The organism is Burkholderia sp. 22313 (assembly GCF_052045245.1).
Classification (GTDB): domain Bacteria; phylum Pseudomonadota; class Gammaproteobacteria; order Burkholderiales; family Burkholderiaceae; genus Burkholderia.
Window position 1 is genome coordinate 1 of record NZ_JBQEON010000016.1, and the last position, 55,346, is coordinate 55,346.

50 protein-coding genes and 5 pseudogenes (1 of these 55 running past the window's edge) are annotated in these 55,346 nt (G+C 68.2%); 26 read left to right on the plus strand and 29 right to left on the minus strand.

The window, feature by feature from the left end:
- Positions 1 to 320, minus strand: a 320-nt coding sequence (locus tag ACTJKF_RS15075) for a T6SS effector phospholipase Tle3 domain-containing protein (RefSeq protein WP_440624439.1), incomplete at its 3' end; no start/stop codon positions are given.
- Between the two features lie 566 nt (positions 321 to 886).
- Here ACTJKF_RS15075 and ACTJKF_RS15080 point away from each other — a divergent pair.
- The 3 genes and pseudogenes from ACTJKF_RS15080 to ACTJKF_RS15090 form a co-directional block, all read left to right on the plus strand.
- Positions 887 to 1,261, plus strand: coding sequence for a DUF4148 domain-containing protein (locus ACTJKF_RS15080; RefSeq protein ID WP_440624310.1), 375 nt, complete (start codon positions 887 to 889; stop codon positions 1,259 to 1,261).
- Between the two features lie 82 nt (positions 1,262 to 1,343).
- Entirely contained in the window at positions 1,344 to 2,135 is a 792-nt protein-coding gene (locus ACTJKF_RS15085; protein WP_440624440.1) for an alpha/beta fold hydrolase, read from the plus strand.
- Between the two features lie 78 nt (positions 2,136 to 2,213).
- Positions 2,214 to 2,452, plus strand: a pseudogene (locus tag ACTJKF_RS15090) (aminotransferase class V-fold PLP-dependent enzyme); the annotation flags it as partial.
- A gap of 91 nt (positions 2,453 to 2,543) precedes the next feature.
- Here the strand turns inward: ACTJKF_RS15090 and ACTJKF_RS15095 are convergent.
- Positions 2,544 to 3,158, minus strand: coding sequence for a LysE family translocator (locus ACTJKF_RS15095; RefSeq protein WP_440624311.1), 615 nt, complete (start codon positions 3,156 to 3,158; stop codon positions 2,544 to 2,546).
- 49 nt (positions 3,159 to 3,207) lie between these two features.
- Between ACTJKF_RS15095 and ACTJKF_RS15100 the strand changes: the two are divergent.
- Positions 3,208 to 3,318: pseudogene (locus ACTJKF_RS15100) on the plus strand (antibiotic biosynthesis monooxygenase); the annotation flags it as partial.
- A 67-nt stretch (positions 3,319 to 3,385) separates the two neighbouring features.
- Here ACTJKF_RS15100 and ACTJKF_RS15105 read toward each other — a convergent pair.
- Positions 3,386 to 4,318: a LysR family transcriptional regulator gene (locus ACTJKF_RS15105; protein ID WP_440624312.1), complete on the minus strand. Its 933-nt coding sequence runs from the start codon at positions 4,316 to 4,318 to the stop codon at positions 3,386 to 3,388.
- A 207-nt stretch (positions 4,319 to 4,525) separates the two neighbouring features.
- On the opposite strand from ACTJKF_RS15105, the gene ACTJKF_RS15110 reads away from it, so the two are divergent.
- The 4 genes from ACTJKF_RS15110 to pdeR all read left to right on the plus strand — a co-directional run bounded on the left by ACTJKF_RS15110 (position 4,526) and on the right by pdeR (position 13,224).
- Complete coding sequence (locus ACTJKF_RS15110) at positions 4,526 to 5,299, plus strand: putative hydro-lyase (RefSeq protein WP_440624313.1); 774 nt, start codon at positions 4,526 to 4,528, stop codon at positions 5,297 to 5,299.
- A gap of 189 nt (positions 5,300 to 5,488) precedes the next feature.
- Positions 5,489 to 6,793: an MFS transporter gene (locus ACTJKF_RS15115; RefSeq protein ID WP_440624314.1), complete on the plus strand. Its 1,305-nt coding sequence runs from the start codon at positions 5,489 to 5,491 to the stop codon at positions 6,791 to 6,793.
- Between the two features lie 122 nt (positions 6,794 to 6,915).
- Positions 6,916 to 10,554, plus strand: a complete 3,639-nt coding sequence (locus ACTJKF_RS15120) for a hydantoinase B/oxoprolinase family protein (protein ID WP_440624315.1) — start codon at positions 6,916 to 6,918, stop codon at positions 10,552 to 10,554.
- Between the two features lie 666 nt (positions 10,555 to 11,220).
- Positions 11,221 to 13,224 (plus strand): cyclic di-GMP phosphodiesterase, encoded by a 2,004-nt coding sequence (pdeR, locus tag ACTJKF_RS15125; RefSeq protein WP_440624316.1) that lies wholly within the window; start codon positions 11,221 to 11,223, stop codon positions 13,222 to 13,224.
- A 46-nt stretch (positions 13,225 to 13,270) separates the two neighbouring features.
- Here the strand turns inward: pdeR and ACTJKF_RS15130 are convergent, their stop codons facing one another.
- Positions 13,271 to 14,134, minus strand: coding sequence for a crotonase/enoyl-CoA hydratase family protein (locus ACTJKF_RS15130; RefSeq protein ID WP_440624317.1), 864 nt, complete (start codon positions 14,132 to 14,134; stop codon positions 13,271 to 13,273).
- A gap of 513 nt (positions 14,135 to 14,647) precedes the next feature.
- Between ACTJKF_RS15130 and ACTJKF_RS15135 the strand changes: the two genes are divergently transcribed.
- Both ACTJKF_RS15135 and ACTJKF_RS15140 read left to right on the plus strand, forming a co-directional pair.
- Positions 14,648 to 16,618 carry an APC family permease gene (locus ACTJKF_RS15135; protein WP_440624318.1) on the plus strand — a complete coding sequence of 657 codons (1,971 nt, stop codon included), beginning with the start codon at positions 14,648 to 14,650 and terminating at the stop codon, positions 16,616 to 16,618.
- A gap of 300 nt (positions 16,619 to 16,918) precedes the next feature.
- Positions 16,919 to 17,239, plus strand: a complete 321-nt coding sequence (locus ACTJKF_RS15140; protein ID WP_440624319.1) for a DUF1840 domain-containing protein — start codon at positions 16,919 to 16,921, stop codon at positions 17,237 to 17,239.
- A gap of 149 nt (positions 17,240 to 17,388) precedes the next feature.
- Here the strand turns inward: ACTJKF_RS15140 and ACTJKF_RS15145 are convergent, their stop codons facing one another.
- The 3 genes from ACTJKF_RS15145 to ACTJKF_RS15155 form a co-directional block, all read right to left on the minus strand.
- Positions 17,389 to 17,547 carry a hypothetical protein gene (locus ACTJKF_RS15145; RefSeq protein ID WP_440624320.1) on the minus strand — a complete coding sequence of 53 codons (159 nt, stop codon included), beginning with the start codon at positions 17,545 to 17,547 and terminating at the stop codon, positions 17,389 to 17,391.
- A 45-nt stretch (positions 17,548 to 17,592) separates the two neighbouring features.
- On the minus strand, positions 17,593 to 17,874 hold the full coding sequence (locus ACTJKF_RS15150; RefSeq protein ID WP_440624321.1) for a hypothetical protein: 282 nt from the start codon (positions 17,872 to 17,874) through the stop codon (positions 17,593 to 17,595).
- A 97-nt stretch (positions 17,875 to 17,971) separates the two neighbouring features.
- Positions 17,972 to 18,157, minus strand: a complete 186-nt coding sequence (locus ACTJKF_RS15155; protein ID WP_440624322.1) for a hypothetical protein — start codon at positions 18,155 to 18,157, stop codon at positions 17,972 to 17,974.
- 333 nt (positions 18,158 to 18,490) lie between these two features.
- Here ACTJKF_RS15155 and ACTJKF_RS15160 point away from each other — a divergent pair, with 333 nt between their 5' ends.
- Positions 18,491 to 20,380 carry a DUF3857 domain-containing transglutaminase family protein gene (locus ACTJKF_RS15160; RefSeq protein WP_440624323.1) on the plus strand — a complete coding sequence of 630 codons (1,890 nt, stop codon included), beginning with the start codon at positions 18,491 to 18,493 and terminating at the stop codon, positions 20,378 to 20,380.
- A gap of 101 nt (positions 20,381 to 20,481) precedes the next feature.
- Positions 20,482 to 20,649, plus strand: a complete 168-nt coding sequence (locus tag ACTJKF_RS15165; protein ID WP_440624324.1) for a hypothetical protein — start codon at positions 20,482 to 20,484, stop codon at positions 20,647 to 20,649.
- Positions 20,650 to 20,773: 124 nt separating this feature from the next.
- Here ACTJKF_RS15165 and ACTJKF_RS15170 read toward each other — a convergent pair whose 3' ends face one another.
- Positions 20,774 to 21,808: an AraC family transcriptional regulator gene (locus ACTJKF_RS15170; protein WP_440624325.1), complete on the minus strand. Its 1,035-nt coding sequence runs from the start codon at positions 21,806 to 21,808 to the stop codon at positions 20,774 to 20,776.
- Positions 21,809 to 21,878: 70 nt separating this feature from the next.
- Between ACTJKF_RS15170 and ACTJKF_RS15175 the strand changes: the two genes are divergently transcribed.
- A complete protein-coding gene (locus tag ACTJKF_RS15175) occupies positions 21,879 to 23,090 on the plus strand; it encodes an MFS transporter (RefSeq protein WP_440624326.1) in 1,212 nt (403 codons plus the stop codon).
- A 44-nt stretch (positions 23,091 to 23,134) separates the two neighbouring features.
- Here the strand turns inward: ACTJKF_RS15175 and ACTJKF_RS15180 are convergent, their stop codons facing one another.
- The 4 genes from ACTJKF_RS15180 to ACTJKF_RS15195 form a co-directional block, all read right to left on the minus strand.
- The gene (locus ACTJKF_RS15180) at positions 23,135 to 23,980 is read right to left on the minus strand and encodes a helix-turn-helix domain-containing protein (RefSeq protein ID WP_440624327.1); all 846 of its coding nucleotides are present in this window, start codon (positions 23,978 to 23,980) and stop codon (positions 23,135 to 23,137) included.
- A 48-nt stretch (positions 23,981 to 24,028) separates the two neighbouring features.
- Positions 24,029 to 24,586 carry a carboxymuconolactone decarboxylase family protein gene (locus ACTJKF_RS15185; RefSeq protein ID WP_440624328.1) on the minus strand — a complete coding sequence of 186 codons (558 nt, stop codon included), beginning with the start codon at positions 24,584 to 24,586 and terminating at the stop codon, positions 24,029 to 24,031.
- Between the two features lie 120 nt (positions 24,587 to 24,706).
- Entirely contained in the window at positions 24,707 to 25,474 is a 768-nt protein-coding gene (locus tag ACTJKF_RS15190; protein WP_440624329.1) for an isocitrate lyase/PEP mutase family protein, read from the minus strand.
- Positions 25,461 to 26,504, minus strand: coding sequence for a saccharopine dehydrogenase family protein (locus tag ACTJKF_RS15195; protein ID WP_440624330.1), 1,044 nt, complete (start codon positions 26,502 to 26,504; stop codon positions 25,461 to 25,463). The genes ACTJKF_RS15190 and ACTJKF_RS15195 overlap by 14 nt, the downstream gene beginning before the upstream one ends.
- Before the next feature lie 130 nt (positions 26,505 to 26,634).
- On the opposite strand from ACTJKF_RS15195, the gene ACTJKF_RS15200 reads away from it, so the two are divergent.
- Positions 26,635 to 27,228 carry a TetR/AcrR family transcriptional regulator gene (locus ACTJKF_RS15200; protein ID WP_440624331.1) on the plus strand — a complete coding sequence of 198 codons (594 nt, stop codon included), beginning with the start codon at positions 26,635 to 26,637 and terminating at the stop codon, positions 27,226 to 27,228.
- 18 nt (positions 27,229 to 27,246) lie between these two features.
- On the opposite strand, the gene ACTJKF_RS15205 is transcribed toward ACTJKF_RS15200, so the two are convergent.
- Complete coding sequence (locus ACTJKF_RS15205) at positions 27,247 to 27,714, minus strand: MarR family winged helix-turn-helix transcriptional regulator (RefSeq protein WP_440624332.1); 468 nt, start codon at positions 27,712 to 27,714, stop codon at positions 27,247 to 27,249.
- 82 nt (positions 27,715 to 27,796) lie between these two features.
- Between ACTJKF_RS15205 and ACTJKF_RS15210 the strand changes: the two genes are divergently transcribed.
- Positions 27,797 to 28,165: a hypothetical protein gene (locus ACTJKF_RS15210; protein WP_440624333.1), complete on the plus strand. Its 369-nt coding sequence runs from the start codon at positions 27,797 to 27,799 to the stop codon at positions 28,163 to 28,165.
- Positions 28,166 to 28,254: 89 nt separating this feature from the next.
- Positions 28,255 to 28,872, plus strand: coding sequence for a glutathione S-transferase family protein (locus ACTJKF_RS15215; RefSeq protein ID WP_440624334.1), 618 nt, complete (start codon positions 28,255 to 28,257; stop codon positions 28,870 to 28,872).
- 77 nt (positions 28,873 to 28,949) lie between these two features.
- Here ACTJKF_RS15215 and ACTJKF_RS15220 read toward each other — a convergent pair whose 3' ends face one another.
- The 4 genes from ACTJKF_RS15220 to ACTJKF_RS15235 all read right to left on the minus strand — a co-directional run bounded on the left by ACTJKF_RS15220 (position 28,950) and on the right by ACTJKF_RS15235 (position 33,026).
- Complete coding sequence (locus ACTJKF_RS15220) at positions 28,950 to 29,672, minus strand: HAD family hydrolase (protein ID WP_440624335.1); 723 nt, start codon at positions 29,670 to 29,672, stop codon at positions 28,950 to 28,952.
- A 29-nt stretch (positions 29,673 to 29,701) separates the two neighbouring features.
- Entirely contained in the window at positions 29,702 to 30,673 is a 972-nt protein-coding gene (locus tag ACTJKF_RS15225) for an ornithine cyclodeaminase family protein (RefSeq protein ID WP_440624336.1), read from the minus strand.
- Between the two features lie 149 nt (positions 30,674 to 30,822).
- Positions 30,823 to 31,953 (minus strand): DSD1 family PLP-dependent enzyme, encoded by a 1,131-nt coding sequence (locus ACTJKF_RS15230; RefSeq protein WP_440624337.1) that lies wholly within the window; start codon positions 31,951 to 31,953, stop codon positions 30,823 to 30,825.
- Between the two features lie 113 nt (positions 31,954 to 32,066).
- On the minus strand, positions 32,067 to 33,026 hold the full coding sequence (locus ACTJKF_RS15235; RefSeq protein WP_440624338.1) for a LysR family transcriptional regulator: 960 nt from the start codon (positions 33,024 to 33,026) through the stop codon (positions 32,067 to 32,069).
- Positions 33,027 to 33,421: 395 nt separating this feature from the next.
- Between ACTJKF_RS15235 and ACTJKF_RS15240 the strand changes: the two genes are divergently transcribed.
- The 3 genes from ACTJKF_RS15240 to ACTJKF_RS15250 are packed head-to-tail and all read left to right on the plus strand — an operon-like array spanning position 33,422 to position 38,642.
- A complete protein-coding gene (locus ACTJKF_RS15240; RefSeq protein ID WP_440624339.1) occupies positions 33,422 to 34,012 on the plus strand; it encodes a DUF2760 domain-containing protein in 591 nt (196 codons plus the stop codon).
- Positions 34,009 to 35,850, plus strand: a complete 1,842-nt coding sequence (locus tag ACTJKF_RS15245; protein WP_440624340.1) for an Hsp70 family protein — start codon at positions 34,009 to 34,011, stop codon at positions 35,848 to 35,850. The genes ACTJKF_RS15240 and ACTJKF_RS15245 overlap by 4 nt, the downstream gene beginning before the upstream one ends.
- 5 nt (positions 35,851 to 35,855) lie before the next feature.
- Positions 35,856 to 38,642: an Hsp70 family protein gene (locus ACTJKF_RS15250; RefSeq protein WP_440624341.1), complete on the plus strand. Its 2,787-nt coding sequence runs from the start codon at positions 35,856 to 35,858 to the stop codon at positions 38,640 to 38,642.
- Positions 38,643 to 38,724: 82 nt separating this feature from the next.
- Here ACTJKF_RS15250 and ctlX read toward each other — a convergent pair whose 3' ends face one another.
- Both ctlX and ACTJKF_RS15260 read right to left on the minus strand, forming a co-directional pair.
- Positions 38,725 to 39,726 carry a citrulline utilization hydrolase CtlX gene (gene ctlX, locus ACTJKF_RS15255; RefSeq protein WP_440624342.1) on the minus strand — a complete coding sequence of 334 codons (1,002 nt, stop codon included), beginning with the start codon at positions 39,724 to 39,726 and terminating at the stop codon, positions 38,725 to 38,727.
- A 58-nt stretch (positions 39,727 to 39,784) separates the two neighbouring features.
- A complete protein-coding gene (locus ACTJKF_RS15260) occupies positions 39,785 to 40,864 on the minus strand; it encodes an ornithine cyclodeaminase (RefSeq protein ID WP_440624343.1) in 1,080 nt (359 codons plus the stop codon).
- Positions 40,865 to 41,161: 297 nt separating this feature from the next.
- On the opposite strand from ACTJKF_RS15260, the gene ACTJKF_RS15265 reads away from it, so the two are divergent.
- Complete coding sequence (locus ACTJKF_RS15265) at positions 41,162 to 41,593, plus strand: Lrp/AsnC family transcriptional regulator (protein WP_440624344.1); 432 nt, start codon at positions 41,162 to 41,164, stop codon at positions 41,591 to 41,593.
- Positions 41,594 to 41,722: 129 nt separating this feature from the next.
- Here ACTJKF_RS15265 and ACTJKF_RS15270 read toward each other — a convergent pair.
- From ACTJKF_RS15270 to ACTJKF_RS15295, 6 genes and pseudogenes are all read right to left on the minus strand, one after another.
- Positions 41,723 to 42,046: pseudogene (locus tag ACTJKF_RS15270) on the minus strand (sensor histidine kinase); the annotation flags it as partial.
- A gap of 32 nt (positions 42,047 to 42,078) precedes the next feature.
- Complete coding sequence (locus ACTJKF_RS15275) at positions 42,079 to 42,366, minus strand: hypothetical protein (RefSeq protein WP_440624345.1); 288 nt, start codon at positions 42,364 to 42,366, stop codon at positions 42,079 to 42,081.
- Positions 42,363 to 42,944, minus strand: coding sequence for a hypothetical protein (locus tag ACTJKF_RS15280; RefSeq protein ID WP_440624346.1), 582 nt, complete (start codon positions 42,942 to 42,944; stop codon positions 42,363 to 42,365). Before ACTJKF_RS15280 ends, ACTJKF_RS15275 begins: the two co-directional genes overlap by 4 nt.
- 35 nt (positions 42,945 to 42,979) lie before the next feature.
- Positions 42,980 to 43,567, minus strand: coding sequence for a PAAR domain-containing protein (locus ACTJKF_RS15285; RefSeq protein WP_440624347.1), 588 nt, complete (start codon positions 43,565 to 43,567; stop codon positions 42,980 to 42,982).
- A gap of 174 nt (positions 43,568 to 43,741) precedes the next feature.
- Entirely contained in the window at positions 43,742 to 45,193 is a 1,452-nt protein-coding gene (locus tag ACTJKF_RS15290) for a sensor histidine kinase (protein ID WP_440624348.1), read from the minus strand.
- Positions 45,180 to 45,845 (minus strand): response regulator transcription factor, encoded by a 666-nt coding sequence (locus tag ACTJKF_RS15295; RefSeq protein WP_440624349.1) that lies wholly within the window; start codon positions 45,843 to 45,845, stop codon positions 45,180 to 45,182. Before ACTJKF_RS15295 ends, ACTJKF_RS15290 begins: the two co-directional genes overlap by 14 nt.
- A 236-nt stretch (positions 45,846 to 46,081) precedes the next feature.
- Between ACTJKF_RS15295 and ACTJKF_RS15300 the strand changes: the two genes are divergently transcribed.
- The 3 genes from ACTJKF_RS15300 (at position 46,082) to ACTJKF_RS15310 (ending at position 48,848) form a co-directional block, all read left to right on the plus strand.
- On the plus strand, positions 46,082 to 47,107 hold the full coding sequence (locus tag ACTJKF_RS15300; protein ID WP_440624351.1) for an ABC transporter substrate-binding protein: 1,026 nt from the start codon (positions 46,082 to 46,084) through the stop codon (positions 47,105 to 47,107).
- Positions 47,108 to 47,224: 117 nt separating this feature from the next.
- A complete protein-coding gene (locus tag ACTJKF_RS15305; protein ID WP_440624352.1) occupies positions 47,225 to 48,535 on the plus strand; it encodes an MFS transporter in 1,311 nt (436 codons plus the stop codon).
- A gap of 52 nt (positions 48,536 to 48,587) precedes the next feature.
- Complete coding sequence (locus ACTJKF_RS15310; protein ID WP_440624353.1) at positions 48,588 to 48,848, plus strand: YlcI/YnfO family protein; 261 nt, start codon at positions 48,588 to 48,590, stop codon at positions 48,846 to 48,848.
- A 123-nt stretch (positions 48,849 to 48,971) separates the two neighbouring features.
- Here the strand turns inward: ACTJKF_RS15310 and ACTJKF_RS15315 are convergent, their stop codons facing one another.
- Both ACTJKF_RS15315 and ACTJKF_RS15320 read right to left on the minus strand, forming a co-directional pair.
- Positions 48,972 to 50,771, minus strand: a complete 1,800-nt coding sequence (locus ACTJKF_RS15315) for an MASE4 domain-containing protein (protein ID WP_440624354.1) — start codon at positions 50,769 to 50,771, stop codon at positions 48,972 to 48,974.
- Positions 50,768 to 51,415, minus strand: a complete 648-nt coding sequence (locus tag ACTJKF_RS15320; protein ID WP_440624356.1) for a response regulator — start codon at positions 51,413 to 51,415, stop codon at positions 50,768 to 50,770. The genes ACTJKF_RS15315 and ACTJKF_RS15320 overlap by 4 nt, the downstream gene beginning before the upstream one ends.
- Positions 51,416 to 51,726: 311 nt before the next feature.
- On the opposite strand from ACTJKF_RS15320, the gene ACTJKF_RS15325 reads away from it, so the two are divergent.
- Positions 51,727 to 52,179, plus strand: coding sequence for a hypothetical protein (locus ACTJKF_RS15325; RefSeq protein WP_440624357.1), 453 nt, complete (start codon positions 51,727 to 51,729; stop codon positions 52,177 to 52,179).
- 105 nt (positions 52,180 to 52,284) lie between these two features.
- A complete protein-coding gene (locus ACTJKF_RS15330) occupies positions 52,285 to 54,303 on the plus strand; it encodes a VTT domain-containing protein (RefSeq protein ID WP_440624358.1) in 2,019 nt (672 codons plus the stop codon).
- Positions 54,304 to 54,318: 15 nt separating this feature from the next.
- Here ACTJKF_RS15330 and ACTJKF_RS15335 read toward each other — a convergent pair.
- Both ACTJKF_RS15335 and ACTJKF_RS15340 read right to left on the minus strand, forming a co-directional pair.
- Positions 54,319 to 54,444 (minus strand): annotated as a pseudogene (locus ACTJKF_RS15335) (helix-turn-helix domain-containing transcriptional regulator); the annotation flags it as partial.
- Between the two features lie 96 nt (positions 54,445 to 54,540).
- Positions 54,541 to 55,095 carry an arsenate reductase/protein-tyrosine-phosphatase family protein gene (locus ACTJKF_RS15340; RefSeq protein WP_440624359.1) on the minus strand — a complete coding sequence of 185 codons (555 nt, stop codon included), beginning with the start codon at positions 55,093 to 55,095 and terminating at the stop codon, positions 54,541 to 54,543.
- A 117-nt stretch (positions 55,096 to 55,212) separates the two neighbouring features.
- Between ACTJKF_RS15340 and ACTJKF_RS15345 the strand changes: the two are divergent.
- A pseudogene (locus tag ACTJKF_RS15345) lies at positions 55,213 to 55,346 on the plus strand (AraC family transcriptional regulator); its annotated part runs 30 nt beyond the window's last position; the annotation flags it as partial.

Here is a 55,346-nt window from a genome sequence, read left to right on the forward strand (position 1 = left end):
CCGTGATACATCATCTGATCGTCCAGCCGCCCGAGCCGGCGATTGAGGCCTTTGCACAGCCCGTCCTCCGCGGCGTCGAACCATTCGCCTTCGGAGTTCACGCCATGCACGAAGATCACGATGCCGGGCAACGGCAATTGCTTGATGCAGATCAGCGGCGTGTTCTTCGCGAACATCGTCATCCCTTCAACGCGGCCAACGATGATCGGCGGCGGTTCAGGACGCGGAGCGGCCGCATCAGGTGGTGTATCGGCTTTCGCACCGGGCGCGTCGATGAGCGCATCCACCACGGGTCGTGGATCGAGAAATGAATCGGTCATCCAAACTCCTGAACATCTCAAACTCGTTCCATCGTTGTCGGACGCTGACGAAAAGAATCGATAAGTATCCGAATCAATAGAGAATCGAAGCGAGGCGGCAAGCATATCGAACGGGCGCACGTGACAAGCGCTGACGTCAGGAAATATCCCGGCGAGCGCGATGGCGACGAACGCAAATTGTCAGAATGTGTTTCAAGGCGGAAATCCGTCGCGTTTCTTCATCACTAAAAACGCGCGGCGGAGGCGGGCTGTTTCCCCACCCATCGCACTGTCAGGCCCGTTATCCGGCGATGTAGCCGTCTGACGCAGTGCATACGACATTGCGTCTGTATTTGTCCACGATAAATTCGCTATCGTCCGTACATCCGTGGCGACGGCGACGCATTTGTATCGCACTGTATCTATCGCTGCTTGGGAAACATCGGATTGCACTGAGGCCATGATTCGGAAACATGCCGGATACGTGAGCGGGTTCTACTGTCGACATGCAGCAAACGTTCGGTGCCAGACGTGTGCATCGGATGCCTAGTGATCGATACCCGCCACTTCCTTCAAGGACAAATCTCATGAAAGCCGCTCGAATCCTCGCAGTTGCCGTCCTCGCCACCATCCCCGCGTTGTCGTTCGCCGATACCGGCCACGGCCTCACGCGTGCCGACGTGCGCGCCGATCTCATCCGGCTCGAGAAGGCCGGCTACAGTCCGGCCGGCAGCGAAGCGCATTACCCGGACGATATCGCCGCCGCGCAGAACGCCGTCGCCGCCGCGCAGCAGGTCGCGCGTTCCGACCAGAACAGCCCGTCGAAGTCGCAGGACGACAACGTGGCCGACGCGTCGGCGCCGGCCGGCCGCTACGCCGCCGCCAACGCGCTTGCCGCACAAAGCGCACAAAGCGCACGAAACGCGCACACGGGCGGCGACGATCTGTACGCACATTCGTGATGCGTCGCCGCGCCAGCGATACGCGGGCGCGGTCGCATCGACAACACTTCATTTGAACAACACGACGGAAAGGAGCATGACGATGATCGGTTTGACGAAGCGGGTTCTGATGTCCGCCGCGGTGCTGGGCGGGCTGTTCGGTGCGGTCGCGGCGCAGGCGGCGCCCAAGGACGACCTGAAGGGAACGAACGTCGTGCTCGTGCACGGCGCATTCGCCGACGGGTCGAGCTGGAACCGCGTGATTCCGCTGCTCGAGGCGCGCGGCCTGCATGTCGTCGCGGTGCAAAATCCGCTGAGCTCGCTCGCCGACGACGCCGCCGCGACGAAGCGTGCGATCGACGAGCAGAAGGGCCCCGTGGTGCTGGTCGGCCATTCGTGGGCCGGCGTCGTGATCAGCGAGGCGGGCAACGACGACAAGGTGAAGTCGCTCGTCTACGTCGCCGCGTTCGCGCCGGACAACGGCCAGTCGATCGCCGACGTCACGCAGGGGCAGCCGGCGCCGGCTTGGGCCGGCGAGCTGCGAAAGGACGCAGGCGGCTTCGCGCGGCTGTCGGACAAGGCGATCGCGCAGGATTTCGCGCCGGACCTGCCGCCCGCGCAGCAGCGCGTCGTCGCGGCGACGCAAGGGCCGTGGTACGGTGGCTGCATTTCGGAGAAGGTCACGCAGGCCGCGTGGCATGCGAAGCCGTCGTCGTTCGTCGTCGCGACGCAGGACCGGATGATCGATCCGATGCTGCAGGAAGCGATGGCGAAGCGGATCGGTGCGACGGTCACGCGCGTGAACGGTAGCCACGTCGCGATGCTGAGCCACCCGAAAGCCGTTGCCGACGCGATCATCGCGGCCGCGCAACGTGCGAAGCAGGATGCGCGGTGAGTGACGGCGGCGCCGCGATGAGAGGGATGCGCGGCGCGCCGACTGCGGTGGTCGATCCGATGTGCCGATGCGGCATCGGGCGTGCGGCTCGTCTGCACCGAGCGCGACAAGGCGAGCGTGCTGTCGTTCGTGCTGAAGGGCCATGAGACGGAGGAGGTCGGACGGGCGCTGAACGAGGAGGGCATCACTGCGCGCAACCGATCCTGCGGCGCTTCGGGATCGAGGCGACGCTCCGGCCGTCGCTGGCGTTCTACAACACGTGCGATGAAGTCGATGCGCTGGTGCGTGTGGTGAGGAGGCTGGCGACGCGGCGGTGATGCGTGCTGAGAGCGACAAGGCCGCTTGCGCGTCCTGGTAACGGGAGGTCGCAAGCGGCCATTTTTATCGATGCAGGCACGCGCATGATGCTCAACGCCCCGCCAGCATCCGCCCGCCGAGCCCCATCAGCAGCAGTCCGGCCGTCGTATCGAGCACCGACTTGCGGCGAATCAGCAACTGGCGCACGGACGGATGCGACGCGAGCAGCGCCATCGTGCAGTACCACGCGCCCGAAATGCCGATCGACAGCGCGACGACCGTGAAATCGAACCATGCCGGCGCATGGGCCGGCACCATCAACGCGAAGATACTGCCGTAGAACGCGACGGCCTTCGGGTTCGTCAGGCTCACGACATAGCCCTTCTTCGCGGCGTACCAGCCGGAGGACACCGCGGGCGCGGACACAGTCAACGGCTTGCGCGCGGTCAGCACCATCTTCAGGCCGAGCCAGATCAGATACGTGGCGCCGGCCAGCCGCAGCGCGGTATGGACCCATGCGACGTGGGTCACCAGCACGCTCAGGCCGGCAATCGCGATCGCGGCCCAGGTGCCCGATGCGGCTGCGAGACCGAGGCCGGTCATCACGCCGGCGCGGCGCTGCGTGACCGCCGTCGACGTGACGATCACGAAGTTCGGGCCGGGGCTGGCGACGCTCAGCAGGAGGACGCCGGCGAGCGGCAGCAGGGTGTCGACGGTGGTCGTCATGGCGTGGGGTTCGGCGACGCGGAAGGGGCCTTCATCTTACCCCGGACGCCGGGCCGGGCCTGCGCGCTGGCTCGACGGTTATCGCGTGGTGATCTCCCAGGTGCTGCGCGAGTATGGCGACGGGAAGCTCGCACAGCCGCATGTGGGGCAGGCAGCGTGAGCGGATTGCCGCATCGGCGTTTCAGACGTTCTGCGCTGCGCAAACCGCTGGGTATCCGAGCACCGCATCACAGCGCCTCGACCAGCAACCGGTTGCTCTTCCCGCAATACTCATGACACGCCGCCCGCGCCGCGATCGACGCGCCATGCACGAACTTCGGCGCATCGGCGCGGCGCGACATCGACACGACGATCGACGGCGGCGACGGCTGCAGCGGCAGCTCGACGACCTCGCCGCTTTCGATCAGCGCATCGACGAACAGCACCGGAATCGCGGCGACGCCGAAGCCGTCGCGCACCAGCTGCACGATCACCGAGATCGACGGTGAACCGGTAATCCGCGTTTCCGACAGCGGCACGCCATGCGCGTGCGCGAGCGTGCGCACGATGTCCTCGAGCGCACGGTGCGGCGCGGTGCCGCGTCCGTAGGTCAGGATCGGCTGGCGCAGCACCTGCCGCGCGAGGCCGGTGCGCGTGTTCGGCAGCAGCCCTGCACGCGCGACCCAACGCACCGGATAGTTAGCCAGCGCGTCGCAGACGACCGACGCCTCGTCGCTGCCTTCCACCCGAATGATCAGATCGAGCTCGCCGGCCATCAGCCGGCGCTGCAGCACGACGCTGACGTCGACGGTCAGGTCGATCTCCAGTTGCGGATAGTCGGCGGCGAGGCGGCGCAGGTAATGCGGCAGCCAGCTGTGCACGACCGTTTCGATCACGCCGAGCCGCAGTTTGCCGCGCAGCGCGCTTTCGCCGGCCGCGGCCGCGTGCAGCTCGTGCGCCGCCTCGACGACGGCCTTCGCATACCCCAGCAAATACTCGCCGTTCGGCGTGAGGCGGAACTCGCGGCTGTCGCGGTCGACGAGCATGGTCTGCAATTCGTCCTCGAGCGCTTTCAGGCGCTGCGAGATCGCGGCCGGCGTCGCGTGCAGCGCGGCGGCCGTCGTGCGGAAGTTGCGCAGCTTCGCGAGCGTGACGAAGGTTTCGAGGAATCGCGTGTTCATGGCGGTTGGGCGGACGGTGGACGCGCAGCTTGCCGGTGAAGAAAAGTGAACGGGACCGGGGAAAACCCGGAGATCCGTTAAGAAATTCTATACACGGGGCGCAAAAAAACTCGTTGGCGACAAAATTTTTTCTTTTCTATTCTTCGCCGTATCTGCTGATGCAACGACTTCGCCATCCCGACCACCCCCGATCCTCCATCCAACATCATGACGCCTTCCGAATTCCGCCAGTCCGTCCGCAACGGCGCGTTCCGCAGCCCGACCGCAGGCCAGTGCGGCCCGTTCGCGCAAGCGAATCTCGCGATCCTGCCGAACGCGTATGCGCACGATTTCCTGCGCTTCTGCCAGGCGAACCCGAAGGCGTGCCCGCTGCTGGGCGTCGGCGAGCCGGGCGCGTTCCGGGTCGACGTGCTTGGCGAGGATCTCGACATCCGCACCGACGTGCCGAGCTACAACGTCTACCGTGACGGCCGCCTGACCGAGCGGGTCGACTCGCTCGAAGCGCTGTGGCGCGACGATTTCGTCGTGTTCGCGATCGGCTGCTCGTTCTCGTTCGAGGACATGCTGGCGCGCGAGGGCATCGGGTTGCGCCATATCGAGGAGGGGCGCAACGTGCCGATGTACCGCACGTCGATTCCGAACCGCCGTGCCGGGATGTTCGGCGGCCAGCTGGTCGTGTCGATGCGGCCGCTGCGCGGCGCCGATGCGATCCGCGCGGTGCAGATCACGAGCCGGTTCCCGGGCGTGCACGGCGCGCCGGTCCATATCGGCCATCCGGAGGAACTCGGCATCGCCGATCTCGGCACGCCCGATTTCGGCGACGCGGTCACGGTGCGCGACGGCGAGCTGCCGGTGTTCTGGGCGTGCGGCGTGACGCCCCAAACCGCGCTGATGGACGCGAAGCTGCCGCTCGCGATCGCGCATACGCCCGGCTACATGCTGATGACCGACATCACGAACGCGTCGCTGGCCGTGTTCTGATCCGGCCGATGCCGGCGGCCCGCGCGGCCGCTGGTCCGGCCCTCGTCGCGGCGGCCTGCCGCGACCGCAGACGATCCGCCCGCGTGGCGGGCGGCGCGCACCCGCGGCCCGACGCCCGCGAGCGCGACGCAAGAAGCGACACGCACGACACGCACGATTTTGACCGCGCATTTCGACAGGAGCCTCACCATGGAAAGCAAGACCCTCGCGGCGCCCGCCGCCGACCCCGCGGGCCCCGCACGCAGCGGCCTGTTCGGGTGGTACGCGGACGCGCAGCCGCGCGAACGCCGCGCGTTCTGGAGCTGCAAGGTCGGCTACATGCTCGACGGGATGGACACGCAGATGCTGTCGTTCGTGATTCCGACGCTCGTCGCGACCTGGGGCATCTCGCTCGCGGACGCCGGCTTCATCGGCACGATGACGCTGCTCGCGTCGGCGCTCGGCGGCTGGCTCGCGGGCATCCTGTCCGACCGGATCGGCCGCGTGCGCACGCTGCAGCTGACCGTGCTGTGGTTCGCGGTGTTCACCGCGTTGTGCGGGCTCGCGCAGAACTACCACCAGCTGCTCGCGGCGCGCGCGCTGATGGGCTTCGGTTTCGGCGGCGAATGGACGGCCGGCGCGGTGCTGATCGGCGAAGTGATCCGCGCGCGCGATCGCGGCAAGGCGGTCGGCCTCGTGCAGTCGGGCTGGGCGATCGGCTGGGGGCTGTCGGCGCTGCTGTATGCGCTGCTGTTCTCGGTGCTGCCGGCCGAACAGGCGTGGCGTGCGCTGTTCCTCGTCGGTCTGGCCCCGGCGCTGCTGGTGGTGGTGATCCGCCGCTACGTGAAGGAGCCGGACGTCTACGAGAAGGAGAAGGCCACGCAGGCGAAGGGCGCCGACGCGCCGCGTCTCACTGAAATCTTCGCGCCGAAGCTGCTGTCGACGACGCTGCGCGCGGCGCTGCTGACCACCGGCGCGCAGGGCGGCTACTACGCGATCACGACCTGGCTGCCGACGTTCCTGAAGACCGAACGGCACCTGACCGTGATGGGCACGGGCGGCTATCTCGCGACGATCATCATCGGCTCGTGGGTCGGCTACCTGGCGAGCGCATACCTGACCGACCGCCTCGGCCGCAAGCCGAACTTCATCCTGTTCGCGCTCGGCTCGATGGTGATCGCGTTCGCCTATACGTCGCCGGTGCTGCACCTCACGGACGCGTCGATGCTGTGGCTCGGCTTCCCGCTCGGCTTCTTCGCATCGGGCATCTTCTCGGGGATGGGCGCGTTTCTCACCGAGCTGTTCCCGACGCGGGTGCGCGGCTCGGGGCAGGGCTTCTGCTACAACGTGGGCCGCGCGATCGGCGCGTTGTTCCCGTTCCTGATCGGCGCGCTGTCGAAGCACTACGGCCTTGGCGCAAGCATCGGCATCTTCGCGGTCGCCGCGTACGGCGTGATGATCGTCGCCGCGCTGACGCTGCCCGAAACGCGCGGCCGCGAACTCGACGCCGCATAAGCGGGCCTCGACCCGCCCGCCGCCTTACCGCTCCCTGTTCATCGAAGCCCTCACGCGGCGCGCGACGCGCGCCGTGCGGCGGCGCTCGTCCATCGATTCAACGACGCATCGAGTTCATCGCCATGACTGACCGACACACCTTCCCCGTTTCCTCCGACGCCGCCCGCTGGCAATTCTGGATCGACCGCGGCGGCACCTTCACCGACATCGTCGCGCGCCGGCCCGACGGTTCGCTCGTGACGCACAAGCTGCTGTCGGAGAATCCCGAGCAGTATCGCGATGCGGCCGTCGCCGGGATTCGCCATCTGCTCGGTCTTGCCGACGGCGAGCCGATCACGCCCGAGCGCGTCGACATGGTGAAGATGGGCACGACGGTCGCGACCAACGCGCTGCTGGAACGCAAGGGCGAACGCACCGCGCTCGCGACGACGCGCGGCTTTCGCGACGTGCTGCGCATCGCGTACCAGAACCGGCCGCGCCTGTTCGATCTCGACATCGTGCTGCCCGATGCGTTGTACGAGACCGTCGTCGAGATCGACGAGCGGCTCGGCGCGCATGGCGACGTCGTCGTGCCGCTCGACCTGCACGGCGCGGAAACGGCGCTGCGCCGCGTGTTCGACTCGGGCGTGCGGTCGCTGGCCATCGTGCTGATCCACGGCTATCGCCACACCGCGCACGAACGCGCGCTGGCCGAACTGGCACGCCGGATCGGCTTCACGCAGGTGTCCGTGTCGCACGAGGTGTCGCCGTTGATGAAGATGGTGTCGCGCGGCGATACGACCGTGGTCGACGCGTACCTGTCGCCGATCCTGCGCCGCTACGTCGAGCAGGTCGCGCACGAGATGCCCGGCGTGAACCTGCAGTTCATGCAGAGCAGCGGCGGCCTGACGCGTGCCGACGCGTTCCAGGGCAAGGACGCGATCCTGTCCGGTCCGGCCGGCGGCATCGTGGGCATGGTGCGCGCGGCGCGCGCGGCCGGCTTCGGCCAGGTGATCGGCTTCGACATGGGCGGCACGTCGACCGACGTGTCGCACTACAACGGCGAATTCGAGCGCGTGTTCGAGACGCAGGTGGCCGGCGTGCGGATGCGCGCGCCGATGATGAGCATCCACACGGTCGCGGCCGGCGGCGGCTCCGTGCTCGGCTTCGACGGCGCGCGGCTGCGCGTCGGGCCGGAATCGGCCGGCGCGAATCCGGGGCCGGCCGCGTACCGGCGCGGCGGCCCGCTGACGGTGACCGACTGCAACGTGATGCTCGGCAAGATCCAGCCCGATCATTTCCCGCGCGTGTTCGGCCCGCACGCGAACGAACCGCTCGACCGCGACGGCGTGGCGGCGAAATTCGCGGCGCTCGCCGACGCGATCCACGCGGCGACCGGGCGGCGCGACACGCCCGAGGCGCTGGCCGAAGGGTTCCTGGAGATCGCGATCGGCAGCATGGCAAACGCGATCAAGAAGATCTCGGTGCAGCGCGGCCACGACGTGTCGCGCTACGTGCTCACGACGTTCGGCGGCGCGGGCGGCCAGCACGCGTGCGGCGTGGCCGACGCGCTCGGGATGACGCAGGTGTTCGCGCATCCGCTCGCGGGCGTGCTGTCCGCTTACGGGATGGGTCTCGCCGACCAGACCGCGATGCGCGAGCGCGCGGTGGAAGCCGTGCTCTCCGATGCGTCGCTGCCGGCGCTGAACGCGGCGCTCGACCGGCTGGCCGACGACGCGGTCGGCGCGCTGCTCGAACAGGGCGTGCCGCCGGCACGCATCGCGACCGAGCGGCGCGTGCACCTGCGCTACCAGGGCACCGATTCCGCGCTCGACGTGCCGGCCGGCAGCGTCGCGGCGATGCAGCACGCGTTCGAAACCGCTTACCGGCAGCGCTACGCGTTCCTGATGCCCGGCACGCCGCTGGTCGCCGAACTGGCGTCGGTCGAGGCGATTGGCCGTTCCGATGCGCCCGTCGAGATCGCGCCGCTCGCGCCGCGCGAAGCGGGCGCGGCGCCGCATGCGCACGGCGCCGTGCGTTTTTATTCCGGCGGCCAATGGCACGATGCGGCGCTGTACGTGCGCGACACGCTGCTCGCCGGCGACGCGATCGACGGCCCGGCGATCGTCGCGGAGAAGAACGGCACGACCGTCGTCGAACCCGGCTGGCGCGCGGAGATGACCGCGCAGGGCAACCTCGTGCTGACCCGCACGACGCCGCTGCCGACGCGCCGCTCGCTCGGCACCGACGCCGATCCGGTGCGGCTCGAGATCTTCAACAACCTGTTCATGTCGATCGCCGAGCAGATGGGGCTGCGGCTGCAGAACACCGCGTACTCGGTGAACATCAAGGAGCGGCTCGACTTCTCGTGCGCGATCTTCGACGGCGCCGGCAACCTGATCGCGAACGCGCCGCACATGCCCGTGCATCTGGGCTCGATGGGCGAGAGCATCCGGACGGTGATCGAGCGCAACCGCGGCCGCATGCGCGACGGCGACGTGTTCATGCTGAACGACCCGTATCACGGCGGCACGCATTTGCCGGACGTCACCGTCATCACGCCGGTGTTCGCGGACGGCTCCGACACGCCGCTGTTCTACGTCGGCTCGCGCGGCCACCACGCGGATATCGGCGGCACGACGCCGGGCTCGATGCCGCCCGATTCGACGCACATCGACGAGGAGGGCGTGCTGATCGACAACTGGCAACTCGTGTCGGCGGGCGTGCTGCGCGATGCCGACACGCGCGCGCTGCTGGCATCCGGCCGCTATCCGGCGCGCAACGTCGACCAGAACATGGCCGACCTGCGCGCGCAGGTCGCCGCGAACCAGAAGGGCGTGGACGAACTGCGCCGGATGGTCGCGCAGTTCGGCCGCGATGTCGTGCTCGCGTTCATGGGGCACGTGCAGGACAACGCGGAGGAAGCGGTGCGGCGCGTGATCGGCGCGCTGCAGGACGGCGCGTACCGCTATCCGCTCGACAACGGCGCGGAGATTCGCGTGGCGATCCGCGTCGACCGTGCGGCGCGTCGTGCGGAGATCGATTTCACCGGCACGTCCGCGCAGCTCGACAACAACTTCAACGCGCCGAAGGCCGTCTGCATGGCCGCGGTGCTGTATGTGTTCCGCACGCTGGTCGGCGACGACATTCCGCTGAACGCCGGCTGCCTGAAGCCGCTGACCGTGATCGTGCCCGCCCGCTCGATGCTGAACCCCGAGTATCCGGCGGCGGTCGTGTCGGGCAACGTGGAGACGTCGTCGGCGATCACCAACGCGTTGTACGGCGCGCTCGGCTGCGTCGCGTCGAGCCAGGGAACGATGAATAACTTCACATTCGGCAACGATCAATACCAGTACTACGAGACCATCGCCGGCGGCAGCGGCGCGGGCGACGGCTTCGCCGGCGTCGGCGCGGTGCAGACGCACATGACGAACTCGCGGCTGACCGATCCGGAGGTGCTCGAATGGCGCTACCCGGTGCGGCTCGACTCGCACCGGCTGCGCGCGGGCTCCGGCGGCGGCGGGCGCTGGCGCGGCGGCGACGGGGCGGTCCGGCGAATCCGCTTCCTCGAGCCGATGACCGCGTCGATCCTGTCGAACAACCGGATCCACGCGCCGTTCGGCGCGGCGGGCGGCGAGGCCGGCGCGCTCGGCCGCAACACGATCGAGCGGGCAGACGGCACGGTCGAGGCGCTCGAACATATCGGCCGCGCCCAGATGGCGCCGGGCGACGTGTTCGTCGTCGAGACGCCGGGCGGCGGCGGCTACGGCACGGCAGGCTGAGCGACCTGATGTGACGTGACAGGCACGGAAGCGGGGGCGGCGTGGGGTGCGCCGCCCCGCTTTCGCGCGTTTCGGCCGGGCGATCGTACCGGTTCCATGCCCGCGGCCGCGCGAGATATCCGTTCGCACCGATCGCCGCAGTATTGCAACCGGAACAGGAATCAAGCCGCGCATTCTCGCGCCAATGGAAACGAAAATTCACCATGTTGCGGGCGCCGCAATGTGATGGTGCCCCGTAAAAATATGACCGATGCGGGTCGATGCCGAGCTTTCTCGATTCCGCCAAACCCCGCCCAGCATGGCATTCCTGCGGTTCTGCCGGCCCGCTCGGCAGACCGGCGAGCCCCCGCGCGCCGGCCGCCGATCACGAAAAATCCCGTCTGCCAATCGAGTTTGAATTCCTTGACACTTCATACCAAATGTGGATGCCAATCTTCTTCGTCATTTGATAAGATGGGACGCATCATTCGTTTGGAAACCTGCGCGCGTCATGCGCAAACGCCGGGTCGCATTGGTTGGAAACAAGTACGGAACGAGGACCGCTGTCACGGCCTTCATGGTCACCACGACTGCCCCGCAGGGTGCGCGCGTTGCGTGACCGGAGATCGGTGGCGGCCGCCTCGCGTCCGTCTACACTGTGCGTTTTTTCTGGATCGGGGCGTGTCCATGGATGACGAAAACGATAGCGCGGTGCTCGAGGCGCACGTCGGTACGCGCAGCCCCTGCTGGCGTCTCGGCAGCGACAGCAATGCACTCGAGCTGGCCGCCGTCCGCGGCCTGACCAACGTCGCGATCGCGTTGAGCGGCGAGCAGGCCGCGCGGATTCGCGCGCTCACCGGCGTCACGTCGCACCTCGTGCTCGACCTCGTGCTGTTCGGCAACGCGATCAGCCTGCATCTGGTCGGCAGGAAGGTCGACACCGGCAACTGGGCCGGCACGGCCTCCGCGTATTCCGATGCCGCATCCGTCGCCGGCGATCTCGCGCACGGGCTCGCGTTTGCCGAGCAGGTCGTGTCCGAAGTGAATTCGCTCGTCGTGATCCTCGACCGCAACGGCATGGTGCAGCGCTTCAACCGTCTGTGCGAGGAAGTCACCGGCAAGCGCGAAGTCGACGTGATCGGCCGCAGCGCGTTCGAGCTGTTCATGAGCCCCGAGCAGGGCGCGCAGTCGCGCAGCAACATTACCGGCTTTTTCGCGAGCAACAGCTCGTTCGCGGTCGAGCGCTACATCAACACGGTCAACGGGCCGCGCCTGTTCCAGTTCCGCAACAAGTTCGTGCAGAGCGGCAGCGGCGTCGACGAGCAGTTCCTGATCTGCTCGGGCATCGACATCACCGAGGAGCGCAACGCGCAGCATCGGCTCAGCGAACTCGCGAACACCGACGTGCTGACCGGCTTGCCGAACCGCCATGCGATCAGCGAGCGCATCCTTACGGCGCTGGCCGAGGATCGCACCGACATGCGCGGCCAGGTCGGCATCCTGTTCCTCGATCTCGACAACTTCAAGCGCGTCAACGATCACTACGGGCACATCACCGGCGACCGCCTGTTGCAGGACGTGTCCGCGATCATCAGCGGCTGCCTGCCGTCCGGCGCGACGCTCGCGCGGCTCGGCGGCGACGAATTCCTGGTGCTGTTCGAGCACGGCACGCGGCCGCTGCTCGAAGCGACCGCGCAGATCATCCTCGAACGGATGCGCACGCCGATTCATCTCGGGCTGATGGAGGTCTACACGAGCTGCTCGATCGGCATCGCGATGTATCCGCAGCACGGCGATTCGCTCGAGACGCTGATCCGCAGCGCCGACACCGCGATGTATGTCGCCAAGGAAGAAGGCAAGCATACGTACCGCGTGTTCTCGCTGGAGATGAACCAGAAGGTCGCGAAGTACATGTGGCTCGACACGAACCTGCGCAAGGCGCTCGAGGAAGAGCAGTTCGTGCTGCACTACCAGCCGGTCGTCGACATCGCGACGGGCGACGTGCACGGCGTCGAGGCGCTGATCCGCTGGCAGTCGCCCGATCGCGGGCTCGTCGCGCCAGTCGAGTTCATCCGTTTCGCGGAGGAGTCGGGGCTGATCGCGCCGCTCGGGCGCTGGGTGATGCGCACCGCGGCCGCGCAGGCCGCCGCGTGGAAGGCGAAGGGGCTCGGCGTGCGGATCGCGGTGAATGTGTCGGCGCGGCAGTTGCAGGACATGAACATCGTCCACCAGTTCGCGTCGATTCTCGACGGCGCGGGGCTGAAGCCGAGCCTCGTCGACATCGAGCTCACCGAAAGCAGCTTCATCGAGGACGAAGAGACGGCGCACGAGCTGATGAAGCAGTTCCGCCAGCTCGGCGCGGAGATTCATCTCGACGATTTCGGCACCGGCTATTCGTCGCTGTCGCAGCTGTCGCGCCTGCCGCTCGATTCGATCAAGCTCGATCGCAGCTTCATCACGGGCATCGACCGCAATCCGCGCTCGCAGGCGCTGGTGCGCTCGGTCGTGTCGCTCGCGAAGGCGCTGAGTTTCTCGGTGGTGGCCGAAGGCGTCGAGACGCGCGCGGAAGCCGAGTTCCTGAAGCAGATCGACGTCGATCACGCGCAGGGCTTCTATTTCGCGCGGCCGATGCCGGCGCAGGCCTTCGAGGCCTGGCTCGCGGAAACGAGAAAGCTCAGGCTGATCGCCTGAGCGTCCCCTCATGACGGCGCGCGCCNGGCGGCGCGCGCCGCTCGCATCACACCGTGCGCAGCTTCGACACGCGCCGGTTCTGCAGCATCACGAGGCGTTCCATGTACGCGAGATCCTTCGGCTCGATCGTGAACGCCGCGCGCACCCATTCCTCGGTGACGTCCATCAGCTCGGAGCGCGTGAGCTGGAACACGCGTTCGCGTGCGCGCAGCATCGCGCGGATGCCGTTCAGCTTCGGCTTCATCACGTCGATGAAGGTGCGCGTCGCGAGGTACGCGTCGCCCGCGTCGAACGTCTGGTCGATCAGCCCGCGATCCTCGTACCACTCGGCCGCGTGCGCCTCGCCGGACGAAATCAGCGATTCCGCGAGCCCGCGATCCGCCTTGCGCGCGACCAGCGAATAGCCGCCCATGCCCGGGAACAGGTTGAACGCGATTTCGGGAAAGCCGAGCTTCACGCCCTTCTGCGCGAGCATGTAGTGGTGCGCGAGGGCGGCCTCGAAGCCGCCGCCCAGCGCGCTGCCCTCGACCATCGCGATCGAGATCGCCCCGGTGCCGAAGCCCGTGTAGATCTCGTACACGCCGTCGATGCACGAGCGCGCATAGGCCATCAGCTGGTCGCGCCGGCCGCTGCGGATCGCGTCGACGAAGAAGCTCAGGTCGCCGCCGACGTTGAACAGCTCGGGGACGAGCGAGCCCGTCACCCAGAAGTCGAACCGCAGGCCGGAGTCGCGTGCGACGCGCGCGAGATGGATGATGTCGGTGACGAGTTGCTGGTTGAAGCACGGCCGCGGCTCCGATCGCAGCATCATCCACATGACGTTGCGCCCTTCCTCATAGAACGCGGTCAGTTGCGAGAGTTCTCCTGCTTCGTAAAACGGACGGCACGCCGGATGGGATTGGAGTTGCATGGTATGTCCTCGTGAGATGTGGTTTTTCAAACCGCCGCGGCCGACGCAATGGAAACCTGCCCCCGCAGGGCACCGGCCGCGAGGCACCGCCATTGTTGCGCGCGCACAAAAGTCGAACGGCGGGAAACAACGCACGACCGGGACATGGGCCGGCATCGCGACCGCGCGAACCGTGCGAACCATGCGAACCATGCGAGCGACGGGATCGATGTGAGCGCGTGACGGGAGGACGGCGAGGGAGGGGGCCGGGCCGGTGCGTTTCGCGGGGTGCGGAGGCGTGGAGGCGTGGAGGACGGCCGGCGGGACGGCGGGCTGCCGATCCGCGTGGCCGGCCGGCGGATGGCGCGCGCACGCCGCGCCGGGGAGGCGCCGGGCGTGCCGGTCGCTTACGTGTTGAAAGCGGCGTCGCGCCGTCGGCCGCGTCTCATGGATTGTGCGGACTGGTGCAGCGGCCGGCCGTCGGCTAGCTTTGGAGGATTACGCCCGCCGCGCCCCGCGTTCCGGGAGGGGACCATGACCGCACTCCAGAAGATGTGGCAGTTGCTCGTCGGAAAGCCGCTGGACCCGCTCGATCCGCGCACGCGCCATGCGATCGCGGTGACGCCGTTGCTGGCCTGGGTCGGGCTCGGCGCCGACGGGCTATCGTCGTCGTGCTACGGCCCGGAGGAGGCGTTCCTCGCGCTCGCGCACCACACGCCGCTCGCGCTGTTCCTCGCCTGCGCGACCGCGGCGACCGTGTTCATCATCGCGCTCGGCTACAACCAGGTGATCGAGCTGTTCCCGACCGGCGGCGGCGGCTATCGCGTCGCGACGTCGCTGCTCGGGTCGAAGCCGGGCCTCGTGTCGGGCGCGGCGCTGCTGGTCGACTACGTGCTGACCGTCGCGACGTCGCTCGCGAGCGGCGTCGACGCGTTCTTCAGCCTGCTGCCGGTCAGCGCGCAGGGGTTCAAGCTCACCACCGAGATCGTGCTGATTCTGATGATGACGGGGCTCAATTTCCGCGGGATGCGCGAGTCGATCATGGTGCTGTTGCCGATCTTCATCGGCTTCGTGATCCTGCATTTCGGGCTGATCGTGTATGGCGTCGCGGTACACGGCAGCAATCTCGCGATGATCGTCCCCGATGCCGTGCGCGAGGCGAGCGGGATGTCGCAGTCGGTCGGCAGTTTCGTGATGCTCGCGCTGCTGATGCGCGCGTTCTCGCTCGGCGGCGGGACTTATACCGGCCTCGAGGCCGTGTCGAACAACGTGAACATGCTTGCCGATCCGCGCGTGCCCAACGGCAAGGTGACGATGTGGTACATGTCGACCTCGCTCGCGTTCACCGCCGGCGGCATCATCCTGCTGTACATGCTGTGGCACGCGCGGCCCGTCGACGGCCAGACGCTCAACGCGGTCGTGTTCGGCAGCGTGATCGACCATCTCGGGCTCGGTTCGGCCTTCGCGCGCCACGCATTGCTCGCGGCGGTGCTCGCGTTCGAGGCCGGGCTGCTGCTGGTCGGCGCGCAGACGGGCTTCCTCGACGGGCCGGCCGTGCTGTCGAACATGGCGTCGGACTCGTGGGTGCCGCGTCATTTCCGCGACCTGTCGGGGCGCCTCGTGCGGCAGAACGGCATCATCGTCGTCGGCCTGTCGAGCCTCGTGATCCTGCTGTGGACGCACGGCAACGTCGACGTGCTCGTCGTGCTGTACAGCATCAACGTGTTCCTCACGTTCAGCATGTCGCTGCTCGGGCTGTGCACGTACTGGTGGCGCCATCGCAGCGAGCGCGGCTGGTTCAAGCACTTCTTCCTGTCGGCGCTCGGGCTGAGCGTGACGGCGACCGTGCTCGTCATCACGCTGATCGAGAAGTTCACGGCCGGCGGCTGGCTCACGGTGCTCGTGACGAGTGCGGTGATCGCGCTGTGCTTCATGATCAACCGTCACTACGCGTACACGCGCGTGCAGCTCGCGAAGGAGGATGCGCTGTTCTCCGGGGCGCCGCCGGCAGTCGACGAAGCCACCGCGCCGGGCCGGCCCGATCCGGCGCAGCCGACGGCCGTGCTGCTGGTCGGCAAGCATCGCGGTGCGAGCATGCACGCGCTGCTGTGGGTCAACCGGCTGTTTCCCGGACACTTCCGCAACGTGATCTTTCTCGCGGTGGGCGAGGTCGACGCGAAGGCGTACGACGGGCACGAGCATCTCGAGCGGCTGCGTCACACGATCACCGAATCGCTCGACTACTATGTCGCGCATTGCCGCCGCAACGGCATCGCGGCCGACTACCGGATCGCATTCGGCACGAACCCGGTCCTCGAGTTCATGAACCTCGCGTCGTCGACGCTCGATGCGTATCCGAACGCCGTGTGCTTCGCGAGCAAGCTGATCTTCCGGCGCGTGAATTTCCTGACCGCGTGGCTGCACAACCAGACGCCGGTCGAATTGCAGGCGCGGTTGCACGTCGAGGGCCGGCAGATGGTGTTGTTGCCGATGAACGTCGGGTAGCGGAGCGGTGAGGCGCGTCGGCATGTTCGCGACACAAGTCACCCCATTGCGGGGCCGTACGCTTGAATACATCACAACGTGATATAAAATGAAAACAGGCCTTCGTGTCATCCGGCCGCTACGCCGCAGACGAACCCGGCCGCGCGATGCGCACATCGTGCCGGGCGAACGTCCGGTTCAGAAGAACGGGGCGGCAACCGGGCGCAGCAGGATGGCCGCGGGCCTCGCCGCGACCGGCGGCCAGTGCCGCACGGTCTCGCGGCGACCAGGCGACGAAGCGACAACAAGAGGACATTGACGATGATGGTTACGTTTCGGTCATCCGCCGCGCCGGACATCGTGATGTTGCGCGATCTGGCGCAGTATCTGCTGGGGCTCGTCGGCAAGGGGCTCGACGTACGCGGTGTGATTTCGACTGACGAATTGCCGGGCGCGATCGCGCGGCTCGAGCAGGCAATCAGGGATGACGCGGCGCAGGAAAGCGCGCACGAGCGTTCGACGCAGGCGCTGCGCACTGAACTGGCACCGCATGCGGGCGGGCTCGCGCAACGCGCGTGGCCGTTGCTGGACATGATGCGTGCAGCCCATGCACAGGGCCGGCACGTGATGTGGGGCGTATAGGGACGTATAGGGATATAGGGACGTATAGGCACTGTAGGCGCGCAACGCGCGCCCACTGCCTGGGACTGGACCTCCGCTGCAAGGCCGACCGCTGGCGTCGCATGACGTCATGCCGTCGGCCGATTTTTTTGCGCGGCGCGCTGGGCCGGTTACGAATGGTGGTGCGTATGCGAGCGCGCCGAGCGCCGCGAGCCGCGGTGCAGCAGCCGGTCGCGCGTGCGGTCGCGGCTGCGCGGTTCCGCGAAGAACAGCACCGCGAACACGAGGACCACGAGCAGCACGATGGTCGGAACGATCCCGTTTTCCATGTCGCCTCCGGCAGGTTGGGGAACGAGGGGCGCCGTGAGCCGGCGTCAGCGGGCCGGCACGGGCGTAACGCGCCCGGCGAGTGTCGTATCGATGAAGCGCTTGGCCAGCGCGATCGAGACCCTGACCGCATCCGCGTCGCTGCGGAACACGTGATGCTTCGGATCGAGCAGGTGCGCCTCGTGGCGGCCGCCGGCATCGCGCCAGCACACGACGGCGAGCGGCTGGTACAGCGCACCGAGCGCGAGGCCTTCGCCGGCCGCCGCGTCGACCATCGCGCCCGCGCGGATCTCGCAGCGGTGATAGATCATGCAGAGCTGTGATTCCATGGTGATCCCCTTCACGGGCATCGGCCATTCCGACCCCGCGCCGCGACCGCGCACGTCGCGGCAGGCACGGAGCGCAAGCGCGATGGCCGAGCCGCGTTTACGTCAGCATCGGCATCGCTTCGATCAGCGCGATTCCGAGCAGCGCGCCGAGCGCGGCGCCGATCAGCTTCGGATGCCACCGATCGAGATGCAGCGACGTGAGCAGCGCCCCGATCAGGATCACGCCCAGCAGCGCGAACGCGATCACGAGATAACCGATTTCGAAATCGTTGTTGATCAGCATGATGTCTCCTTCCCCATGTCGGCGTGTCGAACTCACCGGATCGCCATTCGTTTCGGCGACATCGCACGCACGCTTTGCCTGTCTGAATTATATATCACAACGTGATATAAAAAGCGATCGCGCGGGGCACAGGCCGCGAAGGGGTGGCAGTCGGCCTGCGTGATGCGTGCGCGGCGTTCCTGCCGGCCTGGTGCCCGACGGCGCGGCTCGCCGTTACCCGGCTTGACGCTCGCGGGCACGTCACCCACACTGGGTTGATCGACGGGGCGCGGTGTGCGCGGATGCGTGCGAGTCGCGTCCCGACCTGAACACGAACGCACGGAGAGCTTCGACGTGGTGCGCTTTTGGTTCCGATCGACCGGCGGCCTGGCGGGCTGCGCCGTCGCGGCCGTCGCCGTCGCTGCGCTTGCGCGCCCCGCGTTCGCCGACACGGGCGACGACGCGCCCGTCACGCTCGTCAGCGACGTCCACGTATTCGTGATCCAGCACGACGGTTCGCTCGACGAGCACGACGATTCGACACTGCGCGCGAACGATGCGAACGGGATCGACGCGATCGCGCAGCGCTATGTGTGGTTCGACAAGAACCTGGAGAAGGTCGACCTCGTCGCGGCGGAGACGATCGATCGCGACGGCGTCGCGCATCCGGTCGGCCCGGACGCTATCCGCGACGTCCAGGAGCCGCGTTCGGCCGGCGCGCCGACCTTCCAGGACGGACTGCTGCGCACCGTCGTGTTTCCCGGCGTCGAGGCCGGATCCAGCACGCGCATCGCGTTTCGCAAGTCACGCACGAAGCCGGTCAACGCGGGCTACTTCGGCTACTACGTCGAGCCGTCGCGCGAGCCGGTGGAGCATCAGCGGCTGATCTTCGACGTGCCGGCCGACCTGCCGCTGCATGCGGATGCACGCGGCTACGTTGCGCTGCCGCCCGTCACGGAGAACGGCCGCACCCGCTACGAATTCGACTACCGGCATGGCCCGTACGATCGCATCGAGAGCGGCGCGGTCGGCTATCCGACTTACGGCGACCGGCTCGTGGTGTCCACGCTGCCCGACTATGCGGCGTTCGCCGCGCGCTACCGCAATGCGGCCGTCGACCCGAGCGCGAACGATCCGGCCGTGGTGCAACTGGCGCGCGCACTGACTGCCGGCGCGGCCGATCCGCACGAGCAGGCGCGCATCCTGTACGACTGGGTGCAGGCGAACGTGCGTTACGTCGCGCTTTTCCTCGGCGAGACGGCCGCCGCGCCGCATCGCGTGACCGACATCCTGCGCAACCGCTACGGCGACTGCAAGGATCACGTCGCGCTGTTCGGCGCGTTGCTCGCGGCGGTCGGCATCCGCAGCGAACCGGTGCTGATCAATCTCGGGTCGGTGTACACGTTGCCGTCGGTGCCCGGTTACGGCGGCGGCGCGATCAATCACGCGATCACGTGGCTGCCGGATCTCGGCCTGTACGCGGATACCACGACGGGCGGCATCGCGTTCGGCGACCTGCCGCCGATCGTGATGGACCGGCCTGCGCTGCTGGTCGACACCGGCGTGCTGTCGCGCACGCCGGCCACGCAACCGAAGCGCCGCACCGCACGTGTGGAGATCGATGCCGCGCAGCCCGGTGCCGCGCGGTTTCACGCGCTCGTCGAGGACGACGGCTGGACCGCCGAGCTCGAACGCACGCTGTTTCGCCGCGCGCCGCCGGACCGCATCCGGCAGCTCGCGAACGAACGTCTGCGGCAAAGCGGGCTGCGCGGCCGCGCGCAGATTGCGACGAGCGATCGCCGTGCGACGGACGGGCCGTTCGACGTGACGTATGCCGGCACGCTCGACCACTTCGTGTGGCCGGACGGCACGACCGCCGTACCCGCGCTGTCGAGCCTCACGGGCGGCATCGCGACGCAGGTCGAGCGCTGGCTGGCCGAACCGGTGCGCACGCAGCCGTGGGCCTGCCTCGACGGCACGTTCGACGAGACCGGCCAGATCGCGCTGCCGGCCGGCGTCGCGGTGACCGATCTGCCGGCCGATACGGCCGTGCACGACCGCTTCGTCGACTTCACGTCGCATTACGTATTCGACGCGGCCGCGCACGTCGTGCAGGTCACGCGCCGGATGACGGCGGCGTTCGGCCGCCAGGTCTGCACGGCCGACGAATTCACGGCGCTGCGCACGTCGCTGGAACGGATCGAACGCGACACGCAGGCGCAGATCGTCGTGCGGGCCAGGTAACGTTGAACGCCCGACGTCGAGCGCGGGGCATGCGGTGCCCGGCACGGCCGGACACGCGACCGGACACGCGGCCGAACCCGGCCGACGCACAGGAGAGGAACATGACTGAACGGGAACACGAGATCGCCGATCTGTCGAAGGATTTGCTGGGCCGGATCGTGCAGGGCGCGATGACGAACGGCGCGCCGGTGGATGCGCAACAGTGTGCGGTGCTGGCCGTGCAGTGCGCGACGGCGCTGATGGACGAGCTCGACGCGCGCAGCGGGTGAGCGGAATCGTCACGGGCGGCGGCGGAGCGGGTAATACGGCAGGCGATACGGCTGGCCATACAGCGGCGGCCCGACAGGCGTTCGCATCGCCTCGCGTCGCGCATCGCGCGTGAAGCGTGACACGTCACACGTCGGCGTGCGTGTCGCTTTCCGCTCGCACCGCGCCCGGCGACTGCCCGACCACGCGCTTGAACGCGCGGCTGAACGCGGCGAGCGACCCGTAGCCGAGCCGGTACGCGACGGCTTCGATCGTCTCGCGGTCGCGCGTGATCCACTGCGCGGCGAGCCGCATCCGCAGTTCGGTCAGGTAACGCACCGGCGTCATCCCGGTGGCCGCGAGAAAGCGCTCGGCGAACACCGAGCGCGACACACCCGCTTCGGCGGCGAGTTCCGCGACGCTCCAGTTGCGCCCCGGATCGCGGTGCAGCGCGACGATCGCGCGGCCGAGCTTCGGTTCGCGCAGCGCCTGCACCCAGCCGGTTGCGTCGCCGCATCCGCATTCGACCCAGCCGCGCACGATGAACGCGGCGACCACGTCCGCGAGCCGCGCGAGGATGCCCGCGAAGCCCGCGCGCGCGGAGCACGATTCGCGCTCCATCGCGTCGAGCATCGGGCGGATTTCCGGGTAGCGTGCGAGTAGCGTGCCGACGTGCATGAACGCCGGCATCGTGCCGACGAGCGGCTGCATGCCGCCGAGATCGAGTTCCATGCAGGCGCTGAAGATCAGCGCATCGCCGGCGCCCGGCTGCGTCGCCGCGCACGACGTCGCGCCCACCGACGCGACCGTGTCGCAGATCGTCGCGGCCTCGAACCCGCCGATCTCGCGGCACGGCGCATCGGGATCGGACATCAGCGCATGGGTGCGGCCGTGCGGCAGCAGGATCGCGTCGCCGGCCTCGAGCCGCACCGTCGTGCCATCCGCGTCGCGCAACAGCACGGGCCCGCGCCCGACGAAATGGAACTGCGCGCGGCCCGGCGCATGGACGAAACTCAGCCCGAACGGCCGCGGCACCTGGATCCGGCGGTACTGCACGCCGCTCAGGCGCATGCCCAGCAGCAGCTCGCTGACGAGATCGTGCACGTCGGGGACAGGCGGAAGCAGGGGCTCGGCCATTTTGAGATTCGGACGATCGATCAACATAAACGGATTGTATGTCATAGACCGTCCTGATGCGGTTCCTTACGATGAGCCCTCATCCGTACTTTCCCTAAACGACTCGGACCGACGCATGAATCCCGGAATCTCTTCTGCCGCCTCCACGGCGGCGCCCCGCGAACCGGCCTGGGGCGCCGTCCTTGCGATGACGCTCGGCGTGTTCGGCCTCGTCACCGCCGAATTCCTGCCCGCGAGCCTGCTGACGCCGATGGCCGACAGCCTCGGCGTGACCGAAGGCGTGGCCGGTCAGGCCGTCACGGCCACCGCGACGGTGGCGCTCGTCACGAGCCTGCTGATCTCGGCGCTGACGCGCACGATCGACCGGCGCCGCGTGCTGCTCGCGTTCTCGGTGCTGCTCGTCGCATCGAATCTCGCGGTCGCGTTCGCGCCCGACCTGACCACGCTGCTGATCGGCCGCGTCGTGCTCGGCGTCGCGCTCGGCGGCTTCTGGACGATGGCGACCGCCACCGCGATGCGGCTCGTGCCGACCGCGCTGGTGCCGCGCGCGCTGTCGATCATCTTCAGCGGCGTGGCGGTCGCGACGATCGCGTCGGCGCCGATGGGCAGCTACTTCGGGCACCTGATCGGCTGGCGCAACGTGTTCCTGATCGCGGCCGGGCTCGGCGGCATCGCGTTCGTGTCGCAGGTGATGACGCTGCCGTCGATGCCGCCGAGCGGCACGACGCGGCTGCGCACGCTCGTCGACGTGCTGCGCCGGCCGACCGTCGGCCTCGGGATGTTCGCGACGATCCTCGTGTTCACCGGGCATTTCGCGTTCTTCACGTATCTGCGGCCGTTCCTCGAGCAGGTGGCCGGCGTCGGCGTGAACGGGCTGTCGGCGATCCTGCTTGGCTACGGGATCGCGAACTTCGTCGGCACGTCGCTCGCGGGCCGCGTGCTCGAACACCGGTTGCGGCCGATGCTGATCGGGATGCCGGCGCTGATGGTCGTGCTCGGCGTGGCGCTCGTCGCGCTCGGCCGCGCGCCGATGATCGACGCGGTGCTCGTCGCGTTGTGGGGGATGGCGTTCGGCGGCGTGCCGGTCGCGTGGTCGACGTGGGTCACGCGCACCGTGCCCGATGAAGCCGAGAGCGCGGGCGGGCTGATCGTCGCGGCGATCCAGCTCGCGATCGCGACGGGGGCGGCGGCGGGCGGCGTCGTGTTCGACGCGAACGGCGCGGGCGGCGTGTTCCTGAGTGCGGCCGCGGTGCTGGCCGTCGCGGTCGCGACGATCGTGACGGGCGTGCCGAAGCGGGTCGGCGTGGCGACGGCATTGGCCGAGTGACGGATCGCGGCAGGCCGACGCGCGATCGCGCATCGGCTCGCCGCTCAGCGCGTCGGTGCGTGTGTGTCGAGTAACTGCCGGTGACGCGTTTCGGTGGCGTCGTCCGCGGGGAACATGCATTCCATGCGCAGTTCCTGAGCGGCGGCGCTTTGCGGCGTGCCGACCGTCGTGATCAGCGAGAAATAACGTAGCACGACGCCTTCGTGGATGAAGCTGACCGGAATCACGGGCGTCGACGGTACGGCGGCCGGTATCGGCGGTGTTTTCCAGTTACGCGGGGCATCCGGGCTGGCGAGCAGTTCGTCGAGCAGCCGCTGCGTGCCGTCGTCGATCACGTGGCCGACCGATTCGCGATACACGCGCTGCAGCAGGCTGCGCGACACGCTGTCCCAGTCGGCCACGAACGGCTGCATGCCGGACGGATCGAACATCAGGCGCAGCAGGTTGCGCGGGCCTGCGCGTGCGGCCATGTCGATGAAGCAGCCGAAAAAGCGTGGCGCCGCATCGTTGGTCATCAGCACGTTCCAGTGCCGGTCCATGACGATCGCAGGGAACGGGTCATGCTGGCGAACGACCCGTTCGAGCGCGCGGATCACGCCATCCATCTCCTCCGCGTCCCACGGCGCTTCCGAATACACGGGTGCGTACCCGGCGGCGAGCAGCAACGCGTTGCGCTCGCGCAGCGGCACGTCCAGCGTCTGCGCGAGGGTCAGCAGCGTATCGCGGCCGGGCACGCTGCGCCCGCTTTCGATGAAGCTGATCTGGCGCTGCGAGATGCCGGCGTCGAACGACAGGTCAAGCTGGCTCACGCCGCGCAGGTCGCGCCAGTAGCGCAACAGCCGGCCCAGTTCATGCGGCGGCGCTTTCGGATCGTTGCAGTCGGGGTTCATCGAGTTGTCCTGAGCGTTCCGTGAGCGACGCCGACGACTATATCGAATTCACGCGGCGCCCGCATGCCATGCGAACGCATCGAACGGTGCTTCGAGTACCGGTCGGGTCACGCTGCCGACGTAGTTCGTGATCGTCGATGCGGCGACCACCGCGATCACTTCGAGCAACTGTTCGGCGCTGAACCCGGCGTCGAGGAAACGCTGCCGGTCGGCATCCGCGATGCGGCCACGGGTCTCGATCAGCGTGCGCGCCAGTGTCGACAGCGCAGCCAGTTCCCTGTCGTCGGGCACGCCGCCGCGCCTGAGCGCGTCGACGTTGGCGGCATGCACGCCCTGTTGCAATGCGAGCGCGGTGTGGAATGCGACCGGCCATTCGCTCGCGTTCGTGACCGCGTTGGTGAGCAGCAGCGTCTGGATCTGTGGCTCGGTGAGGCTGCTCGCGTGCACGCGTTCGAACAGGCCGATGAAGCCGTTGATCAGCACCGGCGACGCAGCCATGGCCGCAGCGATGTTCGGGACCGCGCCGAAGATATTCCGAAGTTGCTCGAGGACAGGCTTCGACTCGGCAGGAGCCGAGTCGATCGTATGAAGCGGATAGCGGGACATGACGCCTCCTGGGCGATGAGCGCCGCCGGAATGGCGGCGCGACACCTGAAGCGTAGGGACGGTCGTGTCGCGCGCCAATTACATCGGATGTAATCGTCCGCTAGCCGTCCCGGGAAGCGGCTAGCCGCCGTGCTTCACCACTGCCGCAAGCGCCCTCATCGCCTGCATGTAAGGGTACGGCCCGTGACTGATGCGTGCGACGCCGTATTCCGCGAGTTCGGCGAGCGTCGGCGTTTCCGAAACGCGCATGATGTTCACGGGCAGCGGCGATGCGGCCGTCAGCGCGCGAATCAGCGCCGGCGAACGCAGGCCCGGCACGAACAGGCCGTCGGCGCCGGCCGCCGCGTAAGCGCGGGCGCGCGTCAGCACGTCGTCGAGCAGCCGTTCGTCGTGCGTGTCGGCCGCGGCCTTGAAGAACACGTCGGTGCGCGCGTTGATGAAGTAGCCAATCTCCGCGCGATCGGCCGCCTGTCGCGCCGCCGCGAGACGCGTGGCCGCGTCGTCGACGGTGCGAAGTTCGCCCGTCGCCGGAAAACTGTCCTCGAGATTGCAGCCGATCGCGCCGGCTTCGATGCTGCGCGCGATCGTGTCGGCGACATCCTCCAGCCGCTCGCCATATCCGCTCTCCAGATCGACGGTGACGGGCAGGTCGGTCGCCTGCGCGATCCGCGCGAGCACTTCCATCACGAGCGCTTTCGGCATCTGCTCGCCGTCGACGAAACCGTTCGCGGCCGAGACCGACCAGCTGCCGGTCGCCAGCGCGACACCGCCTGCGTCGGCAACCGTGCGCGCGCTGCCGGCGTCCCATACGTTGAACAGCGCGAGCGGCCGGCCCGCACGGTGAAGCGAACGGAAATACGCGGCTTTTTCCTTGTTATTGCTGCTCATGTTCGTCCCTCGGGTTGAAATTCAAATCGGTAGCGATCCCGAACGATACGTCGATCGTGTCGAGCGCCGCGAGGAACGCGCGCGCATCGAACAGCTCGCCGAGGCTGCGCACGCCGCCCGACGTCAGCGTCCGGCCGCTCAGCAGGCGGACCGTCGCTTCGACGATGATCGGCGCGCTGACCGCATAGATATCGCGTCCCGACGCGGTGGCGCGATGCGTGATGCCGTTCTGCACGACGACGGCGTCCATCGCGAACTGCTGCGCCGAGCGGCCGAGCGCGTCGACCGGTTGCGGCGGCGGCGTGCCGGCATCGCGCACGTCGCGCAGCGCGAGCGTCGCGAGCCAGGACTCGATCGTATCGATGCGCAGATGACGCGCGAGTGTCATCACTTCGGAAAACGGCAGCAGCGTCACATCGACGTCGCCGAGCGGCGCCGGGAACGGCCACATGCGTTCGCGAGCGGTCGACGGCACCGCAGTCGGCTTGCCGTCCTTCTGGATCAGCCGGATCGCGTGATTGCGCTCGCCGGTCACGCGCGTGCCGTGCGTCGGGTGCCAGCTGTCGAGACCGGTCGCGACGTCGACGCGTTCGATCGGCTGGCGCGGGTCGACGACAGCCGTGACGAGCAGGTCGGCCAACCCACCGTAGAACGCGGCGGCCGGCACGAGCGTCACGCCGGCGGCGCGCGCGCGGGCATCGCGCTGATCGGTCAGCGCCTGGACGGACGGCTGCTCGGCCGTCAGGTCGAGGTACGGAATGCCGGCCCGCAACGCCGCATCGGCGAGCGGCAGCGCGGTATCGAGGTACGGGCCTGCGCAGTTGATCACCGCGTGCGCGCCGCGCAATGCGGCGTCGAGCGCGGCCGGATCGTCGACCGACGCGACGCGCCACGGCGCCGCGTCGCTGCCGCCTTGCGCGAGCCGGGCGGCATCGCGCCCGATGCGGATCGCGCCGAGGCCGCGCCGTTCCAGCTCGGCCAGGACAAACCGCCCGGTGTGACCCGTGGCGCCATACACTGCAACCGTCATTTGACCGTCCATGATCAACTCCGATACAGATCGGTATGTTTTATAGTACAGACCTGTAGCGTCGTCAACCCCGCGGTGCTATGATCGAATCCACTTGTGCGGGACAGGCGGCCTTGGCGGCCGGGCTTCGATGAAAAAGGCAACAGACACGAACGGGAGCGCGCCCGATACGCGCGAGCGCATTCTGCAGACGGCCAGCGCGCTGTTCTATCGGGAAGGCACGCGGGCGGTCGGCGTGGACCTGATCGTCGCGCAGGCAGGCGTCGCGAAGACGAGCCTGTATCGGCACTTCGCGACGAAGGACGACCTGATCGAGGCGTTTCTGCTGCGCGAGGACGCGGACTTCTGGGCGCACTGGGACGCGGTGGCCGCGCAGTACCGGCGCACGCCGCGCGAGGAACTCGATGCGCAACTGCAGTGGATCGGCGAGCGCATCGAGCGTCCCGGGTATCGCGGCTGTCCGCAGATCAACATCGCCGCCGAATACGCGGATGGCAATCATCCGGCTCGCAAGGTCGCCGTCGCGCACAAGCAGGAAATGCGGCGCCGGCTGACGGAACTGGCCGGCGCGATGGGGATCGACGAACCGGAGACTTACGCGCTGCGGCTCGCGACCGTCATCGACGGCGCGCTCAGCAGCGGGCAGGCGCTGCACGCGCACGGGCCGGTGCGCTTCCTGCAGGAGTTCGCGCAACTGCTGATGCCGAAGAAGGGCAGGAAGTGACGCGCGGGCCGAGCCGTTTCAGCCGCGCGTAGCCGGATCCTCCGACAGCGCGCGCAACTGGTCGCGCAACACATCGACTTCTCCCGCCGCGAACGGCCGTTCGATCTCGGCGTGCGCCTGCTGCCACAGTGGAAACGCATCGGCCAGCAGTTGCTGGCCGGCCGGCGTGAGTTCGAGCAGGCGGCTGCGCTTGTCGTCCGGATCCTGCGCGATCGTGACCAGCCCGCGCCGCTCGAGCGGTTTCAACGCGGCGGTCAGCGTGGTGCGGTCCATCGCGAGCAGCGACGCGACCGATTTCATCGGGGCCGGCTTCGGCCGGTTCAGCGACATCAATAGCGAAAACTGGCCGTTGGTGAGATCCAGCGGACGCAGCACATCGTCGAAGCGGCGCGCGAGTTGACGCGCCGCGCGCTGCATGTGCAGGCACAGGCAGCAATCGCGCACCATCAGCGTCGTTTCGAAGGGGAGCATTTCTTTGGGTGCCATGTTGCAATTGTGTTGATATCAACCTATCGTGTCAAGGGCGAGGAGCGGCAACCCGCCGTTCCCGCCATCGGACGGAGGAAGCATGAGTGCGCAACAGCAGTTGTATCTCGCGGTATTCCTCGGCAGCAAGGACAGCCCGGCCATGAAGGCGTGGATGGCGCTATCGGACGACGAGCGGCGCACGCGGGAGCGGGACGGCATTGCCGCGTGGCATGCGTGGGTCGAACGGCATCGCGACGCGGTCGTCGAGCTCGGCGGCCCGCTCGGCAAGACCAAGACGATCGGCAAGGGCGGCGTGACGGACACCGCCAATGCGATGAGCGGCTTTACCGTCGTGCGCGCCGCATCGCACGACGCGGCCGCCGCGCTGTTCGAAGGCCATCCGCATTTCACGCTGTTCCCGGGCGACGCGATCGACGTGATGCCGGTGCTGGCCGTGCCCGGCATGTGAACGATGGACCACGCCGGGCGCCGCGCGTCGTCAGTGCTCAGCGGCCTGCATGGCGCGCATTTCCCGACATTCTGGACGGAGACATTCCAATGAAGCTTTACGGATTTGCCGGCACGCGCTCGCAACGCGCGCTGTGGGGGCTGAAGGAACTGGACGCGGATTTCGAATTCGTGTCGGTCAACCTGCTCGCGGGCGAGCACAAGCGGCCCGAATTTCTGCGCCTCAATCCGGCCGGCAAGGTGCCCGTGCTGGTGGACGGCGACCTCGTGATTCCCGAGTCGGCCGCGATCGTGCTGCATCTCGCGGACAAGTACCCGGAGAAGGCGCTGCTGCCGGTCGATCCCGCGCAGCGCGCCGAGGCCTACCGGTGGGTCATGTTCGCGGTGACGGAGCTCGAGCAGCCGCTGTGGCGCATCACGCGGCATACGTTCATCTATCCGCCCGAGAAGCGCTCGCCGGCCGACATCGAACTGGCGCGCGAGGACTTCACGACGATGGCCGCGATCCTCGACAAGCATCTCGAAGGGCGCGAATTCATCGTCGGCGACAGGCTGACGGTGGCTGATTGCGTGACCGCGTATCTGATCGACTGGGCCAGCGAGTGCAACCTGATCGAACCGTTCCCGCAACTGCGTGCGTATCTCGAACGGTTGTATGCACGGCCGAAGGCGCCGCAGCGGATTGCGGAGGCGCGCAAGGCGGCGTGAAGATGGCATGACGACGGCGGGTCGGTCATGTCGACGGGCGTGACCGGTTTCGGCCGCGCGATCTCGCGGGCCGGCGGTTACGACACCTCGGCAGGGCCGCCGAGCGCGCGGCACAGCATCGACAAGTCGCGAACGGTCAGATGCGGGGACGGGGTACGATGCGCAGCGTGCCCTGTTTCCGACCCTTCGCGGCGCACGACCCAGGCCGCCTGAAGGCCCGCGTTCAACGCACCGACGATATCGAGGTGAAAGTCGTCGCCGACGTGCAGCAGTTCGGCCGCACGCACGCCGAGCGTCGCGGCAGCCGCATGGAAGATTTCCGGCTCGGGTTTCGCGAAGCCGAACGCACGCGCGCTCAGCGTTGCGCGGAAGAATTCCCCACCGCCGGTCAGCCGAAGATCCGCATTGCCGTTCGTCACCGCGATCAGCGGAAACCGCGCGCTCAACCACGCGAGCGCCGGTAGCGCATCCTCAAAGAATTCGACCTGGTTCCGCGCCGCATAGAACACGTCGTATGCGCGCTCGGTCAGCGTGACGTCTTCGTTCGCGCGTTCCAGCGCGAGCCGGATCGATCCGATGCGCAACGCGCGATAGTCGCTGACGAGATCGGGGCGCACGCGTTCGTATTCGTCGCGCAATTGGCTCAGCGTTTGCGACGTGGACAGCACGCTCGCCGTATTGGGCGCATGCGCGATCAGCCACGCATGCAGCGAGGCTTCGGCGCGTGCGACGGAGGGTCCGAACGGCCACAGCGTGTCATCGAGGTCGAACGAAAGGGCGGAAACGTGGGGCAGGCTCATGGCGACGGAAGATACCACGCAGTCGCGGTTCACCACGGCCACGGGATCGCATGCCCCGTGCCGCTCTCGACCGCCTGCCGATACAGGAAACGCGCCACGGTCAGATCCTGCAGCGCGAGCCCCGTCATGTCGAACACGGTGATCTCGCTCGCCGCGCGATCGACCGATACGCCGGCGGCGAGCACGTCGCCGATTTCCGTGCACGGGAGATCCGGCGCCCATTGGCATTCGCCGATGCTGCGGGCCTGCTCGTGGTCGTCCACGAAAATTCGTGCACGCTTCAGGAGGCCTTCGGGAAGTTCGCGCTTGCCGGCGGTATCGGCACCCACACAGGTCAGGTGCGTGCCCGGCTGAACCGCATCCGCGTCGAACAGCGGGCCGCCGCCCGGCGTTGCCGTGATGACCACGTCGCTGCCGGCCACCGCATCGTTGCGGTCCCGTGCGACGCGGATGTCGCAGCGGTCGCGGAATGCCGATTCGAACGCCGGATCCGGCTCGCCGCCGGCGCTCACGTACTGCACCGTGCACCGTTGTGGCAGCAGCCTGATCGCATGGTCGAGCTGGGCGCGCGCCTGCACGCCGGTGCCGAACACGCAGAGGCGCGTGCTGTCGCGACGGGCGAGCGCCTGCAGGCCGAGGCCGCCGGCCGCGCCGGTGCGGGCGGTGGTGATCGCGTTGCCGTCCATGATGCAGAGCGGCCGGCCGGTGGCCGGATCGAACAGCGCGATCGTCGCCTGATGCGGCTCGCCGCCGCGCGCGCGATTACCGGGCCAGAACCCGGCCGCCTTGAACCCGAGCAGATCCTGGCTCGCGACGTCGCCCGACTTGATGCCGAACACGCCGCCGGTATGCAGCCTCTCGCGCACGACCGGGAATACGCGTCCGGCGCGTTGACTGTGCAGCACGAACGCTTCGCGGACGGCCGCCATCACCTGGTCGGCTCGAAGGGCCGGTTCGACGACGTCGCGATCGAGAAGCAGGAGTTGGGCGTCTGTCGGCATGGTGGGCGAGCCTGTGGAGGCGCGATGCGAATCGCGATTTCTATAGTTTGTCTAGGTTTAGACAAACGATCAATGTGGTTCGGGCGAGGAGGCGGTTTTCACCGCCGGGAAGCGGGGCATGAACGCCCCGGCCACCGCGCTCGCGATCCTTACCATCCGTAGAAGCGCGGCCAAGTCTGTACCGTGCCGTCGTCGTTCAGCGCGTGGTATTCCGGATGTTGCGCACCGGTCGCGCACGCGTGGTTCGGCAGGATCCGCAAACGGGTACCGATTGGAAACCGCTGCGCGATGCCCGTATCGGGCGCATCGATGCGGGATACGATGCCGTGCTCCTGATTGGCCGCGCTCATCACGTACTCGCCGAGTACTTCACCGTCCTCGGTGCACACCTGCCCATAGCCGAAATCCCGCGCCTGCCGCTGCGTGCCGCGATCGCGGCTCATCGCCATCCAGCCCGCGTCGACGATCGCCCAGCCTTTCTCTTCCTGGTGTCCGATGACGGTGGTCAGTACCGACAGCGCGATGTCGGACAGCGCACACACGCCGATGTTGTGCATCACGAGGTCGAACAGCACGTACACGCCCGCGCGGACCTCCGTCACGCCGTCGAGGTTCTGCGCGGACAGCGCGGTCGGCGTCGAGCCGATGCTCACGACCGGGCACGGCAAGCCGGCGGCCCGCAGGCGCGCCGCGGCGCGCACGGTGCGGCTGCGCTCCTGCTCGGCGAGCGCGACCAGCGCATCGCGAGTGTCGTATTCGTAGCTGGAGCCGGCGTGAGCGAGCACGCCGCCGAGCGTCATGCCGCCGTCGGCCAGCGCGCGGCCGACGTCGATCAGCAGGTCGTCGTCGGGCCGGATCCCCGAACGGTGGCCGTCGACGTCGACTTCGATCCACACCTCGAAGCGCTCGCCATGCGCGCGCCCGAATTCGGCGATCGCGTTCGCGGCCGGCAGACTGTCGGCGACGATCTTCAGGTCGCAGCCCTGGCGGCGCAGCGCGAGCGCGTGGCCGAGCCGGGCGGGAATCATCCCGACCGCGTAGACGATGTCGCGCACGCCGGCCGCGAAGAACTGTTCGGCTTCCTTCAGCGTCGACACCGTGATGCCCTGCGCGCCGGCCGCGATCTGCGCGTCGACGATCTGCCGGCACTTGGTGGTCTTCACGTGCGGCCGGAACGTGACGCCGAGCGCGTCCAGATGCGCCTGCATGCGCGCGATGTTGTCACGCATGCGACCGGCGTCGATCAATGCGGCGGGGGTGTTGAGCGGTGGGATGCCCATGGTGCGTTGCCTCGGTGAGTGGCCGACAGCGAACACTGTAGGGCGGTTGGCAAGCCGCGTGTTTAACGCGTGCCAAATCGGTCATTAAGTGCCATTTAATCGAGAAAAGCCGCTCATGCGTTGCCGCGCCATGGCGGCGGATCGAGAAATTGCCGGGCGGCGTCGAGAAAAGCCCGTTGCCGCGCGGAGCGGCCGGTGCGCGACGGCAGCAGCGCGGTCACGGGCGCGGGCGGCAGATGCCAGTCGGGCAGCAGCCTGACCAGCTTGCCGTTCGCCAGCAGCGGCGCGACGTCCCACTCCGAGCGCTCGACGATGCCGAGCCCGGCCAGCGCCCAGTCGGTGATGACGGTGCCGTCGTTCGACGACAGCGCGCCCGTGACGCGGATCACCGCCGATCGCCTGGATTCGCCGGTGTCGTCGCCGGCTTGCGAGAAGCGCCAGCGCGGGATGTCCTCGTCGTTCTCGCGCAGGCACAGGCAGTCGTAGCGGGCCAGGTCGGACGGGTGGTTCAGTTCCTTGATGCGGCGCGCGTAACCGGGGCTCGCGCACAGGAAGCGCTCGTTGGGCGCGAGCGGATAGCCGATCCACGACGAGGACTTGAGACTGCCGACATGGATGACCACGTCGGCCGCCGATGCGCTCGTCAACGGGCTCTCCGACAGGTGCAGCGAGATTTCGAGCTTCGGATGCGCGCGCTGCACGTCGCGCACGATTCGCGCGACGTACTTGCGTCCGAAGCCGAACGGCGCGACGACGCGCAACGTGCCCTGCACGTCGCGGTGATCGCCCGCGATGTTGCCCGGCAGTGCGTCCACGCGCTCGAGAATCTCGACGGCTTCCTGATAGAGCCGCTGACCTTCGTCGGTCAGTTCGATCCCTTTCGGCTGCCGCACGGCGAGCCTCACGTCCAGTCGCGCCTCCATCCGCTGCAGGCGGATCGTGACCGCGGGCGGTGTGAGGTCGAGCAGGCGCGCGGCGGATGCCAATGAGCGCGATGCGCCGATCGCGCGAACGAGTCGAAGGTCGTCGAGGTCGAGCATTTCGTGTCTCTTAATGCGGGTGGTGCCGAGCATTAAACATCACATCGCGTGTCGGATCCATCGATGCGACGCGCGGCTGTGCTTCACGCCTCGAGGCGGCCGCGCGATTTCGATGCCGTTTCGACGCGAAGCCGGCGCGCCGCCGCACGCCGCACTGACGCGCCGCAACATCGCCCCCGGCACCCGATAGGCGGCAGTCCGACGTAATCCTGCGCGGCTCCCGGCGCCGCGCAAAACCCCGCGCCGCAGTGTTCTGTCCCCCAACTTCTGCCCGGTTTGCCCGCCACAGGGCAAAATACGGGTTTTCCGCACCCGAGAGGGCGCGTCCGAATCACGCGCCGGGCGGCGGCAGTGCGCAATCGCACGCCGCCACCGGGCGCCCAGGCAAGCTGCTCGCCGTGTCGCGAGCCCACAGGAGTCCAGACCCCATGCCCGAATCCAACCTGTCCTTCTTCGGCCGGCTATCGCTGGCCGTCGGCACGTTCTTTTCCGTGATCGGCAACCGCGAGTTCGCGGCCGGCGTGCTGCGCGTGCGCGACGGCGCCCCGGTACCGGTCGCCCCGGCGCCCGTCGCGCCGGCCCCCGCCGCGGCGCCGGCGCCCGCGCCCGTGAAGGCGCCGGCCCCCGAGCTGCGCGAAGCGAGCCCGCAAGCCGCGCTGCAACTGCTCGGCCTGCTGCAGCGCGATGCGCGCTTCATCGATTTCGTCGAGGAAGACATCGCCGGCTACGCGGACGCCGACATCGGCGCCGCCGCCCGCCTCGTGCACGACGGCTGCCGTGCCGCGCTGCGCGAGCACTTCACGATCGTGCCGGTGCGCGATGAGGCCGAAGGCAGCCGCGTGACGCTGCCGGCCGGCTTCGACGCGACGGCCGTGCGCGTGACGGGCAACGTGGTCGGTTCCGCCCCCTTCACGGGCACGGTCAGCCATCGCGGCTGGCGTGTTTCCGACGTGCGCCTGCCGAAGCTGACGGGCAGCCACGACGCTTCGGTGGTCGCACCGGCGGAGGTGGAACTGTGAGCGATCCGCGCTATTCGATCGGTATCGACCTCGGTACGACCCATTGCGCGCTGTCGTACGTCGACAGCGCCGTGAGCGACGGCGAAACCATCACGCAGCAGGTGCTGCCGATCGCGCAGCTGACCGCGCCCGGCGCGCTGGAGTCGCGCGACCTGCTGCCGTCGTTCCTCTATCTCCCGCATGAAAGCGAGCTGACGCAGGGCGACCTGACGCTGCCGTGGACGGCCTCGCGCGCGTTCGCGGTCGGCGAGATGGCGCGCACCCGCGGCGCGGGCACGCCGATCCGCCTCGTGTCGAGCGCGAAGAGCTGGCTGTGCCACCCGGGCGTCGATCGCCGCGCGGCGATCCTGCCGAGCGATGCGCCGCCGGAAGTGTCGCGCGTGTCGCCGCTGGAAAGCTCGATCCGCTATCTGACGCACCTGCGCGAAGCGTGGGACCACGCGCATCCCGATGCGCCGTTCGCCGACCAGGACGTGACGGTCACGATCCCCGCGTCGTTCGACCCGGCCGCACGCGAACTGACGGCGGAAGCCGCGCGCGCCGCCGGCTATTCGCGGATGACGCTGCTGGAAGAGCCGCAGGCGGCGCTCTACAGCTGGATCCAGAAGAGCGAAGGCGGCTGGCGCAAGCAGGTGCAGGTCGGCGACCTGATCCTGTGTGTGGACGTGGGCGGCGGCACGACCGACCTGTCGCTGATCGCGGTGGTCGAGCGCGACGGCAATCTCGAGCTGCATCGCGTGGCGGTCGGCGAGCACATCCTGCTCGGCGGCGACAACATGGACCTTGCGCTCGCGCACGTGGTCGCGCGCAAGCTCGCGCAGCAGGGCACGCAGGCCGATCCGTGGCAACTGCGCGCGCTGACCTACGCGTGCCGCTCGGCGAAGGAAACGCTGCTGTCCGACCCGACGACCGACGCGGTGCCGCTCGTCGTGCCGAGCCGCGGCTCGAAGCTGATCGGCGGCTCGATCCGCACGGAGCTGACGCGCGCGGAACTCACGCAGACGATCCTCGAAGGCTTCTTCCCGCAAGTCGATGCAGCCGCGCGTCCGGTGAGCCGCGCCCGCGTCGGCCTGACGCAGCTCGGCTTGCCGTACGCGCAGGACGCGGGCATCACGCGCCATCTCGCGGCGTTCCTCGGCCGCCAGGTCGCGGCGCTCGACGCACTCGAAGGCGTGCAGCGCACGCTGCCGCAGGGCGCGACGTTCCTGCATCCGACCGCGGTGCTGTTCAACGGCGGCGTGTTCAAGTCGGCGCTGCTCACGCAGCGCGTGCTCGATACGCTCAACAGCTGGCTCGCGGCCGAAGGCGCGCCGCCGGCCCGTCTGCTCGAAGGCGCGGATCTCGATCTCGCGGTCGCGCGCGGCGCGGCTTACTACGGCTACGTGAAGCGCGGCCGTGGCGTGCGCATCCGCGGCGGTACGGCGCGTGCGTACTACGTCGCGATCGAATCGGCGATGCCCGCGGTGCCGGGGCTGGAGCCGCCGGTGCAGGCGCTGTGCGTCGCGCCGTTCGGGATGGAGGAGGGCTCGGATGCGGCGCTGCCGCCGCAGGAGTTCGGCCTCGTCGTCGGCGAACCGGTGCAGTTCCGCTTCTTCGGCTCGTCGGTACGGCGTCAGGATCAGGTCGGCACGCTGCTCGACTACTGGTCGCCGGAAGAGCTGCAGGAGCTCGAGGAAATCCAGGCCACGCTGCCCGCCGAAGGGCGTACGGTCGGCGAGGTGGTGCCGGTGAAGCTGCATGCGCGCGTGACCGAAGCCGGCACGCTCGAACTCGAGGCGATCCCGAGCGGCACGGACGAGCGCTGGAAGGTCGAGTTCGACGTGCGCGGCGCCGCCTGAGCGCGATGAAGCGCTATACGGTCGGCATCGACCTCGGCACGAGCAACACGGTCGTCGCATACGTCGAGGCCGGCTCCGACGCGATCCGCGTGTTCGACGTCGAACAGCTGGTCGGCCCCGGTGCGGTGGCCGCGCAGCCGCTGCTGCCGTCGGTGCGCTATCACCCGGCGGCGGGCGAACTGCCGCCGGACGCGCTGCGGCTGCCGTGGGCGGCCGATTCGAAGGCGGGCGCGACGGCTGGTTCGAGGGCTGATCCGAAGGCCTGCGCGAATGCGGCCGGTGCACTGCCGGCCGTGATCGGCCGCTATGCACGCACGCTCGGCGCCCAGGTGCCGGGCCGGCTCGTGACGAGCGCGAAGAGCTGGCTGTCGCATGCATCGGTCGACCGCCTCGCGGCGATCCTGCCGTGGGGCGCGGCCGACGGCGTCGACAAGGTGTCGCCGGTCGATGCGAGCGCGAGCTATCTCGCACACGTGCGTGCCGCGTGGGACGCACGCTTTCCCGATGCGCCGCTCGCGAAGCAGGACGTCATCCTGACGGTGCCTGCGTCGTTCGACGACGGCGCGCGCGCGTTGACGGTCGAGGCCGCCAGACGCGCGAAGCTGCCGGCGCTGCGGTTGCTGGAAGAACCGCAGGCCGCGTTCTACGACTGGTTGTACGGCCAGCGCGCGTCGCTGCGCGACACGTTCGCCACGGCGCGGCGCGTGCTGATCTGCGACGTCGGCGGCGGCACGACCGACCTCACGCTCGTCGACGTCGCGCCCGGCGACGACGGCGAGCCGACCTTCACGCGCGTCGGCGTCGGCAATCACCTGATGCTCGGCGGCGACAACATGGACCTCGCGCTCGCGCGCCTGGTCGAGGCGCGGCTGACCGAGCCCGGCACGCGGCTGTCCGCCGCGAGCCTGTCGCAGCTCGTCGAACGCTGCCGCGCCGCGAAGGAGCGGCTGCTCGGCGACGACGCGCCCGCGTCCGTCACCGTGACGCTGCTCGGCGCGGGCAGCAAGCTCGTCGGCGGCGCGCGCTCGGCCGAGCTGACGCGGCAGGAAGTCGAGCAGATCGTGGTCGACGGGTTCTTTCCGCAGGTCGAGGCCGGCGAGCTGCCGCGTCGCGCGCGGGCCGCGATCGTCGAATTCGGCTTGCCGTATGCGAGCGATGCGGCCGTCACGCGGCACGTCGCCGCGTTCCTGAATCGTCATGCGGAAGGCCCGCTGCCCGACACGCTGCTGCTCAACGGCGGCGTGTTCCGCGCGGGCGCGCTCGCCGGCCGCCTCGCGCAGACGCTCGGCGCGTGGCGCGGCGCGCCGCTCGACGTGCTGCACAACGCGCATCCGGACGTCGCGGTCGCGCGCGGCGCGGTGGCTTACGGGCTCGCGCGGGCAGGGCATGCGCCGCGCATCGGCGGCGGCTCCGCGCGCAGCTATTTCCTCGTGCTCGACGATGGCGACGGCGACGCCGCGCCGCGCGGGGTGTGCCTGCTGCCGCGCGGTTCCGAGGAAGGCCGCGAGATCCGGCTCGACGCGCGCACGTTCGCGCTGCAGCTCGGGCAGCCGGTACGGTTCCACCTCGTGTCGACGGTCGCCGACACCGCGTACCAGCCGGGCGATCTGGTCGGGCTGGACGGCGGCGACTTCGTGCGGCTGCCGCCGATCGCGACGGTCGTCGACGCGAAGGCGGGCGGCGACGCACGCGAAACGCCGGTGAAGCTCACCGCGGCGCTGACCGAGGTCGGCACGCTCGAAATGCATTGCATCGCAACCGATGATGCGTCACGACGCTGGCGGCTCGAATTCCAGTTGCGCGGCGATGCGCCCGCGCAAGGCGACGACGCCGCGCTCGCGCGCCATCCGCGTGTCGATCATGCGATCGAGCTGATCGATCGCTCGTTCGGCGGCAAGTCGGCGGACGTCACGCCGAAGGACACGAAACGGTTGCGCGCACAACTTGAGCAGGTGCTGGGCCCGCGCGACGAGTGGGATGTGGCGCTCGCGCGCGAACTGTTCGACGCGTTGCTCGCGCGGGCGCGTCGCCGGCGGCGGTCGGCCGATCATGAACGTGCGTGGCTGAACCTCGCCGGCTATTGCCTGCGTCCGGGCTTCGGCCATCCGCTCGATGCGTGGCGCATCGAGCAGCTGTGGCCGCTGTTCGACGACGGGATCCAGTACGTGAACGACGCGCAGGTGTGGTCCGAGTGGTGGACGCTGTGGCGGCGCGTGGCCGGCGGCCTCGACGACGACGCGCAGACGCAGGTGCGCGATGCCATCGCCTTCCTCGAACCGTCCGGCGACAAGCGCCGCAAGCTGCCGTTCGATCCGGCCAAGGTCGGCCCGGCCGACATGACGCGCTTGTCCGCGTCGCTGGAGCGGCTGCCGGTCGAGCGCAAGGTCGAGCTGGCCGAGCGGCTGATCGTGCAGTTGCAGAAGCCGGCCGAGCGCACGCTGTGTGCGTGGGCGCTCGGGCGGATCGGGGCGCGGCGGCCGTTCTACGGCAGCGCGCACAGTGTCGTGCCGCCCGAGGTCGCGAACCGCTGGCTCGACGCGCTGTTCGCGCTCGACTGGAAGCAGGTCGAACCCGCGGCGTTCGCGGTCGCGCAGATCGCGCGGATGACGGGCGATCGCGAACGCGATCTGCCGGACGATACGCGTGAAGCGGTGATCAAGCGTCTGTCGGCCGCGAATGCGTCGGCGGCGTGGCTCGACATGGTGCGCGAAGCGATCGCGTTCGACGAAGCCGATACGGCGCGCGTGTTCGGCGAAACGCTGCCGGCGGGGTTGAAGCTGCTGGTGGGGTGATTGAAAGACAGGGTGCTTCGATCTCGTTCGCGGGTCGAAGCATCGTCCGGTCGCGGCGGCGCGTGCGTCGCTGCCAGTCCGCTCAGGCGTGCGACACCGGTTCGCGTTGCCGCTCCACCGATTCGATTTCCTTCACGTCATGTGCCGTCGCCCGCCGCGCAAGATGAATCCCTGCCAGCATGCAGCGCACCGACCCACCAGCCAGCTCGATCGTCGGCACGTCGAGCGGCAGCAGCCGCGCGGAGCGTTCGATCGCCGCGCGCTGCTCGCCGGTGAGACAGTCGAACGCGCGCCGCGACAGCGCGAGCACGCGCCCATCCCTGCCCGACAATTCCAGCGTATTGCCCGCGAAATTCGCGATCTGCGCGTGACCGAGCGCGATCACGGTGCGGCCCGTTTCGGCCAGGCGTTGCGCGATCTCGTCGCGGCGACGCCGATCGACGATCAGGTCGAGGCCGACCATCGCGAACTCGGTGGCGACGCTCATCATCACGTTCGTGTGATAGATCGGGTTGCCGTTCGCATCGGCCGTGTCGAAGCAGATCGGCTCGAAGTTGAAGTTCGTGCAGAAGCGTTCGAGCGCGACCGGATCGGCGCGGCGCGAGCGCGCGGTGTAAGCGATCCGCGCGACGTGGTCGAGCACCATCGCGCCGGTGCCTTCGAGGAACACGTCGTCGTATTCGAGCCCCGAGTAGTCGATCACGTCCTGCACGCGGTATTCGGCCTTCAGCATCTCGATCACGTCGGCCCGCCGCTCGCGGCGACGGTTCGGGCTATACATCGGAAACAGCGCGATGTGCCCGCCCGGATGCGTCGAGAACCAGTTGTTCGGGAACACGGAGTCGGGCGTGTCGCGCTCGCCGTGGTCGTCGAACACGTGCACGCGCACGCCGGCGTCCGTGAGCGTCTGCGCGGCGGCGGTGACTTCGTCGCGCGCGGCGGCCGACACCGACTGCGTGTCGTGCGCGCCGCCGCTGGCCGTGCGCTGGAACGCGTTGTCGGCCGCGGTCTGCGGGTTCGGCAGGAAGCGGTGCGGCCGGATCATCACGACGGCGGCCGGCGCCTGGATCGATACGAGATTCATGAACGGAAGAAGGGAAAGGCGAGGAACCGGGCGGCGTGCACGCCGCCCGCGATGACGATCAGCGCGCGAATGCGGCGACGGCTTCGGTCACGAAGGCCGCGTGTCCTTGCGCGATCGCGGCCGGATCGTCGATCAGCGCGAACAGGTTCTTCGGATCGACGGCCGGCGGAATCAGCGCGATCTCGACGCCCGCGTTGTGCTGCTGCGCGAGCGCGTACAGGTAGCGCAGCGCCGAGTAGTCCTCGAGCGCGAAGCCGACCGAGTCGAACACCGTCACTTCATCCGCGCGTTCGCGGCCGCTCGTCTCGCCCTGCAGCACACGCCACAGTTCGGTCACCGGGAAGTCGGCCGGCATCTGCTGGATCTCGCCCTCGACGCGCGACTGCGGCTCGAATTCGACGAACACGCGGCCCGCGTGCAGCACGCCCGCTTCGAGCTCGGTCTTGCCCGGGCAATCGCCGCCGACCGCGTTCAGGTGCATGCCGGGCTCGATCATGTCGGCCGTGACGATGGTCGCGTACGCCTTGTCGGCGGTGACGGTCGTCACGATGTCGGCGCCGCGCACGGCGTCGGCCGTCGACGCGGCACGCACGACGCGCAATTCAGGGTACGCGGCGAGGTTCTTCACGAGCTTGTCGGTCGCGAGCGGATCGACGTCGAACACGCGGAGCTCTTCGATGCCGAGCAGCGTGTGGAACGCGATCGCCTGGAATTCGCTTTGCGCGCCGTTGCCGATCAGCGCCATCGTGCGCGAGTCGGGGCGGGCGAGCGCCTGCGCGGCCAGCACCGACGTCGCGGCCGTGCGCAGCGCGGTGGTCAGCGTGAGTTCGGCGAGCAGCAGCGGGTAGCCGGTGTCGACTTCGGCCAGCGCGCCGAACGCCATCACCGTGTGCATCCCGCGCGCGGCGTTGACGGGGTGACCGTTCACGTACTTGAACGCGAACAGCGACGCGTTCGCGACCGGCATCAGCTCGATCACGCCGTCGCGCGAGTGGCACGCGACGCGCGGCGACTTGTCGAAATCGGCCCAGTGCAGGTAATCGGCGCGCAGCGTGTCGACGAGCTCACGCAGGAACGGCGTGACGCCGGTCTTGGCGATCAGTCGGGCGGTGGCGGGAACGTCGAGGAAGCGAGTCATCGGTCTGTCTCCATTTTTTTGCCGGGACGGGTGTCCAGGCGTTCTGGTCGGCCGGGGCGGGCGCTGCTTCGGCCCGGGCCCCGGCTCCATGAAAGGCGCGGCGCGGTGGTTGCGGCCGGTCGATGAATCATTATTTCCGGGAGTCGAGCCAACAAAAAGACGGCAAAAGTGGCAGATTTATCGATAGACTTGGCATATTGCTGGCCCGATCCGGCAGTTTGTACGATTCGTGCTGGCCGGAATGCATGCCGTCCGGCGCGCTGGCGGCCGGCTCACGTTCAACAGGAAGGTCCGTTCATGATTACGCTCGACGACGTCGACCGGCAGCTCATCGCGCTGCTGCGCGATAACGCGCGGCTGCCCGTCGTCGCCCTGGCGAAGGCGCTGCGCGTTGCGCGCGCGACCGTGCAGAACCGGCTGACGCGGCTGGAGAAGAACGGCGTGATCGTCGGCTATACGGTGCGGCTCAAGCCGGCGGCCGAGCGCCACCGGATCCGCGCGCTGATGTCGATCGCGGTGCAGGGCAATCGCGGCGCGGAAGTGGTGAAGGTGCTGCGCGGGCATCCGAACATCGCGTCGATCCACAGCACGAACGGGCGCTGGGATCTCGTCGCCGAGCTGCACGCCGATTCGCTCGAGCATTTCGATCGCGTGCTCGGCGCGATCCGGCTGATCGACGGGATCGCGAGTACGGAGACGAGTATCTTGTTGTCGACGCACAAGGCGTAGCGAACGGCACGCGGCGCGCCGAAGTGTCGGGCGACGCGCATTCGAAGGGCGTCCGGTTGAAGGCGGTGGCGACTGCGCGCCTGGCGCGCCATCATTTTCGATCGGCGTGTCGCGCGATCTTCGGTGAACCTAAGCTTTGCTTGCGCGCGTCGATGTTGCCCGCGGAAACGTCAGCACCACCGCAAACCCGCCCGCGTCCGGAAACGCGAACCCCACGCACCCGCCGTGCGCCTTCATCACTTCCTGCACGATCGCGAGCCCGAGCCCCGACCCCGTGCGGTGCTCGGTGCCGTCCGGCGCGATCCGCACGAACGGCTGCAATGCCGCGTCCCAGTGCTCGCGCGGCATGCCTCGGCCGTTGTCGGTGATGGTCAGCGTCACCGCTTGATTTGCGTTGCCCGAGGTCGCGACCGACACGACGATATCGTCCGCATGCCCGTGCAGCAGCGCGTTCGACCGTGTTTCCTGTCATCGGGTAGCCGTGCTCACCATGCGAACAACAGCAGCGCCAGAAGTTCGACGGAAGGAAGCGTGACGACGAGAAACAAAACGATCATGGATCTGTTCTGCTTGTCCGATACTGCGAATGCGATTGCGAGTACGACAGTTGCGAACCATCCTGCGAGGCAGTAAAAGGAAAACCGTATGATGGGCGACCACTCCCCGGGGTCGTCGAGAAAGTCGATGTCTGGCCATGCTAGGCGCCTGAGCCAGCCTGCAGTTGCAATCAGCAGCATTTGCATGATTCCGAGGGCGATGTAGCGGATGGTCATTGATCTGGGCGCTTCGGATAGTGATTCTTTTGCGCAACCCGCTTTGATTTTTCGAGCACCGCCGATAATTCCGCCGGTGTCACGGGCGTCGGGAGCCAGCGTGGATCATGGGCGAGGATGCCGATTGATTCAAGTACGTCGGCCACGTTGGACGAGCAACTGTTGTTGAAAATACTATACGTGCTGGAATGAGGGTATGTTCTTTTGAACGCTCGATCAATAGCGACACGTCGTTCGAGTTCCTTCCGGATCTTCTCTTTTTCGGCCAACGAAAGTCTCACGACCAAGCCAAGGTTATCCCGCCATAAATTTCCACTGGTCCTTATCGAGCCGTTTGCTAGCGATACAATTCCACCATTCAGGTAGGTACTCTTATCGATCTTGACGTATTCTTCATGGGCGCGGCTATACACGATGCCGTCAATCTCGATTGCCACGTGACCCCATTGCGAACCTCGGCTGCGCAAGCGTGAATCGCTGACGATCACTTCGACGCTTGTCGTGTCGGAAATCACCTTCTTGATGGCGTTGTCCGTGGTTGGCGTAGTCTCTTTAACCGCGATAAGGCGATATTTCACGCCTTCCGGAGAAATGTGCGTGCGATTCCCCATAGTTATCCCGCTACGTACAGTTTGATTCGTTCTGGCTGCTGTCCGGATTCGATCTGGTGTGTGCGTCCGAAATGATCTGTTGTGCCGTACACGATGCGTCCGTTTTCGAACTGCAGGGCATACGGGGTATGAGACAGGACCACTCCTGTCGGATCGTATAGCACGAATCGTTCATCGAATGACTCCGTGCCCACGAATGACAAACTTGCCTCCATGGAGGCTGTCGTGTCTGCGATATTTGATGGGCGTCGGCTCGATTGCAGAAAAATACCAGGGTTGCTTCCGACAATGGCGCGATTATCCCCGCAAGGGCACATCACGATGTCTCCATCGACGACGACATTGCGTCCTTTTTCCGAGATACCCTTCCCGGTAGCGACTATCTTGAATGCTCCCTTGCAAGTGCCGCAGGTTGCTCTTTCTCCATCCAGTGCAACCTTTTTCCCACCATCATAGATGGTGGAGGCGTGAGCGATGACCGATCCGCGAGTCGTAGTCGGATCGCCGTCACGTACGGCAGCCTTACGCATGATTAGAATCTCAGTGTCATCAATGTTGAGACGGTGACGCTGTGTTTGAGCGTTTGTCACGCGCTCATTCGGCACAGCGAATTGGTGTCAACATGATGGTGGTTGGAAACGACGACATGCAATAAGACAGATTCGAATATTTGATTCAATTCGCCGTGATTTCAGACTTGTTTGGGAAATCATCGGAAGCAGTGTCCGAAATCAAGCGTCGCATTGCAGTGCTGCTGAAGAACTTCAGGCACCTGTACGTTTGCGCGATTCACCCGTGTTTGTGCCACCATCTATTCCCGTACCACGCGGAAACGTCAGCACCACCGCAAACCCGCCCGCGTCGGGAAACGCGAACCCCACGCGCCCGCCGTGCGCCTTCATCACTTCCTGCACGATCGCGAGCCCGAGCCCCGACCCCGTGCGGTGCTCGGTGCCGTCCGGCGCGATCCGCACGAACGGCTGCAATGCCGCGTCCCAGTGCTCGCGCGGCATGCCTCGGCCGTTGTCGGTGATGGTCAGCGTCACCGCTTGATTTGCGTTGCCCGAGGTCGCGACCGACACGACGATATCGTCCGCATGCCCGTGCAGCAGCGCGTTGTGCAGCACGTTCGACAACGCTTCCTGCAGACTGATCGCATCGCCGTCGATCCAAGCGTGCGCGGAATCGCTTGCGAACGCGACGGCCACATCGCGCGCGTCCGCGAGCGGAATCGCGCGGCCGAGCACGTCCTTCGCGAGCGCGACGAGTTCGACCGGTTGCAGCGGCACGGCCTCGGTGCGATGGATCACCATCGCGTGATTGAGCAGCTGCCCGGTGAGGCGGCCGACATCCGAGCAGGTCGCACGCAACGCATCGAGGCGCGCCGCATGACGCGCGGGATCGTCCTCGCCGTCGAGCAGCTCGATCTGCGCGTCGAGCCGCGCGAGCGGCGTGCGCATCTGGTGCGCGGCGTCGGCGATGAAACGCTGCATCGCGTTGATCCGCTCCGCCAGGCGGTGCATCAGCCCGTTGATCGAATCGATGATCGCGTCGATCTCGCTCGGCGTATCGACGGCCACCGGCCGCAGGTCGGCCGGGTCGCGCGCGGCGATGATCGTGCCGATCTGCGCGAGCGGGCGCAGCCCGCGCCGGATCGCGAGGCCGCTCGCGCCGATCGCGAGCACGCTCATCAGCAGGATCAGCGTCCACACCTTGAGGCTCATGTCGTTCGTCAGTTGCTGCCGCGCGTTGGTTGTCTGCGCAACGGTGACGAGCGCCCAGCCCGGCGTGCTTTCCTCCGGCATGTAACGCGCGATGGTCGCGGTGCGGATCCGGTGACCCTGGTAGACCGCGTTCGCGAACGCGGGGCCCTGCTTCGCGGCGGCGAGCGTCGCGGGGCTGGCGAGATCGTTGTAGCCGGCCACCACGACGCCGCGGGAGTCGACGACCTTGTAGTACACCAGGTCGTAGCGCGACAGCGTCGACAGCGCGGCGACCGGCGGGTTCAGCGCGAGCACGCCGCCCTGCACGTACAGGTTCTCCGCGACCTGGATCGACGCGCCGGCGAGCAACTGGTCGTACGCGCGCTCGGCCGCGACGCCCGCGTAGTAGCGTGCGATCGCCGCCAGCGCGAGCGCGCCGGTCGCGACGACGAGCGCAATGAACAGCAGCGTGCGCCCGAACAGCGTCCTCGGGAACCAGTTACTGCGCGACAATCTGATACCCCATCCCGCGCGCGGTGCGGATCTCGACCGAGCTGCCCTGCAGCTTCTTGCGCACGCGCGTCACGTATTGCTCGACCGCGTTCGCGGTCGGCTCGTTGCCGAAGCTGAACAGCTGGTTCAGCAGTTCGTCCTTCGAGAAGATCCGCTGCGGCCGGCTCGCGAGGATCTCGAGCAGCGCGAACTCCTGACGCGACAGCGACAGCGGTCGACCGTCGAGTTCCGCGAGACGGCTGCTGCGATCGATCACGAGGCCGCCGAGCGTCAGCACGTCGTTCGCATGGCCGCTGTTGCGGCGCAGCAGCGCCTGCACGCGCGCGTCGAGCTCGCGGTAGTCGAACGGCTTCACGAGATAGTCGTCGGCGCCGAGACCGAGGCCGCTCACGCGATCGTCGATCGCCGAGCGCGCGGTGACGAGCAGCACCGGCGTCGTGCTGCCCGACGCGCGGAGGTGGCGCAATACCGCGAAGCCGTCGAGGCCGGGCAGGTTCGCATCGAGCACGACGAGGTCGAAGCGCTCGACGCGCAGCAGGCTGTTCGCGGTCGAACCGTCGGTTTCGAGATCGACGGCATGGCCGAGTCGCGCGAGGCGGCTGCGGATCGCCGCGCCGATTTCGGCATCGTCCTCCACGACGAGAATGCGCATGGTGCCGTTCGCAGATAGGTAGGTTAGGGGTTTTCCCGAGGCCGGGATGTCAGCATTTTCTCAGACTCGCTCGATAACCTGTGTTCAGCCGGAACAAGCGAAGACGGCATTAATACCAGAGGAGACGGCAACATGCAGCATGTCACAGGCACGACGGGGGGGCGGTCGATTGCGCGGCGAAGCCTGACGCCGGCGGTCGCGTTGCCGCTTGCCGAGCGTCGTGCGGAGGCGTGCGCATGACGACGTCGGCGCGCCGCCGCGCGTTGCTCGCCGCCGGCCTCGGCGCGCTGGGCATGCTCGGCGCGGCGTCTCGGGTGCGCGCGACGCCGCGCACGGTGCGGATCTCGAAAGGCTATGGCGTGCTGTACCTGCCGCTGCTCGTGATGGAGAAGCAGCACCTGTTCGAGCGGCACGCGGCACGGCACGGCCTGCGCGACGTCGCGGTCGAATGGGTACTGCTCGACGGCGGCAATTCCGTCAACGACGCGATGATGGCCGGCACGCTCGATTTCGCCGGTGCCGGCGCGCCGGGCTTCATCGAGCTGTGGGCGAGGGCGCGCGGGATTCCGAACGTCGAGGTGATCGGCATCAGCGGATTGTCGACGACGTCGCTGTCGCTCAATGCGAATCGTCCGGGCCTGACATCGCTGCGCGACTTCACGTCGTCCGACCGGATCGCGGTGCCGGGCATCCGCACGTCGCTATCGGCGGTCGTGCTGCAGATGGTCGCGAGCCGGCAGCTCGGCGCGACGCATTTCGCGCAGCTCGATTCGATCACCGTGAACCTGCCGCATCCGCAGGCGATGCAGGCGCTGATCCGCCGCGAGAACGGCGTCACCGCGCACTTCACGTCGCCGCCGTTCTCGACGCTCGAGTTGCGCCAGCCGGGCATTCGTCGCGTCGTGAATTCGGTCGACGTGCTCGGCCCGATGACGCTCGACGTCGTGTTCGCGCCGAAGCGGCTCGTCGATACGGAGCCCGCGCTGGCCGCGGCGTTTCTCGGCGCGCTCGACGAAGCGAATCGCGTGATCGTGCGGGATCCGCGCGCGGCGGCCGCGCTGTATGCGTCGTCGTCGGGGGTCGGCGTGTCGCATGACGACGTGATGCAGATGCTTGCCGCGCCGGACACGCGCTTCTCGGTGCGGCCGAACCAGCTGATGGACTACGTCGAATTCCTGTACCTCGCCGGCACGATCAAGGCGAAGCCGCGAGCGTGGCACGAGATGTTCGCGCCGATGCTCGACGACTACCGGACGGGCTGACGGCGGCGGCCATCCGTTTCCGGATCCCGATTTCCATTAAACCCCACCGCGCCCGCGCGTTCGTCGCGCGCGGCGCCGATGCAACCGACTAGCAACCGATTCACGGAGGAGCCCGCAGTGAATGCCACCGAAACCCTGGACCCCGCGTCCGCCGAAGAGCAGCGCATCATGTCGAAGATGGCGCGGCGCCTGCTGCCCATCCTCGTCGTGATGTTCCTGATCGCGTTCATCGACCGGCAGAACGTCGGCTTCGCGAAACTGCAGATGGTGCACAGCCTCGGGATGACCGAGGCCGCGTTCGGTCTCGCCTCGTCGCTGTTCTTCATCGGCTACCTGCTGTTCGAAGTGCCGAGCACACTCGCGCTGCATCGTTACGGCGCCCGCGTGTGGCTCGCGCGGATCATGCTGACGTGGGGCCTCATCACCGTGCTGATGGGCTTCACGACGTCGATGCCCGCATTCTGTTCGCTGCGCTTCCTGCTCGGGATCGCGGAGGCCGGCTTCTATCCGGGCGTGATCTACTACCTGACGCTGTGGTTCCCGCAGAGCTACCGCGCGAAGGTGCTCGGCATCTTCACGCTCGGCAGCGCGCTCGCGAACATGCTCGGTTCGCTGGTCGGCGGCGTGCTGTTGAGCCTGAACGGCGTGGGCGGGCTCGCGGGCTGGCAGTGGGTGTTCATCGCGACCGGCATTCCGGCGGTGATCGTCGCGATCGTCGTGTTTCGCGTGCTGCCGGCATCGTTCCGCGACGCGCCGTTCCTCGACGAACGCGAGAAGCAGATCGTCGCGGCCGCGCTGGAGCGCGAGAAGCCGGCGCAGGCCGAGCATGCGCAGCCGTGGAAGGCGCTGCTCGATCCGCGCGTGATGCTGTTCGCGGCGACCTACATGCTGATGTCGACATCGCTGTACGGCGTCACGTACTGGCTGCCGACGCTCGTGAAATCGTTCGGCGTGTCGAGCACGACGAACGGTTTCCTGAGCATGCTGCCGTGGGCGCTCGCGGTGGTGCTGCTGGTGTGGCTGCCGTCGAAGCTGCGGCGCGCGAAGAGCATCCTGCGCACGATCGCGATCGTCGCGGCGCTGGGCGCGCTCGGCTTCCTGCTGAGCCTCGTGCTGCCGTCGACGCCGCTGCGCTTCATCGCGCTCGTGCTCGGCGGCGCTTGCATCCCGCTGCTGTATCCGTGCTTCTGGTCGATGCCGCCGCGCTACTTCACCGGCGCGCGCGCGGCGGCGAGCGTCGCGGCGATCAACTCGATCGGCAACCTCGGCGGCTTCTTCAGCCAGAACCTGATGCCGTTCGCGGGCAAGGTGACGGGCACCGCGTTCGGGCCGATGATCGTGCCGATCGTGTGCCTCGCGTTGCTCGGGATCGGTGCGCTGGTCGCGTGGACGCGCTCGGAGCGGGGGATGGTGGCGGCGCGGGCGTGATGTGCTACCGTGCACGCGGTTGAAATGCATGGAGAGTGCCACGAGGACGACGATGTCCGCGCTTCGAATCGATCAGACATTGCTCGAGGCAGCGCAAACCGTGTTGGCGGAAAACGAGACGCTGTCTGCGTTCGTCGAATCGACGCTGCGCGATGCGATTGCACGCCGGCGCTTGCAGCGCGAGTTTGTCGCGCAAGGCGTGTTGTCGGCAGATGAGGCGCGGCGCACAGGTGAGTACGTCGACGCCGCAGAAGTCCAGGTCGAACTTGGGACGATGCTGAAAGCCGCGCGTGCAGCGAAGACGACGGGTTAGACGATTGGTGTCGATCGACGCGCAGCTCGAATGAGTCACGATCCTTGCCGGTCGACATCAGCGGGAAGTCACTACCACTGACACTCACTGCAGCGGCATTCCGCCGCCGCTGCTTTGCCCGCCTTACCCCTCCGTCCGCGACGTCCCCCGTCCGTCATGCGCAAGCGCCACATGCGCGGACGCCACCGGAATATCCACCTCGACCGTCGTGCCTTCGCCGAGCGTCGTATCGATCCGCAGCGTGCCGCCGACGAGGTACGCGCGCTCGCGCAGGCCGACCAGGCCGAACGATCCCGACTTGCGCGGCGCACCGGGATCGAAGCCCGCACCGTCGTCGCGAATCGTCAGCGTGATCGTCTCGTCCCGATAAGCCAGCGCCACGCTCGCATTCGACGCGGCCGCGTGCCGCGCGACGTTCGCGAGCGCCTCCTGCGCGATGCGGAACACGGCCGTCGCATACGGTTCGTCGAGCTGCAGCTCGCCCGGTTCGACGTGCAGCGCGCACGCGATCCCGTGACGGTGCCGGAAATCCGCCACGAGCCATTGCATCGCGGCCGCGAAGCCGAGGTCGTCGAGCATCAGCGGACGCAGGTCCGACGCGATGCGCCGCGTGGCCGTCACCGCGCCGCGCGCGAGCGCATGCATGGTCGCGATCTTGCGGGCCAGCGACGCATCGTCCTGCGGCACGTGATCCAGCAGCCATTCGAGATCGTTCTTGAAGGTCGCGAGCGTCTGCGCGAGTTCGTCGTGCAGTTCGCGCGCGATGCGGCGCTGTTCGGCCTCGCGCGCGGTCGCGCTGATCGCGGCGATTTCGCGCAGATCCTCGCGCGACGCCTGCAGCGCCCGCTCCGCGCGCACGCGCTCCTCGACTTCGCGCCGCAGGTCGCGGTTCGACGCACTCAACTGCGCGGTGCGGGCCGCGACGCGTTGCTCGAGCCGTTCGTTTGCCTCGTTGAGCTGCGCGCTCTTCTGCACGACGAGCAGATGCTGATAGCGCGCACCGGCCAGCGCGCGCACCGTCTGCGCATGCAGCCGGCCGTTCTCGAACAGCAGCGCGAACAGCACGACGCCCGACGCGACGAGGCCGTACGTGCGTCCCGCGTAGAAGCCGAGGTCGAAGCGCCCGTGGTTGAGCATCGCCGACAGTGCAATGTCGAACAGCCACGCGACGAGCACGATCATCACCCACAGATCGAGCACGGAATGGCGGCGCCGGTGCCGCCACATCAGCACGAGCGCGGCGAGGTTCAGCGCCCAGACGGTCGTGATCGCGTGCGTCATCGTCGCGGCCATCCGGTTGCCCTGCATGATGCGCGGCAGCAGGTCCTGGCCGGCGGTCGCGAGCAGCGCGAGCGCGACGGTCGCGCCCGCGACCGACACGATGCAGAGCAGGACCGGAATCGCCGCGCGGCGCTGCTCGAGCGACGGCGGCCGGGTGCGCGGCGCGGCGCGCAGCAGCACGTACGCGGCGACCGCCAGCGGAAAGCCGCCGTGCCAGAACAGATACAGCCACGCGGTGGTCTGTTCGCCGGCGCCGAGCAGGCCCGTCGGCGTGAACAGCCCCGGAAAGGTCAGCATGTGCGTGCCGGCCATGAAGCCCGTGAACAGGTAGCCGCTCGCGAGCGCGAGCAGCGATTTCTCGCGCAGGATCGCGTACTGGCCGAGCAGCAGGCCGGCCGTCACCATGTCGTTGACGACGATCGCCGACTGGTACGCGGGAATGAAGCCCCATACCCGCGCGAGCGGCATGCCGGCGAACGGCGCGAGCGAGACGAAGATCACGGCCGACACGATCACCATCGCGATCGCGAGCCGCCGCTCGCGCCGGCCGGGCGGCAGCGACGACATGAACAGGCGCGACGGGTCCGGCGCGTCGTCGTCGGCTTCGGCGGGGGCGGAGCGAAAGCGGAATGCGGTCATCATGCGTCGTCGACACCGAGGTCGAGATCGTGGCGCATCGCGTAGCGCACCAGTGCGGCTTCGTGCGGCAGCGCCATTTTCTCGAGAATGCGCGTCTTGTAGGTGCTGACCGTCTTCGCGCTCAGCGTGAGTTCCGACGCGATCCGCGTGACCGTCTGGCCCGCGACGATGCGGCGCATCACGTCGAGTTCGCGCGCCGACAGCCGTTCGTGCGGCAGCAGGTCGGCCGGCGCGCGCAGCGTGTGCGCGAGGCTCTCGGCGGCCGACGGGCTGACGTACACGCCGCCGGCCGCGACCTTGGAGACGGCCTCGACGAGCTCGGCGGTCGCGCTGTCCTTCGTCAGGTAGCCGGTCGCGCCGGCCTTGAACGCGCGTGCCGCGTACTGCGCCTCCGCATGCATCGTCAGCACCAGCGTGCGCAGCGACGGCGCCTGCTTCTTGACCAGCCGGATCAGCTCGATGCCGGTCGGCGCGGGCATCGACAGGTCGAGCAGCAGCACGTCGGCGGCGCGACGCTCGGCCAGCGCGAGCGTGGCCGCGCCGTCGCTCGCCTCGCCGACGACTTCGAAGCCGCCGGCCGTTTCCAGGATGTGACGCAGTCCGTCCCGCATGACTGCATGATCGTCAGCCAGAATTACCCTGATCATCGCGCGTCCTCTTCGGGATGACGCCGCGGACTCTGCTGCCGGTTGCCGCCGCGGCCGTTCTTCTGACCAATATATTCCGCCGAAGCCGGAAAAGGTGCACCTGCGGAACTTTTTTGAGACATCCGGATGGGGAATGTGTCGTGAAACGAAATAATCGGCATGAAATGGTACAGGTGATAGGGCCAGAGGGGGCGGGTATTCCCGAGGAATTGTCGCCGTCGGGCGGTCGCGGAGCCTCGCGGGCCGGCATGATTCAGAGATAAACTGGTGCCCGATTGCACCGTCTTGTCCCGACCCGAGGAGCCTCCACGATGATCGATCTCGCCGACATCCTGCCGTCCGCGCTGCCCGATGCCGTCGCATGGGCCGACGCGCAGGCGGCGCACGGGCTCGCACAGGGCGTGCCGCTGACGCCCGCGCAGGCCGACGACGCGCGCACCGTGGGGGTTGCGCAACCGGAGCGGATCCGCGTTGTGGTCGCCGACCGGCTGCCGTTTCCCGACACGCCGGCGCTGGGCGCGATCGCACGCGACACCGGGCTGCTGTCGCCCGGGACGATCGGCCTGACGCTCGGCCATGCGGTGTTCGTGCTGCGCGGTCACGACACGCGGCGCCTGCTCACGCATGAATTCCGCCACGTGCATCAGTACGAGGCGGCCGGGTCGATTGGCGCGTTCCTCGCGCGCTATCTGCGCGAGATCGCGACGGTCGGTTACCACGACGCGCCGCTCGAGGCCGACGCGCGGCAGCACGAGTTCGACTGACGCCGACGGCCGGCGCGAACGCGCGCATCATCCTCCGATGAACCTTTTCCACGCCAGCGTCGGCACGGTGCAGGCACGCCGTGCCGCCATGCCGCGCCGCCCGCGATGAGCGACACGATCCACGCCTGGCTGGGCGCGATCGGCGCACACCCGGCACTCGTGCTGGCGGTGGTGTTCGCCACCGCCAGTGCCGAGGCGATCGCGCTGATCGGCACGGTCGTGCCGGCCGGCGCCGTGATGTTCGCGGCCGGCACGCTGATCGGCGCGGGCGCGCTCGACCCGTGGGCGACGATCGGCATCGCGGCAGCCGGCGCGGTCGTCGGCGACGGCATCAGCTACGAGCTCGGACGCCACTACCGCGGCACGATCCGCAACGGCTGGACCCGCCTGGGCTACACGGACGCCTTTGCGCGCGGCGAGCAGTTCGTGCTGCGCCACGGGATCAAGAGCATCGTGCTCGCGCGCTTCCTGGCGCCGGTGCGCGCGGTCGTGCCGGTCGTGGTCGGCTGCGCGACACTGCCGCGCCGGACGTTCTATCCGGTCAACGTCGTGTCCGCGCTGATCTGGGCGCCCGTGCACGTCGCGCCGGGCATCCTGTTCGGTGCGTCGGCGGCGCTGGCCGCCGCGATCAGCGTGCGGGTCGCCGCGATTCTTCTGGTGGTCGCCGCGCTGGTCGCGCTCGTGTGGTTCGGCGTGCGCCTGGCGCTGCGGCGCGGCTGGCCGTTGCTGTGCCGTGCGGCCGGCGCGGCCGTGCATGGGTGCGCGCGCCGCTGGCCGCGCGTCGGCGGCTGGCTGCACGACACGATCGGCAAGGTACGTCGCCTGCCGGGCGCGGTGCCCGTGTTCGCGCTGCTGTTCGTCGGCTGCGTGTGGCTGTTCGCCGGCATCGTGCAGGACGTCGTCGCGAACGATCCGCTGGTGCACGCCGACATCACGCTGTATGCGTTCCTGCAGAACCTGCGCACGCCGCCCGTGGATGCCGCGATGCGCGCGCTCGCCGTGCTGCACGGCCACGATACGGGGCTGATCGTCGCGGCGGCGTTTCTCGTCTGGCTGATGATTCATCGCTGCTGGGTGACGTCGGCGTGGTGGCTCGCGACGGTCGGCATCGCGATCGTGCTCGTGCCGGCGTTCGGCGTGGGCCTGCCCGGCACGACGCCCGCGAGCCTGCCGCCGGGCGCGCCGCACATGCCGCTGCCGGACGCCGATGCGGCGTTCGCGATGCTCGCGAGCAGCGGCATCGGCTGGGTCGTCACGCGCGACCGGCCCGTGCTGTGGCGCATCCCGGTCGTGACGGCGGTGGTGCTGTGGATCGTGCTCGGCGGTTTCGCGCGGCTGTACGTCGGCGATACGTGGCTGTCGGGCCTGCTCGGCGGCTGGAGCCTTGGGCTGGCGTGGTTCGCGGTGCTGGCGGGCGCCTATGCGTACTGGCAGGTGCGCGAGCACGTGCAGCCGCGGGGCGCGCTCGTCGCGGTGCTGGTCGTGCTCGCGACGGCCGGCGTGTGGACGGTGCCCGCGCAATGGCAGCTCGATCGTGCGGCGCGGCCGCACGTGGGCGACGTCGTCGCGATGACCGTCGACCAGTGGCTGCGCGGCGGATGGCAGCGCGTGCCGACGTGGCGCACCGAGATCGGCGGCGATCGCGAGGAATATCTGCCGCTGCAATGGTGCGCGACGTCGGATACGCTCGATCGCCATCTGTCGCTCGCCGGCTGGCAGCGCGCGACGCCCTGGTCGCCCGCCACCGCGCTGCGCTGGCTGCTGCCGCAGGCGCCGGCCGAGACGTTGCCCGTGCTGCCGCGCTACACGCACGGCGAGAGTACGCGGCGCGTGTTCGTGCGGGTCGATCCGGCCCGTCCGGACAGCCGCCTCGTGCTGCGGTTGTGGCGTTATCCGTACGTGCTGCAGGATGCGCTCGGCATGCGGCCGCTGTGGTACGGCGCGCTGTATCGCGAGACGTTGCATCGGCCCGTGCGGCTGATGACGATCGTGCATACGACGACGGTCGACGATGCGGCGACGATCGCGCAGGCGTTGAACGTCGAGCCGAGGATCGAGCAGCCGCCCGCGGGGATGAGCACGGCGCCGCCGGCGATGCTGCTCGTGTGGATGGTGCAGCCTTGAAACGCGGGCGCGGCGTCAGGCGTGTGCGGATGCGGCCGGTTGCGCGGGGACGACGGACAGGCGCAGGCCGACCGTCTTGAGCACGGCGAGCAGGGTCTTCAATGTCGGGTTGCCGTTCGGCGACAGCGTGCGATACAGCGCCGGGGTACGCGCCGTGCGGGGAGGGACTGATCGAACAGCCGACCCGCCGGCGCCCCGCCGCTCGACGCGACGGGCCACCCGGCGGGTGCAACCGTGTTACTGCTTCGCGGGCGCGGCCGCCGCGACCTTGTCGAGCGCGGCCGGGATGAAGGCGTCGAGCTGCGCGGTCACCGATTCGTAGAAGTCGATCGGCTTGCCCCATGCATCGGGCACGTCCTTGTGCGCGCCGGTCGCGTATTCGGCGAGCGTGAACACCTTGCCGGCGGCCGACGGATAGAGCGCGAGCACCTTCTCCTTGTGCTTGTCGGTCATCGTCAGGATCACGTCGGAGTGCTTGATGTCGTTCGCGCTCAGTTGCACCGAACGATGCGCGGACGTGTCGATCCCGCGCCGCTTCATCAGGATCACGCCGTTTTCCTCGGGCTTTTCGTCATACGGATCCTCGTCGACGGCGCGCGAGATCACCGCGATATGCGCATGCCGTTGCGCGATCAGTTGCCCGGCGATCGCCTCGGCCATCACGCTGCGCCCGGTATTGCCCGTGTCGACGAACGCAACCTTCTTCGGTTCGTCCGCGAATGCCGACGTCGCGCACTGGACGCCCAGGCAACAGAGCAGGGCCAGCGTCTTGAGGGTGTGGCTTCTTTTCATTAATTTCTCCGCCTTGGTGGGATAGCCGCCGCGGCGTTGCGCCGAGGCGTGCGGAGATCATGCCGGCCGTGCGTGTCGGAAAAAAATAAACGGCCGGTTTTGGCAAGAGGGTGTCGCATGGTTGCAAGCGGGCTCGGCGATCCGCGCCTGTCGCTGACCGAGGTGGCCGAGCGGCTCGGCTTCAGCGACCTGCCGGGTTTCTCGCAGGCATCAAGCGCTGGTATGGTGTGCCGTCAGGCACCTATCGCAGC

Coding starts and splice junctions, on each gene's coding strand:
- ACTJKF_RS15080 (WP_440624310.1), top strand. CDS start 887: ATGAAAGCCGCTCGAATCCTCGCAGTTGCCGTCCTCGCCACCATCCCC.
- ACTJKF_RS15085 (WP_440624440.1), top strand. CDS start 1,344: ATGATCGGTTTGACGAAGCGGGTTCTGATGTCCGCCGCGGTGCTGGGC.
- ACTJKF_RS15095 (WP_440624311.1), bottom strand. CDS start 3,158: ATGACGACCACCGTCGACACCCTGCTGCCGCTCGCCGGCGTCCTCCTG.
- ACTJKF_RS15105 (WP_440624312.1), bottom strand. CDS start 4,318: ATGAACACGCGATTCCTCGAAACCTTCGTCACGCTCGCGAAGCTGCGC.
- ACTJKF_RS15110 (WP_440624313.1), top strand. CDS start 4,526: ATGACGCCTTCCGAATTCCGCCAGTCCGTCCGCAACGGCGCGTTCCGC.
- ACTJKF_RS15115 (WP_440624314.1), top strand. CDS start 5,489: ATGGAAAGCAAGACCCTCGCGGCGCCCGCCGCCGACCCCGCGGGCCCC.
- ACTJKF_RS15120 (WP_440624315.1), top strand. CDS start 6,916: ATGACTGACCGACACACCTTCCCCGTTTCCTCCGACGCCGCCCGCTGG.
- pdeR (WP_440624316.1), top strand. CDS start 11,221: ATGGATGACGAAAACGATAGCGCGGTGCTCGAGGCGCACGTCGGTACG.
- ACTJKF_RS15130 (WP_440624317.1), bottom strand. CDS start 14,134: ATGCAACTCCAATCCCATCCGGCGTGCCGTCCGTTTTACGAAGCAGGA.
- ACTJKF_RS15135 (WP_440624318.1), top strand. CDS start 14,648: ATGACCGCACTCCAGAAGATGTGGCAGTTGCTCGTCGGAAAGCCGCTG.
- ACTJKF_RS15140 (WP_440624319.1), top strand. CDS start 16,919: ATGATGGTTACGTTTCGGTCATCCGCCGCGCCGGACATCGTGATGTTG.
- ACTJKF_RS15145 (WP_440624320.1), bottom strand. CDS start 17,547: ATGGAAAACGGGATCGTTCCGACCATCGTGCTGCTCGTGGTCCTCGTG.
- ACTJKF_RS15150 (WP_440624321.1), bottom strand. CDS start 17,874: ATGGAATCACAGCTCTGCATGATCTATCACCGCTGCGAGATCCGCGCG.
- ACTJKF_RS15155 (WP_440624322.1), bottom strand. CDS start 18,157: ATGCTGATCAACAACGATTTCGAAATCGGTTATCTCGTGATCGCGTTC.
- ACTJKF_RS15165 (WP_440624324.1), top strand. CDS start 20,482: ATGACTGAACGGGAACACGAGATCGCCGATCTGTCGAAGGATTTGCTG.
- ACTJKF_RS15170 (WP_440624325.1), bottom strand. CDS start 21,808: ATGACATACAATCCGTTTATGTTGATCGATCGTCCGAATCTCAAAATG.
- ACTJKF_RS15175 (WP_440624326.1), top strand. CDS start 21,879: ATGAATCCCGGAATCTCTTCTGCCGCCTCCACGGCGGCGCCCCGCGAA.
- ACTJKF_RS15180 (WP_440624327.1), bottom strand. CDS start 23,980: ATGAACCCCGACTGCAACGATCCGAAAGCGCCGCCGCATGAACTGGGC.
- ACTJKF_RS15185 (WP_440624328.1), bottom strand. CDS start 24,586: ATGTCCCGCTATCCGCTTCATACGATCGACTCGGCTCCTGCCGAGTCG.
- ACTJKF_RS15190 (WP_440624329.1), bottom strand. CDS start 25,474: ATGAGCAGCAATAACAAGGAAAAAGCCGCGTATTTCCGTTCGCTTCAC.
- ACTJKF_RS15195 (WP_440624330.1), bottom strand. CDS start 26,504: ATGACGGTTGCAGTGTATGGCGCCACGGGTCACACCGGGCGGTTTGTC.
- ACTJKF_RS15200 (WP_440624331.1), top strand. CDS start 26,635: ATGAAAAAGGCAACAGACACGAACGGGAGCGCGCCCGATACGCGCGAG.
- ACTJKF_RS15205 (WP_440624332.1), bottom strand. CDS start 27,714: ATGGCACCCAAAGAAATGCTCCCCTTCGAAACGACGCTGATGGTGCGC.
- ACTJKF_RS15210 (WP_440624333.1), top strand. CDS start 27,797: ATGAGTGCGCAACAGCAGTTGTATCTCGCGGTATTCCTCGGCAGCAAG.
- ACTJKF_RS15215 (WP_440624334.1), top strand. CDS start 28,255: ATGAAGCTTTACGGATTTGCCGGCACGCGCTCGCAACGCGCGCTGTGG.
- ACTJKF_RS15220 (WP_440624335.1), bottom strand. CDS start 29,672: ATGAGCCTGCCCCACGTTTCCGCCCTTTCGTTCGACCTCGATGACACG.
- ACTJKF_RS15225 (WP_440624336.1), bottom strand. CDS start 30,673: ATGCCGACAGACGCCCAACTCCTGCTTCTCGATCGCGACGTCGTCGAA.
- ACTJKF_RS15230 (WP_440624337.1), bottom strand. CDS start 31,953: ATGGGCATCCCACCGCTCAACACCCCCGCCGCATTGATCGACGCCGGT.
- ACTJKF_RS15235 (WP_440624338.1), bottom strand. CDS start 33,026: ATGCTCGGCACCACCCGCATTAAGAGACACGAAATGCTCGACCTCGAC.
- ACTJKF_RS15240 (WP_440624339.1), top strand. CDS start 33,422: ATGCCCGAATCCAACCTGTCCTTCTTCGGCCGGCTATCGCTGGCCGTC.
- ACTJKF_RS15250 (WP_440624341.1), top strand. CDS start 35,856: ATGAAGCGCTATACGGTCGGCATCGACCTCGGCACGAGCAACACGGTC.
- ctlX (WP_440624342.1), bottom strand. CDS start 39,726: ATGAATCTCGTATCGATCCAGGCGCCGGCCGCCGTCGTGATGATCCGG.
- ACTJKF_RS15260 (WP_440624343.1), bottom strand. CDS start 40,864: ATGACTCGCTTCCTCGACGTTCCCGCCACCGCCCGACTGATCGCCAAG.
- ACTJKF_RS15265 (WP_440624344.1), top strand. CDS start 41,162: ATGATTACGCTCGACGACGTCGACCGGCAGCTCATCGCGCTGCTGCGC.
- ACTJKF_RS15275 (WP_440624345.1), bottom strand. CDS start 42,366: ATGACCATCCGCTACATCGCCCTCGGAATCATGCAAATGCTGCTGATT.
- ACTJKF_RS15295 (WP_440624349.1), bottom strand. CDS start 45,845: ATGCGCATTCTCGTCGTGGAGGACGATGCCGAAATCGGCGCGGCGATC.
- ACTJKF_RS15300 (WP_440624351.1), top strand. CDS start 46,082: ATGACGACGTCGGCGCGCCGCCGCGCGTTGCTCGCCGCCGGCCTCGGC.
- ACTJKF_RS15310 (WP_440624353.1), top strand. CDS start 48,588: ATGTCCGCGCTTCGAATCGATCAGACATTGCTCGAGGCAGCGCAAACC.
- ACTJKF_RS15315 (WP_440624354.1), bottom strand. CDS start 50,771: ATGATGACCGCATTCCGCTTTCGCTCCGCCCCCGCCGAAGCCGACGAC.
- ACTJKF_RS15320 (WP_440624356.1), bottom strand. CDS start 51,415: ATGATCAGGGTAATTCTGGCTGACGATCATGCAGTCATGCGGGACGGA.
- ACTJKF_RS15325 (WP_440624357.1), top strand. CDS start 51,727: ATGATCGATCTCGCCGACATCCTGCCGTCCGCGCTGCCCGATGCCGTC.
- ACTJKF_RS15330 (WP_440624358.1), top strand. CDS start 52,285: ATGAGCGACACGATCCACGCCTGGCTGGGCGCGATCGGCGCACACCCG.
- ACTJKF_RS15340 (WP_440624359.1), bottom strand. CDS start 55,095: ATGAAAAGAAGCCACACCCTCAAGACGCTGGCCCTGCTCTGTTGCCTG.